The following is a 57,671-nucleotide window of genomic DNA, read 5'->3' as shown; positions in this document are numbered from 1 at the left end:
GTCAATGTTCCTAAGGTTGGGGATTCATGAGAAACATAATTTTGTAGGAACATATCTTCACTATGCGCCATCGCTGCTTCATCTAAGCTTTGTAACCGAAGCAGAGGCTTTAAGCTATGCTGCTGTCTAAATCTATTCGCTAAATCAAATAATTGTTGAGCTGTAGCCTCATGTAACGCCAATTGTGAATAAGAGGACAAGACAGGCTGCTCAATTAGCTCGCCAACATATTGCATTTCATATGGTTGTTGCATAACGAGCGTTTTACCATCCATATAACGAACGCCTACAAGCTTACCTAATTCGCTATCAATATATAATTGTGCATATAGCCCATCAAATTTTGCTAGTAATCGAGTTTTCGTATCCTCCTGATTCATCGTAAACATGTAAAGATTATCATCCATCTCCACCGTCACTTCACCCTCTAAAATCGTCATTCGATATACATCCTCTGCCTTTTGACCAATCTCATATGGGCTAACCTCTACCAGCCTATCATTTGTATAAACTTGCGTAACGATATCGTCTTCTACACCAAACATCATAAATGTGCCCTCATTGTATACCCACCAATTATAGCCATAGCCTGATTGATCTATTCTCAATGGTTCACCATAGTTCTTTATTAATAGCTCACTCGATTTACCTATAAATACTGAAACCCCTTCAGTCGGTCTTGAAAGCGTTTCATTAAAATCATTCTCATAATGTTCAGATGGAATAGCCTGCTGCACTGTATTCGGTCCTTCTAGTGGTTCATGCTCTGGTTGTTCGATAAAGGAATAATAATAAATCATGCCTAATAGTGTTGCTACGATTAAAATGCGAAACAGCGCTTTCATTCGTTCCTCCTAAATACAATTATTTTCTATAATTATATCAATTCAACCTACCTTGACACAATGTTGTCATTGCAACAAATGGGAATTTGCTCTATTATAAAAATGGAGCGTATACTAATGTACGAAATGCTAAAGGAGGATAATAGAATGTATTTTGAAAACACAAACCTTGAAAATGTAACTGCTGATCAAGAATTTCTTGCAAGCATTCTAAAAAAATACGGTTTAGAATGTCACGGTGGTTGGGATTACGATCGCATGACGTTTGACCGTCGCTTCGATGTTCGTGAAGGTCGTTTTTACCTACGTCTTTTCTGCAACGCTATTTCTGGTGATGTTGGCGCACATGACGCTACATTAAAAATTAACAAACCTGTTCTTGGGAAATACTACTATCCACACGGTGTAGAATACACTGATGAAGTATTCCCAGCACATTTAGTAAAAGATTGTGAAGCACTTTTACAAAACGTTGTAAAAGATCTTTCTCAATATGGAATTCAAGCTTAATAGATTTATAGAGGGCAGCCTAATTATAGGTTGCCTTTTTTCTTTTTACAGTAATCTGATTTTTTACTACTGCCTGAGACAATTTCACGATTCATAATTCCATCAACACATACGGACATTACATAGAGCAAAAAAATCGATTATTCGCATCGTTCCGCTCCACTTAAATGTTGGTGATTCTTCTTTGAAAGCGAATTCTGATGTAATTGAGTAACCTAAAAAATAAAAAGCTCCTGTGCATGATACACAGAAGCTTGATTCATTAAAATCCTAAAATTGCCTTAATAACAGATGTCGTTTCTCCGCCTTTGTAAATAACATAAAGCAGTAAATACACTAAAACACCTGTAATTGCGACAAAGAACCAAATAATACTTGTAATTGGTCCAATTTTTCGGTGTCGAATTAGATTACTCTTTAACCCTGTAACTAAACTAACAATACCAAATACTGCTCCAACTGTCGCTAAAACAATATGGAATACTAAGAAAAACGTATAATATCCTTTTAATTCCTCTGGTCCACCAAATGCAGTATTTCCAATAAATACTGTCCGTGAAGCGTAAATAATGAAGAAAATAATAGCAGATACACCTGCAGCCATCATTACTTTTTTATGTGCTTCAATTTTTCGTTTTATAATTAGTCCCCAACCAATCGCTACAAGTACTGCACTAATAACGATAAAGGCTGTACTAATTGTAGGTAATAAAGGTACTCCCATATCCCATTCTCCTATCATTTCTATTTAATTAATTGTCATTATACATGCTTTGTACGGCTCTGGAATTCTTGTAATTCCTTTTGTGTGATAGCTTCTTGATTTGAACGCTCACTCTTCCACCATTTACTAAAGATTCGCGCTAAAATTACACCGAAAATAATTTCTTGTATAATTTTCATCATGACGCCACCAACTTGCTGATCACTTACTGGGCTCATACTTGAAAACAATTCCGGACCCGATAAACCTAAGGTAGATAAAGTATCAACCGGTACACATAACTCCATTGCCTTTAACCACATTTCCGAATCGGTATAAGTACCGTACATTGGATGGGATGCAAAAATAATGAGGGCACAGGCAGGTGTTATTAACACTGCATTCCCTGCAATATAAGCCAACTTATGAATGTTTTTCATCGTATGCTGACCTTCCACCTCATTTAGTAATGGCCAGTACATAAAGAACGCGGAAATGAATAAAACAAATGTATAAAGACCGTGCAATGTTTGATCTAATTTAATTGCATCAAATATGTCTGGGATATGATAAAAACTAAACATCGCGATAAAAACAAATATTGCAACTAATGGCTGCGTAAATATTTTAAAAATTGTTTTTAAAACTGGTGCCTCGACGACAACCTTCCATACCCACCAAGGTACCCCTTTAATTAAAAAGATCGGAACGAGTAATAATAAAAACGCCATTTGTACCATATGCATCGTAAACATAATATGCCCTAATAAATCAATTGGCGTTCCCTTGATTATGTAAAGCGTAATCATTGCTAATACAAAATAAGTGGCTTCACTTTTCTTTAAAGGCTCGCTAACTTTAAAATCTTTTCTCCAAGTAATGGTTGTTAAAAAATATACGACTGTTAAAAATATGATAACCCCGATTAAATAGGGACTCCATAAAGCTTGAAAACCAAATATACTTAATGGCATACAGAATCGCGCTCCTTTAAACTTCAGTACTCTTATTATAGAACGCTTACAAATATTCTTCAATGAACGAACTATGACAATTCGACTTTATTTTCACCAAGAGGCGGAAAAAAGCGCCTCTGGATAGCCAGAGACGCTTTTGAAGGGATTACCACCAAATAATCGTTAAGAATGCAAGGAAGAATGTGAAGGCGATAAATCCGCCACCCCACATGAAGAATTGAATTACTCCCATATGCGGTGCATCCTTTTCTTCCATATGCATGAAAGAATACAGTTGTTGTACTACTTGGATACCTGCTAGTAATAGAACTAGTGGCTTAATGAAGTATGGTGAAAAGTCTGCTACAACTGATGCAAACGCAACAAATGTAAGCATAATCATGATCGCAAATTGCGTTACTTGCTTGCGCATATGCTTGGCGTTTTTAGCGCGATCATATTCGTATTGTGCCTGTGAACGAGTTTCGAAATGAGTATCGTGTGCCATATTATCCTAACACTCCCATCAAGTAAACTACTGTAAAGATGAATACCCATACAACGTCAATGAAGTGCCAATATAAAGAAGCGATAAAGTACTTCGGCGCGTTGTATAAATTAAGGCCACGTTTAGCATTACGGATTAATAATCCAGTAATCCAAATTAGACCAATAATTACGTGTAAGCCGTGCGTACCTACAAGCGTGAAGAACGCTGAAGAGAACGCTGATTGAGTATAACCAAAACCAATGTGTACATAGTGTTGGAACTCATAAATTTCTAACCCTAGGAATCCAAGACCTAGAATAACAGTAATTGCCATCCAAGTTTGAACACCTTTAAAGTTATAGTTTTTCATGTGGTACATTGCGTACACAGAAGTTAATGATGATGTTAACAGTAACATCGTCATAATAAATGCTAATGGAAGCTCATAAAGTTCCTTCGCAGAAAAGTCCATACCAGCTGGACCTTGATCTTTCAGCGCTAAATACGTTGCGAATAATGATGCGAAAAGTACAACCTCACAGGCAAGGAAAATCCAGAAGCCTACGAATTTGTTTTTACCTTCCATTGTTGCTTGCTCAGGGTGCTGAGGCCAAGATTGTGGAGTAAATTTGTGATTAAGATCCATTATCGTTTGCCTCCTTTAGCACGGAACTCAGCAAGTTCACGTTCGATTTGTTCTACTTCCTCTTTATGAACATGGTAGCCTAAATCGTCTTTAAACGAACGAATAATCATCGAAGCTACTGTTAAACCTAAACCACCAATAATTAATGTTAATGATAGTGCAGGTGATACACCCTTTGCTGTACCTTCAATCACTTGGTCACCCCATGGGCTATAAAGCGCACCGAATGCAGCAATGAATGTACCGATTGTCATTACTAGCGGTAAGATAGAGTTGTTTGGCATATGGATATCGCCGATTGGCTCTGCATAAACCATTCCTTCTTTATTACCCTCTTCTTTTTCAATCCAATATGGATCATATCCACGTACAAGTGGCGTTTGTTTAAAGTTGTAGAATGGCAGTGGAGTTTCCAGTGCCCATTCAAGAGAACGACCATCTCCCCAGTAATCGCGACGGTTAACTGGTTCAGATTTAATTGAAAGTAAAACGTTAATTACTAATAGAATAACACCAACACCCATCATTAATGCACCAACAGTTGAAATCATGTTGAATAAATCCCAACCTTGACCATCCATGAACGTGAATACACGACGTGGCATACCCATTAATCCTAAGAAGTGCTGTAGGAAGAACGTTAAGTGGAAACCGATAAAGAATACCCAGAAAGTAAGTACTCCTAATTTCTCATTTAACGTACGGTTAAACATAATCGGCCAGTAGAAATGTGCTGAACCGAATAACGCAGTTACGATACCACCAACGATTACGTAGTGGAAGTGAGCTACGATAAAGTAAGAATCGTGTAATTGGTAGTCAAGTGGTGCAGTTGCCTGCATTACCCCTGTAACACCACCCGCAACGAATGACGGGATAAAACCAAGTGCATATAGCATTGGTACAGTAACTTTAATCGATCCGCCCCAAATAGTTAAGATCCAGTTGAATACTTTCATACCGGTTGGTACGGCGATTGCCATTGTTGCTACCGCGAAGATTGCGTTGGCAGTTGCGCCTAGACCCGTTGTGAACATATGGTGAGCCCATACCATGAATCCTAAGAAACCGATAAGAATTGTTGCGAATACCATTGAAGAGTATCCGAATAAACGTTTACGAGCGAATACTGGAATAATTTCAGAGAATAGTCCAAACGCTGGTAGAACTAAAATGTATACTTCAGGGTGACCGAAAATCCAGAATAAGTGCTCCCAGATAATTGTGTTACCACCCATCGTATGATCGAAGAAGTTTGCCCCGAACATACGGTCCACTAACATTAAGAATAAACCTACAGTAAGTGGAGGGAATGCGAATAAAATTAATGTACTTGAAACCATTGTCGTCCAAGTGAATAATGGCATACGCATAAACGTCATACCAGGTGCACGCATCGTAATAATTGTTACGATAAAGTTAATACCAGAGATTAACGTACCCGCACCAGAAATTTGTAGACCTAATACATAAAAATCAATACCATGACCAGGAGAGTATAGCGATAGAGACGCATATGACGTCCAACCTGCATCAGGTGCTCCACCCATAAAGAATGATAGGTGAAGGAATATCGCACCAAAGAAGAATAACCAGAATCCTAGTGCGTTTAAGAATGGGAATGCTACGTCACGTGCCCCAATTTGAAGCGGAACGATAGCATTCATAAATGCAAATAGTAACGGTGTCGCTGCTAAGAATAGCATCGTCGTACCGTGCATCGTTAATAATTCGTTAAATAGGCCCGCAGAAATGAAATCATTATTTGGAATCATTAATTGAACACGCATTAATAGCGCTTCAAAACCTGCGATTGCGAAGAACAATGTACCAGCAGCTAAATAAAGAATGGCGATTTTCTTATGATCGACAGTCGTTAAAAAGTCCCATACATGTGCCCCAAAGCCCTTTTTCTTTGCAACAGAGCTCACAACTTTAACCTCCTTCAAAGTTTCTATCTCGTTTGAAATTATTTTTCTACAGATAATGTCATTAAGTATTCAGCGATTGCTTCTGCTTCTTCTGGCGAAACCTTATACATACCAGTCATTAAGTTACCTGGCTTGTACTCTTCTGGATCCATAATCCATTCTGTAGTATTTTCTACATCATGTTTCATGAAACCAGCGACACGGTTACGATCACCAAATGTAGCTAAGTTTGGACCTGGAGCACCTGCAGCACCTGAGCCAGAAACTGCGTGACACATTAAGCAACTATTAGCAAATGCCGCTTCCCCAGCATCTGTTGAGTTTGCATCTGCAGTTGCCCCTTCAGTAGCTTGCATTGCCGCTACCCAAGTATCAAATGAAGCACGATCTAACGTTTTAACTTTGAAATCCATTAAAGCATGTGAAGGACCGCAAAGCTCAGCACATTTACCATAGAATACGCCATCTTTTAGACCTTCAGATTCTTTGTCGAATTCAAGGTAGAATTTATTGATGTTTTCTACGTTTGTATCCATTTTACCGCCGACAGAAGGAATCCAGAATGAGTGCTTAACATCAGCAGCAATTAGGTTAAAGTAAACTTTTTCATCAGTAGGAACAACTAATTCTTGAGCCGTAACAATGCCTTGCTCCGGATATTCAAACTCCCACCAGTATAATTTAGCAGTTACATTAACAGTAAGCGCTGTTTTGTTCCCGTCTTCATCCACTTCATCCATTGCAGCAACATCTGCAAATTTGTAAGTAGCTGTAAGCGTTGGAACAGCTAAAATTAATAATAAAATAATTGGGATGACAGTCCAAATTACTTCAAGTGTGTGACTACCTTCTACTTGTTTAGGCATGTGATTCTCGCCTACTTTGGCGCGACGGAACTTAACGAAAGCAAGTAAATAGATAACAGAAACAACGACAACTACTAACGTCATAATCGCAGTTGCAAGCAATAGAATGTTCAGCTGCTCACGACCAACAGGACCTGCTGGCGTTAGTGTCGAAATATACTCTTCACCACAAGCTGAAAGGAAAACTGTCATTACTGCTAATAACGAGAATAAACGCCATTTTTTAAGCCCTTTCATCATAGCTTAATTAAACCCCTCTTTCTTTGTTGTATTTTCATGTGTAACCAGGACTATGGTTTTTCTATATGAATTCTTATCCAAGAAAGAATCCCAGAAGTTTAGCCTAAAACGGAGAAAATAACCATGCTCACAAACAATATTGTTAAATAATTCAAAGAATAGATAAACATTTTGTTTGCCCATTTTATATGATCTCTCACCTTAAAGCCACTGATAGCTAGAGCTAGCCATCCAACATTGAGTAATGTTGCTACAATTAAAAATCCAGTATTTAGCTGCGGTAATAAAAATGGTAGAGGGATTAACACCACTATCCATCCAAGCATTGATACCTTCGTTCTTTTAAAGCCCTTCACAACTGGAAGCATCGGTATATTTGCTGCACGATATTCTTCCGTTCGCTTCATCGCTAACGCATAAAAATGCGGCGGCTGCCAAGCAAACATAATGAGGAATAACGCAAGCGGCGCAAATCCGAGTGTCGGTTCAACGGCTGTCCAACCAATTAATGGTGGAATAGCACCTGAAAAGCTTCCTAAAACTGTGTTACTTACATGTTTTCTTTTCGACCACATTGAATAAAGAACTACATAAGCTAAGATCCCTACTAGTCCCCACATGCCGGCAGCAAAGGATGCCGTAAATAACAAAATTTCACCTACAAATAAGAATGAAAAGGAAATTGTCAAAACAAGACCTGGCTTAAATCTACCTGTAACAGTCGGTCTATTACTTGTACGCCTCATAATAGGGTCAATGTCCTGGTCGATATAGTTGTTCATCGCTCCAGATCCACCGATTATAAATGCAGTACCTAGCATTGTGCATATGACTAAATCCAACTGTTGAAGAAAATGCCCATTCGTAAACTGAAAAGCTAACCAAATTCCTGTAAAGGCTGTTACTAAATTCGAGTTAACGATTCCAATCTTTATAAGTGCGAGAAAATCTTTTACGAAAGATGTCGTTTCCGGTCCAGTTTTCCTAGTCGAAAGCACACGGTCATTTGACATACAACCGCCCCTTTCATTTTTGTAAGCATATTCCGCTAACAATAACTATATCGAAATTTGTCTATGATTTCTAGACGTTTCGTGAAATTTCGATGAAGTATTGGCGAAAACCTAGCGAACCTCAATGTGGTAATAATCAACATATATATAGTAAATCATTTTCCAATTGGATTTGTGAAGGTTAGCGTACGAATTTATGAACAATTTGTGAAATGGCTCTAACATCTTCTCACGTAAATCTGTTAGAAGTTGTGTTTTACTCCTATATTCGCTATCATTTTAAACTAGAGACGCTTTTAAAAAGCGATGTTGATAGTTAAAGTAGGTGGCTCATTACAATGCAACATAGTAAATATTTAAAATGGTTTGCTGTTGCAGCAACAATTGGTATGTTGCTTATCCTTTTAGGTGGAGCACTCGTTACCAAGACAGATAGCGGTTTAGGCTGTGGTCGAAATTGGCCAGACTGTAACGGTTCTCTTATTCCTAAAGAAATCACTACAGAAGTACTAATTGAATTTTCGCATCGAGTTGTGACAGGTTTAGTTTCAATATTTATCCTCGTCCTGACAGTTTGGACGTGGCGTGCACTTGGTCACATTCGTGAAGTAAAGTTTTTAGGCTTTATGGCGATTTTCTTTTTAGTAGCGCAAGCCTTAATTGGTGCTGCACAAGTGTTGTGGGGACAAGGTGACTTTATTTTAGCTCTACATTTTGGTATTTCCCTCATTTCGTTTGCAGCAGTTCTCCTGCTCGCCCTAATTGTCTTCGAAGTTGATAAAAAATTCGATGCAGACAATGTATTTATTGGCAAAAAATTAAAATGGCATACAATCGGCGTCACTTTGTACTCATATATTGTTGTTTATACAGGCGCTTTAGTTCGACATACGGATTCTAGCTTAGTATGTCCAGATTGGCCGCTTTGTCGAAATGATCAGCCATTTACAATGCCATATAATATGTATGAATGGGTGCAGATGGGGCATCGTTTCGCCGTATTACTTATTTTCATTTGGATTGCGTACATAGCTTGGCACGCAGTAAAAGAATATAAGGATCAAAAAGTGATTTACTGGGGATGGATTATTGCTTTTATCATTGTCATTCTTCAAGTATTAGCAGGAATGCTAGTCGTATTAACAAAACTTAATTTAATAGTGTCTTTACTGCACTCATTATTTATTTCATTGTTATTCGGTCTTTTCTGCTATATGATTCTCCTTGTATATCGAAGTACAGCAAACGAGCAAAAATAAAATAGAGTACGAAGGTTATAAGCGCCTTCGTACTCTATTTTTTTTACATTAATTCAATTAATAAATCGCCCGTTGAAATGGCATCCCCAGCAGAAGCATATACTTCCTTTACAATACCATCCTTTGGCGCTTGCACGGTTGTTTCCATTTTCATTGCCTCAGTGATTAATAAATGGTCTCCTCGTTTCACCGGACTACCTTTTGATACAACAACTTTTAACACTGTGCCTGGCATTGTTGCACCAATTTGATTTGGATTGGAAGGATCTGCCTTTAACGATAAGCTTCCATCAACTTCAACCGTTAGATCCTGAATAACAAGCTCTCGTGATTGACCGTTTAATTCGAAATAAAGTACTCTTGTGCCATCATGCTGTGGTTCCCCAATGGAAACGAGCTTAATAATTAGGGTTTTCCCTTTTTCGATTTCAACTTCAATTTCTTCACCTAGCTTTAGGCCATATAAAAACGAAGGTGTATCTAAAACGGAAATATCACCAAATGAGTCCGCCGCCTTTACATAATCCTCAAATACTTTAGGATATAGCGCATAGGCTAATACATCCTGTTTCGAAGCAGGACGTCCCATTTTTTCTGAGAGTTGGGCTGTTAGCGTCTCAAAATTGACAGGCTCTAGTAGCTCACCTGGACGAACCGTAATTGCCTCTCGCTCTTTTAAAACGACTGCTTGAAGGTCTTTCGGGAAGCCTCCATGTGGTTGACCTAAATAACCTTGGAAAAATTCAATAACAGAATCCGGGAAATCGATACTCTTTCCACGCTCTAAAATATTTTCCTCATCAAGATGATTTTGCACCATAAATAACGCCATATCACCGACCACTTTTGATGAAGGTGTAACTTTTACAATGTCTCCAAATAACATATTAACTCGTGAATACATCGACTTTACTTCATCCCAGCGATCGCCTAGCCCTACTGCTTTTGCTTGCTGCTGTAGGTTACTATATTGTCCTCCTGGCATTTCATGCACATAAATTTCTGAATGCGGGCTATTCATGCCGCTTTCAAAATCAACGTAATATTTACGAATATCTTCCCAGTAGTAGGATAGCTTTTCAAGTGACGCAATATCCGCACGTACTTCCCGCTCGCTTCCCTTCATTGCGTAGAACAGTGAATTGGCACTTGGCTGTGATGTTAAGCCTGCCATTGCACCTAGGGCTGTATCGATAATATCCACGCCTGCTTCAATTGCTTTTGCATACAAGTAAATTCCGTTACCACTCGTATCATGTGTGTGTAAATGAATCGGTAGACTTGTTGCATCCTTTAGCTCCGAAATTAAACGGTACGCGGCTTCTGGCTTCAATAATCCAGCCATATCTTTAATCGCTAAAATATGTGCCCCTGTAGCCTCTAGCTCACGTGCCATATCCTTATAATATTGAACAGTGTACTTTGCACGACTATCGTCCAAAATATCCCCTGTATAGCAGATGGCAGCTTCAGCTATTTTCCCTGAGTTACGTGCCTCATCAATCGCAACTTCCATCCCCTTAATCCAGTTCAGACTATCAAAAATACGGAACACATCAATGCCGGATGAGGCCGATTCTTGAATAAACTCACGAATTAAGTTGTCTGGATAATTTGTATAGCCGACCGCATTCGCCCCGCGCAATAGCATTTGGAATAGCACATTCGGTACTTGCTGACGCAGCTTTTGAAGACGTGCCCACGGATCTTCCTTAAGGAATCGGTATGCTACATCAAACGTTGCGCCGCCCCACATTTCCAATGAGAAATAGTTATGCATCAGCTTACTTGTCTCATCTGCAATTTCAAACATATCATGTGAACGTACTCGTGTTGCTAGCAGTGATTGGTGTGCATCACGGAAGGTTGTATCTGTTAACAGAACATCCTTCTGCTCCTTAATCCAATTCACTAAGCCAGTAGCGCCCTGCTCATCTAAAATTTGCTTTGTCCCAGCTTGTGGTGGAAGCAATAAATCTACTTTCGGCTTTTCAGGCTGCACAAAAATTGGCTTTGTTTTTTTCTCGATTCCCGGGAATCCATTTAAGGTTACATTACCGATATAGTTTAATAGCTTTGTTCCACGGTCTTTACGCTCTGGGAACAAGAATAGTTCAGGCGTCGTATCGATAAAGCTTGTATCAAACGCTCCTGTTAAAAATTTCTCGTGCTCTACCACATTTTCTAAGAATGGAATATTCGTTTTTACACCACGAATACGGAACTCACGTAGGTTTCGATTCATTTTTCCAGCAGCTTCTGCAAACGACATGCCCCAAGTCGAAATTTTCACAAGTAAAGAATCATAATATGGTGTTACTACGGCACCCTGGAAGCCGTTCCCTGCATCGAGACGTACGCCAAAGCCACCACTTGATCGATATACCATTAGCTTCCCTGTATCTGGCATAAAATCATTTTTCGGATCTTCTGTCGTTACACGTGACTGAATCGCATAGCCAAATAACGGAATATCATTTTGAGCTGGAATATTAATCTCAGATGAATGCAGCCCGTATCCAGCAGCTACTTTTATTTGTGCATGAACAATATCGATACCTGTAATCATTTCAGTAATTGTGTGCTCTACTTGAATACGAGGGTTAACCTCAATAAAGTAAAATTCATCGCCAGCAACTAGAAACTCTACTGTCCCTGCATTGATGTAATGAACATTTTTCATTAGTTTTACAGCGGCATCACAAATTGAATTACGTAGCTCCTCAGATATGGAGTTTGATGGTGCAATTTCAACTACTTTTTGATGGCGACGCTGAATGGAACAGTCACGCTCATATAAATGAATAACGTTCCCTTCCTTGTCCCCTAGTATTTGCACCTCGATATGCTTCGGCTTGACGATACATTTTTCAACATATACCTCATCAGAGCCAAAAGCCGCCTTCGCCTCCGATTTTGCACGCTCGTATGAGGACGCAAGCTCAGATTTGTCTTGCACCATCCGCATTCCTCGGCCACCCCCGCCAAGTGCTGCTTTGATCATAATTGGATAGCCGTAATGCTCACCGAATTCCTCTACTTCCTCTAGACTACTTACTGGTCCATCTGTTCCTGGAATAACTGGAATGCTAGCAAGAATCGCTTGTTCACGTGCTTTTACTTTATCGCCAAACATATCTAAATGCGTTGAAGTAGGACCGATAAATACGATTCCCTCTTCTTCACATCGTCTAGCAAATTCTACATTTTCAGATAGGAAGCCGTAGCCAGGATGAATGGCATCAACATTTGCATCTTTTGCAATTGCGATAATCCCTTCAATATCTAAATACGCATCAATTGGCTTTTTCCCTACCCCTACAATGTACGCTTCATCTGCCTTATAGCGATGATACGAGCCGCTATCCTCCCGTGAATAGACTGCCACTGTTTTTAGCTTCAGCTCCGTACACGCTCGGAAAATACGGATTGCAATCTCACCCCTGTTTGCAACTAAAACCTTGTTAATCCTTCCCATTTCTCCTCAACCCCTTAAAGATTTTTTCTTTTTTCCTTCTTATAGTACATGGAGACATTCACTAGAATCCCCATCGCTAAAGAAAGCATCATTATAGAAGTACCGCCATAGCTTATAAAAGGTAGCGTTACTCCGGTTAACGGGATAATTCCCGATATACCCCCTAGGTTAATAAATGTTTGGAAACCAATCCAAGTACCAATTCCACCTGCGATCATACGAGCAAGTGGATCCTGCGTCGTCATTGCAATATAGAAGCTACGTGCAACAATTAAACCGAGCCCCACAACAACAATTGCTACGCCGGCAATGCCCAGCTCCTCAGCGATAATGGCCATAATAAAATCATTTTGCGGCTCTGGTAAATACCCTAGCTTTTGAATTGACTGTCCAAGCCCTACCCCTTCAAGGCCGCCAGCACCAATCGCTAAATAACCATTAATAATTTGTAAGCCTGAACCATCAGCATATTCAAAAGGGTTAGACCAGGATTGTAGACGTCCCGCACGATTTGCATTAAAAATGGAGTCCCATTTTAAAAGCGCCACAAACACCATAATGAGTCCACCGAAGCCACTTAACACGGTAAAAAACTTTCGTAAGGATTTCCCTTTAATGCCACTTACGAGAGTAATAGAAATTGCGATAACGAATATTATAGCGAGTGCCCCTAAATCCGTTTCAATCCCGACACTGAATAGAATGACAAGCCAAATAAAAATTGGATAACCAATATCGTTCGGCTTTACATCTTGAATTGAATTTTCTTTTAAACTCTTTTTATAAAAGGAGCCAGATAAATAAAGTATAACAAACAATTTTGCAAATTCGGAAGGCTGAAACGTTGTAATACCAAATACATTGATCCAGCTTTGAGACCCAGTTTGCGCTTTCCCTATTCCGAAAAATGTCACCCATGCAAGTAAGATACCCATAATGACCATCAAGATAAACAATAGCCACTTCTTGCTATAGTGCTTATATGGGAAAAATGCACCTAGTAAAAACACAATGGCTCCAACTTTTAAGTTTGTTAATTGCTTATTATAAAAGTGATCTGGTGGTTCACCCTCTATCATTATCGCTACCATCATACTAGAACTATAAACCATTACTAATCCGAAAAGACATAGAAATAAGTATGTAAAAAATAATAGATAGTCGAAATTCCGGACATAATGTGCTAAATATCTTTTCATATTAAAACCTCATTCTAGAAAAAAAACTCAAACGCTTGCTAGCGGTTTGAGTTTTTCTTTTTATTTGTCTGTATATGCATCATGCAAAAGGGAAAGCTCTTTTTCAAGCGCATCTAGAATCCCCTTGCCCTGCTCACGCTCAATTAAGCCTAACTTCACAGCGAAATCAATCTCACGTGATAAGCCAAACATTTGCGTATCTAAAACTTCTTCATAGAGTGGACATTGTGGCATCGTTAAATGATCCATCTGAACTTTAATTAAGCGTGCAATTTTACCTGCATCCGCCTGCAACAACTCTAATGCTTTCTCCTGGAAGGAAGCTTGTGATTTCGTATCCATGAGGACGCCCCCATTATTTGATATTTCTTCGATTCTATCTTAATAAAGTTTATCTTTTCACTCGTAAAATTGCAAGTATCTATAAATGATTTAGTCAATTTCAATTATATTTATTTCTTATTTTGTAGAAATGGCGTTATACTGTAAAAGGATATAAATACAAGGGAGGATTTTTGATGAACTCAATTATTCCTATAAAAGGTGCGGTTGTTTATTCATTAACATTAGATCCGACAGTTTGGATTTTCGATGATCGCCGCCTCGATTTAACGACTTATTTCGTGACAGAAAGAGCAGCAGATAATTCGGAAGAAAAATATTTAGCCGATGTAGGCGCTCACTGGTCACGTGAAATTATGGAAGGTGCCGTCTTTCCACCAACATTAAAAACCGAGCGTAAATTTGATCGCAAAGGGATGTTAACGGGTACATTTGGAATGGCGCTTAGTCCTTTTCTTAAAAATGCGGAAATTAAACCAGAAGCAACACAGGTTGTATTCCAATGTGCAGATGGTGATGAGTACGCCTTCTCAATCGAAGAAGCCGGAACAATGATTTTCAAGTTTAGCCATGAAGGTAAGCCACTATCTGAGGATGGGCCTGTCCACGTATTATTTAATGATGGCTCAAACGTTGATAACCCTATTAAAAATGTTGTCGCAATCCGCGTACAGTAGGAGGCGAATCGATGCGAGTTAAATGTGTCATTTGTGATTCAATACACCAGCTACCGGATGACCTTCCGTTAGCTAAGAAACTACGTAATCGACCGATTCATACGTATATGTGTGATAGCTGCTACGAGCGAATCGAAAAAAACACTGAACAACGACTAGCAACCGGTAAATTTAAGTTTTTCCGCACCTCTTCTAAAATGGATGAAGAGTTTTAACAATCCTAATGAAGCCTTGAACGAGTAGAAATGTTCAAGGCTTTTCTTTGTACGATAAGAGCCCATGGATTTTTGTTACGGGGCCTTTTTTGCAAGGACATTAACCGAGTAGGGTCTGTCTCGAAGGTCTTAGAGTGGCGTTTGACGGAAGTTTCAAAAATATTGGCGGAACGAAGAACTCCTATAAAGGGATCTACACTAAATTAGGATTGTCGGTTTCAAAATAGGATTTGTCTACAGGAAAAAACCTTGAACTAAATGCTCAAGGCTTTTCTTAACCACTCTTCACAAGTTTTCGTTCAAGTAATTCCACTAATTGATACATGATCGAGGCGAAAATTGCAATGATCATTAACGCTAGTAGCACTAAATTAAAGTTAAATACTTGGAAGCCGTATATGATTAAATAGCCTAGACCTTTCGAGGATACTAGAAACTCTCCAACAATAACACCAACCCAAGCTAAACCGACGTTTACTTTTAATGTAGATATTATTGTAGGAAAGGATGCTGGTAGGATTGCCTTTTGATACATTTGAAATCTTGAGGCATTGAATGTTTGTAGCACCTTTAAATAGTTCGTATCTACGCCCTTAAATGCTGTGTAAATTACAATTGTAGAAATGATGACAGAAATAATTGCCCCCATCGTAATAATCGATGTCATTCCTGGTCCCATTACTACAATGAGGATTGGCCCCAGTGCAACTTTAGGCATAGCATTTAATACGACTAGATAAGGGTCTAAAACCTTTGAGAGAAATGGTGACCACCATAAGATGGAGGCAAGTATCGTTCCAAGTAACGTTCCGATAATAAAGCCGAGCACCGTTTCAAATAACGTCACATACATATGAGGCAATAACGTGCCATCATTTATTTTCGAAATAAATAATGTCCAAATTTTTGTCGGAGAACTGAAAATTAGCTGGTCAATCCATTTAGAACGGGACGCTATCTCCCACACACTTAAAAAGCTTATTAAAATGAGCAGCTGAAAAAAACGTACCCATCGTTTTTCCTTTAATAAAGATCTCTTATAGTCATTGTGAAGTTTGTTCAGATTCAAGGCTTTCAAGCTCCTTCCAAATCTCCTGGAAAAGCGTCGAATAGCTTGGATGGGCACGCGCGTCAAATGGAGTAAGCTGCTTAAGTTCGTCGGGTACAATAAATGTTTTGTGCAATCTACCGGGCCTTGAGGATAGCAAATATATTCGATCACTCATCGCTATCGCCTCACCAATATCATGGGTTACTAGAATCGCCGTTTTTCCGTATTGCTTTAGCATTTCCGAAACAAGATCCTCTAGCTTTAGCTTTGATTTATAGTCAAGTGCTGAAAATGGTTCGTCTAGTAATAGGATTTTCGGGTCAACGGCAAGTGTTCGTGCTAAAGCAACTCTTTGCCTCATACCACCAGATAGCTCACGAGGATATTTTTTCTCTACATTCGGTAAGCCTACATCGCGTAGTAGTTTGGAGGATATACCAGCTTGCTTTCCCTTTTCTTTTTTTAATATATTCAATCCTAGTAAAACATTATCCTCAATCGTTTTCCATGGGAATAGGTAATCCTGCTGAAGCATATAACCGATCGAAACCTCATCGTTCCCAAAAACAGACTGACCTTGGATTAGTACGGAACCACTCGTTGGTTGAATTAGCCCCGCTATAATCGATAATAAGGTTGTTTTTCCACATCCGCTCGCACCTAACAACGAAACGAACTCACCTTCTTCAATCGAAAGATGGATATTTTGAAGTGCTTCGGTCGCTGCATCCTTAGAAAAATACGTATGATGTATGTCGCTAACTTTTACAAACCCCATATTACTTCGATACTTTCTCGGCAAACGACGTATCAACTAGCTCGTTATAATCCATCCGTTTTGGTAATTCGCCCGCTTCTTCCATTACATCCTGTAAGTTATTCCACTCTTCCTCGTCTAGGATTGGATCTTTTGCATACGATTCCTGTGCACGATATCTTTCTACTACCATAGCAATTAATTCCACATCCGTATCCTCAAAATACGGTTGAATTGCTTTCGCTACATCCTCTGCACTATTTTTGTACACCCAATCCTGTGCCTTTTTTATCGCTCTCGTAAATTTCTCAATCGTTTCAGCATCGTTCTCAATAAAGCTATCCTTTGTCATAAAGGATGTATAAGGTAAATAGCCTGATTCTGTTCCGAACGAAGCGACTATATGCCCTTTTCCTTCCATTTCAAATACACTTGCTGTTGGCTCAAATAATTGTACGAAGTCGCCTGTACCTGATGCAAAGGCCGTTGCAATATTTGCAAAATCAATATTTTGAATGAGCTCTAAGTCATTGTGAGGGTCAATGCCATGCTTTTTCAATACAAACTCCCCAGCCATTTGTGGCATGCCACCTTTACGTTGACCAAGGAATGTTGAGTCCTTTAACATATCCCAAGAGAAATTGTCGATTTTTTCTCGTGCTACTAAAAATGTTCCATCCGTTTGCGTTAATTGTGCGAAATTTTTAATCGGGTCGTTTGCACCTTGAGCGGTTACATAAATCGATGTTTCAGAGCCGACTAGTGCAATATCAATGCCATCTGATAGCAGTGCAGTCATTGTTTTATCGCCACCAGGAATCGTTTTTAGTTCAACCTTCAAGCCCTCATCTTCAAAAAAACCTTTTTCAAGTGCTACATATTGCGGTGCATAAAAGATGGTGCGTGCTACTTCCCCTACTTTAACTTCCTTCAGTTCATCCTTTCCGCATGCCCCTAGAAGGAAGAGCACCATACTTGCAGCAATCATCAGGAAACTTGTTTTTACTAAACGCTTCACTCTCGTTCCTCCCTGTCGTATCCAGTTGTCTAGAGTAGGTTATGCACCTAGGAAATAAAGTGTGAATCGGTTGTAAGGTCGGTTATCCGCCCCGCAATAAAACGAAAAACTGCACTTATATCGTTAGCATAAGCTAGCAATATAAATGCAGTTTATAATTTTAACTATTTGCTTGGCGTTCTTCTCGTTTTTCACGCCATAAACGAGTTTTATAGATGATTAAAATAAGTGCAGCTACAATGAGCCCTTCAATCATCGGTAAGAATAGCGCTAAAAACGTTAGTACAATACAGCCTAAGAAAAGGAACGTATAAATAATAATGTTTTTTATTAGCGGTAATTCTTTTGCAAATCCAAGTTTAAATACGATTGCAGATAAGATGAATACTAGAATGAACACGACATAGCCAGCTGCATCATAGTTTGGTTCAAGATAATCATAAATGTACCTTGTGATTCCTGACATGCGCTTGAATGTTTTCTCGTAGCCATCATCCGGTGTAGTAGCTGTTAATAGATTTAAATTTAAAGCAAGTGTTGCTAGTGTTGTCCCCAACATCACTCATCCTTTCAAATTTAACGCGTTATTATTGCTCCATCTCCGCGTATTTTTTCTTTTTTGCAATGCGTTCACGTTCGTTTTTGTCTAAAATTTGCTTACGTAAACGAATTGACTCTGGTGTAACTTCAAGATACTCGTCATCACTTAAATACTCTAACGCTTCTTCAAGTGTCATAATACGAGGCTTTTTGATTACATTTGTTTGGTCTTTATTAGCAGAACGGATATTTGTTTTTTGCTTCATTTTCGTAATGTTTACAGTAATATCGTTTTCACGCGTATTTTCACCAACGATCATACCTTCGTAAACTTCCGTACCTGGCTCAACAAATAGTGTACCACGATCCTCAACACCCATCATACCATAAGTTGTTGATTTACCGTTTTCCATTGATACAAGTACCCCTTGGTGACGGCCTCCAACTTTACCTGCTACAACTGGTTGGTACGAATCAAACGTATGGTTAATGATCCCGAAACCTTTTGTTAACGACATAAATTCTGTTGAGTAACCAATTAAACCACGTGCTGGTACATTGAAGATGATACGCACTTGTCCGTTACCGTTGTTGATCATGTCTAGCATTTCACCTTTACGAGTACCCATTGATTCAATGATAGAACCTACGCAGTCCTCAGGTACATCAACTTGTACACGCTCAACTGGCTCACATTTTACGCCATCTACTTCTTTAATGATTACTTGTGGTTTTGATACTTGTAACTCAAAGCCTTCACGACGCATGTTTTCAATAAGAATCGATAAGTGTAATTCACCACGCCCTGAAACTGTCCAAGCATCTGGTGAATCTGTATCTTCTACACGAAGTGATACGTCTGTTTGCAATTGTGAACGTAGGCGCTCTTCGATTTTAGAAGAAGTAACCCATTTCCCTTCACGACCTGCGAATGGTGAGTTATTTACTAAGAATGTCATTTGTAGCGTTGGCTCATCAATACGTAATGGTGGTAGTGCTTCTTGATGCTCTACAGGACAAACTGTTTCACCTACGTTAATATCCTCCATACCTGAAACGGCGATTAGGTCACCCGCTTTAGCCGTTTGAATTTCTTCACGTTTTAAGCCGAAGAAGCCGAAAATCTTCGTTACGCGGAAGTTTTTCACTTTGCCGTCTAGCTTCATTAAGGCTACTTGCTGTCCTACTGAAATCGTACCACGGAAAACACGACCGATACCGATACGACCAACGAAATCGTTATAGTCAAGTAAGGCTACTTGGAATTGTAAAGGCTCTTCTGAATTGTCTACTGGTGCTGGGATATGCTCGATGATTTGCTCGAATAAGCATTTCATATTTTCTTCTTGGTTTGCTGGGTTCGGATCTAATGAAGCCGTCCCGTTTACACCTGAAGCATATACTACTGGGAAGTCTAGTTGATCGTCATTTGCATCAAGCTCAATAAGTAATTCTAACACTTCATCCACAACTTCCTCTGGACGAGCTGAATCCTTATCCACTTTATTTACAACTACGATTGGTGTTAAATTTTGCTCAAGCGCTTTTTTTAGTACGAAACGTGTTTGAGGCATACAACCCTCATATGCGTCGACTACTAATAGTACGCCATCTACCATTTTTAGGATACGTTCTACTTCTCCACCGAAGTCTGCGTGTCCTGGTGTATCTAAAATATTAATGCGAGTGCCTTCATAGTTTACTGCTGTATTCTTTGCTAGAATTGTAATTCCACGTTCGCGCTCGATATCGTTAGAGTCCATTGCACGCTCTTCTACTTGCTCATTCGAACGGAATGTACCCGATTGTTTTAATAATTGGTCTACTAATGTTGTTTTTCCATGGTCAACGTGCGCGATAATTGCGATGTTACGTAAATCTTGACGTAATTTTGTCATTATTCCACTCCATATTCTTTTTTCAGATGTTTAACTGTGATATTATAGCACAAGAAAGATGAATTGTCTTTTTGAAAATTATTGTATAACTTTGTAACATAATTTAACTGTCCAGGAGGTTAACATAATGAATAAAGCAAAACTTGTCATGTTTATTTATGCATTAGCTGCATTATTTTCAATGATTAGCATCGGCTTCTCTGTTGCACTAATCGGCGTAGTTGGCGAAGAATACGATATGGCAGGCATTATCGGCATTATTATTTCTATTGTTATCATGTGCATTATTTTCATGATGGGCTTTAAAACAAAGAAAAAATTCCGTGAACAGGGATTATTATAATTAGACTTTAGGCAAAACATTTTTTAGTTGCTTAAAAATCGGCAAACCCCGCCACTTCGCTTTTCGTGGGCGAGCGCCGAGCCTCCTCAAATTTGCAAGAGTGCAAATTCTGCGGGGTCTCGGGGCAACACGATGTTGGTCACGAAGGCGTAGTCACACGACGTGACGATCTTAGCCTTCGTTCCATTATCGCTTTCCCACAGAAGTCTACGTGGCGGGGCTTGCCTTATTGTCCAACATATTTAAATAAAATTCCCTAACTGTATACAGAAATGATTTCTTTCAGGGTAAAAACAAAGGTAGAAGCATTCCTAATTATGTAGGAGCGCTTCTACCTTTTTATTTTTCTTCAATATAATTTTCTAATAGTTGCCGATGAATGTATGGGTTAGCAATTAAAAATGTATCCGTTGATAAAAAGTCAAAAGAATTGCCACTTAAGTTCGTAGCGATAGCACCTACCTCTTTTGCAATGACCACGCCGCCTCCGATATCCCAAGGAGCTAGACGCATAGAAATATACGCATCGAGCTTACCACTTACAACAAAGGCGATTTCCATTGCTGCCGAGCCGTATGATCGTGTTCCGCGCACAGTATTTATTAATTTGATGAGCTTCTCATGATTTATTTTAGGATTTGGCGTTACCCAGCTTGCATTAATACCTATGACAGCCTCATCAATCTTTAGAGGCTGCAACTTTCTCATTGGCGAATCATTATACCATGCGCCTTCACCGGCAACGGCATAAAATAAATCTTCACGCATAACATCGAAAATATAACCTAGCTTGCCAATACCATCTACATACAGACCAACTGTAATCATAAAATGACGATGCTGCTTCACAAAATTCATTGTGCCATCGATCGGGTCGATAATCCACACGACACCGTCTAGTGAATCTACATGCTCTCCCATACCTTCTTCCCCAAGGATTTTATGAGTAGGATCAAATGCGTTAATTTTTTCGATAAAAAAAAGTTCTGTTTCTCGGTCAATATTCGTCACTAGGTCATTGGCATTCGTTTTTGTTTCAATTTTAATATCGTATGAAAACGCATTTCGAATACGTCTCCCAGCCTCGAATATCATTTCCTTTGCAAATGTATCTAAACGCTTCAAATCCATTGTATAATCACCTTCCGCTTTCTAAGCTTATGTATCAAACTAAACAATATAGTTTACCCTATCCACCTATATATAGCTATTATAACAAAAATCACCTGCTGTCCGAATATCCAGCAAGTGATTTTTTAATTGGGTATGAACTTTTTGTTACGCATATGCATGAAGACCTTCAAGTTCCTCCTGAATTTCTTTCAAGCGCTTTTTCGATTTGGAGATATCTGTTTCATTACTTTCATTCATCGCTAGGTATAAGGAGGCTAACTCATAATCAAGTTCTAGGCGTAATATTTGTTCATATTGCTTTTCAATATCCACTTTGCGTATAATTTTAATCATCTGTTTCATTATCCTCACGTCCTTTGATTTTTTTCAAAAACTTTTCATATTCTTGAAAGATGTTGTTATCAGATTTCTTCCCAAATTCTTATTAAAATAAACCTAAAAATCGAAAGGAGTTACTATTTTTGACGAATTTACAATGGACAACAAAAGACTTTGACGTTTTTAAAATCGACGGCTTAGATGCCCGAATGAACGCACTAACAACGATCATTCGCCCTAAATTTCATAGCTTGGGTGACATTTTTTCCACTTACTTTAGCACACACACAGGGGATGAATTTTTTACACATGTAGCAAAGCACGCACGCCGTACCGTGAATCCACCTAAAGATTCCTGGGTAGCATTTGCTCCGTATAAAAGAGGCTACAAGGCACTTCCGCATTTCCAGATTGGCTTGTGGAATAGCCATCTTTTTATCATGGTAGCAGTAATCTACGAAGCCCCTAACAAAGCAGAAATGGCGGAGCGCTTACTTTCTAACTTGGAGCTTTTCGATGCATTGCCAGGTGATTTTGTTATTTCAGGTGATCATATGTCACCAGAAGCAACTTCTCTAGGCGAATCAAGAGAGCAACTGTTAGAACAACTAATCCTTCGTTTACGAAATGTAAAAAAAGGTGAATTTTTAGTCGGCCGACATATCTCAGTTGAACAAGCTATTGCTCTTTCTTCAGATGAATTTTTGCAGTTAACACAGGAAACATTTGATAGGCTGCTACCCATTTACAATGTCATGGTTAACAAAAAACGATAGTCTTTCATAATATGCACAAATAACTAATAAACATACATCTTTAGGGGATTGTTTGACAGTTATTTTTTCAAGACTTCTTGAGAATAATGAGAACGATTCGTTTTTTATATGGGGAAGGTGTTTAAGGAAGCATTGACGTTTGCTAAATTCCCTGGCGACAAGTTTTGATACAGTATATGCAGTAGCGAATAGTATTGAGCAATCTGCAAAAAATAACGTAACGTAAAAAAACGGTGTAAATCAAGGTTTACCCTGATTTACACCGTTCAATAATTATTTTACAGACGAATTATTCCTCCATCCGATAACTCTTTCGCTAATTTAACAACCTTATAGCTAACATAACCACTTGCCTTTTCAAAATCACGACAGATTGTTTTTTCCTCCGCCTGTGAAGGAACGATTTCTTTAAAACGACGATACTTTGCCATAAAGTCCTCACGCTTTATGCCTTTCTCGTAAGCAGCCTCTACCGCTTCAAAAAAGTGAACAACATCGACCATTTCTTGAGTTGTCCAATCTGTTGATAATGGATATGAATATTCCATACACTAACCTACCTTTAGTTTATTGCCCCCATTTTATACGTATTGCCTCTGCTTGTACAACCATTCGCTCAATTAATTCGGCTACAGTAGGGACATCGCTAATTAAACCAGTGACTTGACCTGCCCAGCCAAAGCCTTGTGATTCTTCTCCATCGTATATAAACCGTTTATTAGCTTTACCACTTATATAATCCTTTAACGCTTCATACGTTGGCGTTTTTCTTTCAATCGCTAGGATTCCCTCTGTAAAATCGTTTCGTAGCGCTCGAGCAGGTGCCCCGATTGAACGTTTAATTACCGTTGTATCCGCTTCAGTGCTAGAAAGTAGCGCTTGTTTATAGGCTTGTGAAGCATGAACACATTCCTTCGTTGCGATAAATCGCGTTCCCATTTCGATTCCTTCTGCACCTAATGCATGTGCAGCCATCCAGCCACGACCGTCACCAATTCCTCCTGAGGCAATAACCGGTATGGATACGCTATCGACGACTTGCGGAACGAGCACCATTGTTCCTACATCATCTCGCCCTAAATGCCCGCCGCCCTCTTGCCCTACGACCATAACGGCATCTGCGCCTAATTCTTCAGCCTTCTGTGCCTGACGACGTGCTGCAACTAGCACAAGTTTTTTACAAGAGGAGTCCTTTAAAATTTCAAAAATCGGTGCAGGATTACCACCTGTCATTGTGACAACAGGTACCTCCATTTCCTTTGCCACCTCTACCATTCCTTGGTAGCCCTTTCCGTGCATACCAATGGCAAAATTGACGCCAAAAGGCTTATTCGTTAACGCTCGAACTTTTTCTATTTCATGACGTAGCTCGTCTGGTGAGGACAGGCTCATCGCCGTTATTTGCCCCAAGCCCCCAGCATTTGATACCGCTGCCGCAAGCTCTGCATAAGCTAAATACGCAAGACCGCCTTGAATAATCGGATATTGAATATTTAGTAATTTCGTAATACGTGTTTCCCAGTTCATCTTATTACCCCCTAATATTTTTATTATTCCTTATAGTTCATACCCTACAATGTTTTCAGATCAATTAGTTGAATTATAAAGCGAGTTCTCTCTCCCCCATTGTTTTCATCGGCATACACAAATTACTATTCTACATATAATTTCTGTACAATTTTTCGCATATACCTATACTCATATAGAGGCGTAGGATCTTCCACATAAAAACCCGTCATCATTTCATGTAATTTTTTATAGTCACACCGGTCAATAGGTGCTATAATTCATTTGTTTCAAATATTTAATATAAGTGAGGTGGTACCTGCGTTGTCACAGTTAGAGACTCCTTTGTTCGACGTTTTACTCAAGCATCGAAACAGACATCCGATTCAGTTCCATATTCCGGGGCATAAAAAGGGCCAAGGGATGGACCCGGCGTTTCGAGAGTTCGTCGGCGACAACGTTTTATCAATTGATTTAATCAATATTGCTCCACTAGATGATTTACACGCACCAAAGGCAGCCATTAAAGAAGCTCAAAATTTAGCTGCTGAGGCATTCGGTGCTGATTATACATTCTTTTCCGTTCAAGGTACTAGTGGCGCTATTATGACGATGGTTCTGACCGTCGTCGGTCCAGGTGATAAAATACTCGTACCACGGAATGTTCATAAATCGATTATGTCTGCCATCGTATTTGCTGGAGCGATTCCTATATTCATCCATCCTGAAGTGGATAGTGAGCTAGGGATTTCTCACGGGATTTCACCAGAATCAGTGGAAAAAGCACTTACGAAATACCCAGATGCAAAGGCAGTTCTAGTCATTAATCCAACATACTTTGGCTTTGCAGCGGACTTAAAGCGCATCGTCGAAATTGTACACGATCGAAACATCCCTGTAATTGTAGATGAAGCGCATGGTGTGCATATTAAATTCCATGATGAATTACCTTTATCTGCTATGCAGGCCGGTGCTGATATGGCAGCAACAAGCGTACATAAGCTTGGTGGCTCTATGACAGGTAGCTCCATTTTGAATGTACGTGAAGGGCTTGTCTCTGCTAAACGAGCACAATCAATTTTTTCTATGCTAACAACAACATCTACTTCTTACCCACTCTTAGCATCGTTAGATACTGCTCGCCGTCAGCTTGCAGTTCACGGCTATGATTTAATAGATGATGCGATTCGTTTAGCAAAGGATACACGTAAGCGTATAAATGCGATCCCACACTTAACTTGTGTTGGACGCGAGAAGCTACATTCCTCCGCAACGTATGATATGGATCCTTGTAAGCTATTAATTAGTGTGAAAGATTTAGGTATTACAGGTCACGATGCAGAAGAATGGTTACGACATAATGCTAATATTGAGGTTGAGCTTTCAGACCTTTATAACCTTTTATGTTTAGTCACACTAGGTGATACGAAAAAGGAAATGAATCTACTAATAAACGCTTTAACACGTATGTCCCAGGCGTATGATTCTGAGGCTACTGTTACTATTCCGAACGTCAAAGCACCTGAAATTCCGGCACTTGCAATGTCTCCACGTGATGCCTTTTATGCTGAAACGGAAGTCATTCCATTAGCCCAGGCACATGACCGAATTTCAGCTGAATTTATAATGGTTTATCCACCTGGAATACCAATTTTTATTCCAGGCGAAGTGATAACAGAAGACAATATTAAATATATTCAAATGAATATTGAAGCTGGTCTTCCGGTTCAAGGACCAGAAGATGCTACTTTAAAAAACATTCGTGTTATTAAAGAACGTCAAGCAATCTATTAAAAGCTCAGATCCCTAAGAGATTGGGGATCTGATTTTTTACATAAATATCATGACAAATAAAGGGCACATAAATGCACCTAGCACCGCGCTTAATCCCATCGAAAGTGAACCAATCGATAAGTCTTCCTCACTATATTCCTTTAATTTCGTTAATCCTACACCATGTGATGCACTGCCCATCGACACGCCCCGACTAATCGCTGTATCTATTTTTGCTAGCTTGTATAGGAAAGGTCCAAAAATAGCCCCAGTAAACCCTGCTACCATTACAAGAACAGCCGTTAGTGGTGCAATGCCATGAATAGACTCACTCACCTGCATAGCTACTGGTGTTGTTAATGATTTTGGTAGAGCGGTTAGCAGAAAATCTTCACTTGCCCCAACTAATTTCAAAAGTGTAAACACACTAATAAGTCCTGATAGCATACCTACGACTAAGCTTGTGACAATCGAATATTTATATTTAAAAATGAGTGCCCGCTGATTATAAAGTGGGAATGCAAGCGCTACTACTGCGGGACCGAGCATATTTTGAATCCACTGTCCCCCTTCCATATATGTATCATAAGGAATATTAAATAGAAGTAAAATAATAACAGTAATGATTGTGACAGTTAATATCGGTAATAAGAACGGATGGCTATATTTTTCGTATAGCTTTTGCATGGCAATAAACAGGACAACGGTACTAACGATGACTGCTAGCCCTAGAAGCACTTGCTGCATATTCTGTTTCCTCCTGTTCTGACTGTTCTTTCTTCTCGATAAATTGACTAACTTTTCCTGCAATCCAAATGGTGAATAGTGTACTAATGATCACGGCCAATACTAAATAAAAGCCCGCCATCGTCAATAGCTCTGGATATTCTATTACCCCTGCTGTAGAAGGTATAAAAAAGAGCGTTAAAAATGCTAGCATAAACCCTGCGCCATCTTGAATATATCCAACTTTAATTAGTTTAAAATATAGGGATAGCCACAATAATATTAGCCCAATGATACTCGCTGGAATAATGATTCCTGTTAGCTCCACAATAAGGACACCGAGATAATAATAGATAGTTAGTATGCCAATTTGTGCTATGATTCGTAATATTCGCATCCCAATCACCCTCTCTTTCTATGCATTCATTGTACGCCTGTAGGAAATCATTGTCTATTTACTTTTCTAAAATAAATAAAAGAAATCGTTTCTTAAACGAAGGAAATACAGACAAATATGACAAAAGCGTAGCCATCCTGTTTTTTAGGACACTACGCTTTTGGTTATTTATATTCGAAAGTTTAAGGGGATAATATTCGTTTTGTCCTAGTCCAAGTTAAGAACAAAATGCCTCTGTTTGCTTTTCTGTTAGCTCAATTTCAAAGCCTAGATCCTCTAACATACGATAATCGCTGTTTGCTTCTTGCCCTTCTGTCGTTAAATAATCTCCAACAAATATACTGTTAGCTGCATACATCCCAAGTGGCTGAAGGGAACCAAGATTCACTTCCCGACCACCCGAAATACGAATTTCCTTCGTAGGGTTCATATAGCGGAATAACGCCAATACTTTTAAGCAATAGCGAGGGTTTAAATCCTTTGTTCCCTCTAGCTTTGTGCCATCAATTGCATTGAGGAAGTTAACTGGAATCGAATCTGCATCTAATCCGTGTAGCGCACGTGCAATATCGACAACATCCTCTTTCGTTTCCTTCATACCGATAATCGCTCCAGAGCAAGGTGAAATGCCATGTTTTTTAGCGATTTCCACCGTATTTACACGATCCTCGTACGTATGAGATGTCGTAATATATGAATGGTGACGCTCTGATGTATTTAAGTTATGATTGTAACGGTCAACACCTGCTTCTTTTAGCTGCTGTGCTTGCTCTTCCTTTAATAGCCCTAAGCATGCACACACCTTTAAACCATATTTATCCTTTATTTCTGTTACAGCTTCACTTACGACATTTACATCTTTACGCGTTGGGCCACGTCCACTTGCTACGATGCAATATGTACCTATTTTATTTTCAAACGCACGCTTCGCACCTTCTAATATCTCTTCCTTTGTAATAAAAGGATATTTTTCGATTGGTGCTGTTGATTTTGAAGACTGTGAGCAATAGCCGCAATCCTCTGGACAATACCCGCTTTTCGCATTCATAATCATATTCAGCTTTACTTTTTTACCATAATAGTGCTTACGGATTGAAAATGCCCCGTCCATCAGCTTTAATAGCTCGTCATCCTCACTATTTAAAACCGCTAATGCCTCTTCATTGCTCAGTACTTTACCTTCAATAACTTCTTGCGCTAATTGTAACCAATTCACTAAATATGCTCCTTTTCTACTCTAACAATTTTTAATGCTCGTGCAGTACGAAATACCGGATACAGTCGCTCGGCTAATAAAGCGGAAACGATTGCTAAACAAAAATCTGCTACGATACTATTTAAGAACCCTACTACCAAAATATGTGCCAGACTTGTTTTCACATCTAGCCAAAAATTAAGGGAAACGTAAAGATAGGGTACAGCTATTGCATAAATCAGAAATAATCCTACAACGTTTGCGCCGATAAAGTGCTTTCTTGTCGGTGCTTCTACTTTTTCTAACATCCATCCAATAATAAATGCAGCCATTGCAAAACCTATTAAAAAACCAAATGTGGGCTGCATGACATACGTAATACCCCCACCCTGCGTAAATACAGGTAATCCAACCAAACCAATGCCAATATAAACGAGCTGACTCCATAAACCATTTCGACTCCCGAGTAAGCAGCCTGCTAAAAAAACAAAAACAATTTGTAATGTAAATGGTACAACTGGTAATGGTACCTTAATAAATGCACCGATTGCTGTTAAAGCGGCAAACATCGCAATCATCACAAGTGAAAGCGTTGATTGACGTTGCTGCATACGTTTATCCCTCCCGTTCTGCAAAAAATTCCTCTATTGTTTCTTTCGTTATCCTAATCATAAATTGCATTTCAGCATCAGAAATAATATATGGCGGCATAAAATACAAAATATTCCCAAGCGGTCGGATCAGTAAGCCTTTCGCTAGGGCCCGCTTATATATTTGATAGCCTATCCTCTCTTCACTTCGTAACGGCTCTTTCCTCTCCCGATTCGCTACAAGCTCGATTGCCCCAACGAACCCAATTTGTCGATATTCACCCACATATGGCATCGCAGAAAATGCCTCTGTAGCTAGCATTCTCATCCTCTCTCCCTTAGACTGAATAATTTCGATGTACTGTTCCTCTTCAAAAATCTTCAATACTTCAAGCGCTACACGGCAAGCGAGTGTGTTTCCCGTGTAGCTATGCGAATGTAAAAATGCCTTCATCGTTCCATAGTCATCGTAAAAGGCCTCGTATACTTTATCTGTCGTTAATACAGCGGAAAGTGGTAAATACCCGCCTGTTAAGCCTTTCGATAAGCACATAAAATCAGGAGAAATTCCAGCTTGTTCACAGGCAAATAATGTTCCTGTACGGCCAAAACCAACCGCTACCTCATCAGCAATAAGGTGTACATCATACTTTGTACAAGATTCGCGCAGTCGCTTTATGTAAATCGGCGGATACATTTTCATTCCTGCCGCTGCCTGAATAAGTGGCTCAATAATGACAGCTGTAAGTTCCTCATGATGTGCGACTAGCTCTTCTTCTACATAGGAAATACATGGCGCGTGACAGCTTTCAGGGTGCTCATTAAACGGACAACGGAAACAATCAGGTCCCTTCGCCCTTACCGTATCGAGTAATAATGGCTGATACACTTCATTATAAAGATCCACACCACCTACCGACAACGCCCCCAACGTCTCACCGTGATAAGCATCGGTTAAGGCAAGAAATCTCTTTTTAGTCTGTTTTCCGCTTTGCATATGATATTGAAAGCTCATTTTTAAAGCGACTTCAATAGCAGAGGATCCGTTATCTGCAAAAAACACCTTGTTTAAGTCATCTGGTGTTAACTCCACCAATTTTTCTGCTAATTTTACAGCTGGCTCATGCGTAAAATTAGCAAATATAGCATGCTCCAGCGTAAATGCCTGCTCACTTAAAGCTTGGCTAATTCGAGGATTAGCATGTCCAAATAAATTCACCCACCAGGATGACACAGCATCTAAATATCGATTGCCATGCTCATCGTAAAGCCACACGCCTTCCCCTTTTTTTATGACAATAGGTGGGAAGCTCTCATAATCCTTCATTTGCGAGCAAGGATGCCAAACATGCTGTAAATCTTTAACCTGTAAGTCAGATAACCTTTTTGTCATGTTGATACAGCCTTTCAAATAATGATGTTCCCTTGATTGAATAATGTACTACCTCAGTTATGCCGTTAAGCTGTGGAACAACAGCATAGGGTAGCGGACAATGCTGGATAATAGTATCAATATTGTTTTGTTCCATTTTGCTACCGGTATCTCCGTTAAAAACGATACCTAGCACTTCAATGCCTCGTGAAGCTAATGCCTCTAGAGTCAACAACGTGTGATTGATCGTCCCAAGCCCTGTACGAGTAACGACAACAACAGGTAACTGGCTTTTTAAGATCACATCGAGCAAAGTTTCCTGCCCTTCACTATCCAGTGGAACAAATATGCCCCCTGCCCCTTCACAAATTACGGCATCATATTGTTGTTGCAGTTTTTTTATATGCCCCAATATGCGCATCGTATCAATTTGCCTGCCCTCCAGCGCAGCAGCAAAATGTGGTGATGCAGGCTCCTTAAATGAGTATTCATTTAATTCTTCTCGCATAAGTTTTTGCAGAGAATACTTTTCGTACATTGTTGTATCAAAATAATAGGCTTTCTCCTGCTCTATTACCTCACCTGTTTGCACCGGCTTGTACGGTGATACCTGCAGTCCTTGCTCCTGTAACTGACGCATAAACAACGTCGTAATACATGTCTTCCCAACATCGGTATCCGTACCAACGACCCAAAAATGTTGCATTGTTAACCTCCCCTCTATTTGTGTTAACCTAAACAATGAATAAGTTAACACATTTGAACTTATATTGTAAATGCCCTTTTATGAAACAAAATGCTACATTAGACAATCCAAATGATGAATAGATTATGTTATAGTAAAGTCCAATCATATGGAGAAAGGGGATTTTACTATGTTTAATAAGAGATTTCGTGAGATTGTAATAAATGGGGAGGGATGTGCAAAATAATGCATAAAACCTCCCAAAAGTAACTAACAAACTTTTTAGGAGGCAATTCAATTGAGTACGATCAATATGAAAAATTTAGGGCTTACTGAAGCAATGCTCCAGGAAGCTGAACAATACAAACATCTATACATTGGACGAATATCATCCCAATCTAAAAATTTATACAAAGTAATAACAGAACATGGAGAATTGATAGCTGAAATATCCGGAAAATTTCACCATAGTGTAAACGACCTAACAGACTATCCATCTGTTGGCGATTTTGTCATGATTGACCGAACAGATCATAACGATGGCAACGGGATTATTCATCAAGTTCTCACTCGGAAAAGTGTGTTTGGGCGAAAAGTGGCAGGTTCTACAACTAACACACAAATTGTCGCAACGAATATCGATATCGTTTTTATTTGTATGTCACTAAACAATGACTTTAACCTTCGTAGATTAGAGCGCTATCTTTCTATCGCTTGGGATAGCGGGGCGACACCCGTTATTGTGCTGACAAAAGCAGACTTATGCCAAGAAATTGAGCAAAAACTGAGCGAAATATATGCGATTGCAATAGGTGTAGATGTACTCGTAACAACTAGTATGTCTGATACTGGACATCACCCTATTACTAATTATCTTTCACTTGGTCGAACGGTAGCATTTATTGGCTCATCAGGCGTTGGAAAATCAACCTTAATCAACCGTCTTCTCGGTCAACATGTTTTGGGGACAAATGAAATAAGAAATGATGATAAGGGTAGGCATACTACGACAAGACGTGAATTACTTCCGTTACCAGATTTAGGTGTCGTAATCGATACGCCCGGTATGCGAGAACTCGGCATTATTAGCGCTGATTTAGCTAAATCTTTTGCTGACATTGATGAGCTCGCCTCTCAATGCCGCTTTAGTGATTGTATGCATCAAACTGAGCCAAACTGTGCTGTCCAAAAAGCGATTCAGGATGGCACTCTAGCAATAGAAAGGTTGGAAAGCTATCGAAAACTTCAAAAGGAAACAAAGTATGATAGCTTAAATGCCAAAATGATTGAAAAAGAAAAGCTAAATAGCATGTTCGGCACTGTGGGCGGGATGAAAAATGCGAGGAAATTCCTAAAAGAGCAACATAGCCAAAAAGGACGAAAAAAATGACAACCGGCAAATAAGCTACTTCATTAATTTTTCTTTTTGCTCAACTCTTTAGAGTATTCGGTATATGTGCAATTTCCGATAAGAAAGATATTGTAACTTTAAAGGGGCTATCCAACTAATGGATAGCCCCTTCTTTCATCTAAATTAACACATTTAAACGGTTACACGCCTCTTCATATTCGGCTTTAAGCTGCTCAACTATTTGCGCGATTGTTTGACGTTCTGAAATCGCAGCCACTCCCTGTCCTGCTGAGAAAATATCTCGCCATGCCTTATGATCATCAAAGTCCATTTTCCCTCTGCCATTTGATAGATCAGCTACATTAATACCACTTGCTGTTAGTGATGGAATAAGGAAATTCGCATTGACACCACTGATTGCATCTGTGTAAATAATATCCTCACTAGAGCTACTAATAATCATATCTTTATAAGCATCCGTTGCATTTCCTTCTTCCGCTACAATAAAACGTGTGCCCATATAAGCATAATCAGCACCGATTGCTCGAGCAGCGGCAACATCTGCTCCGGAAGATAGTGCCCCAGCTAAAATGATTTCCCCGTTGAAGAATGATTTTACTGCTGCTACAAAGGCGAATGGATTTAACAGCCCACCATGCCCCCCTGCACCTGCACATACTAAAATAAGCCCATCTACACCAGCCATCGCTGCTTTTTTCGCATGCTTTTCAAAAATGACATCCGAATACACTTTTCCACCATAGCTATGAACGATTTCGACAATCGGTGTTGGGTTGCCTAGCGATGTAATAACAAGTGGTGGCTGAAATTTTTTAATTAACTCCACATCTTCATCATAGCGTGGATTTTCCCCTTTATGGCAAATAATATTCACACCCCATGGCTCACTTGGTAACGCCTCTTTAATTTCTGTTAGCCATTCCTCACAAACGCTTGTTGGACGTGCATTTAACAATGGAAATGTACCGATGACACCTCCACGTGAAGACTCAATCACCATCTTTGGATTGGAAACTAAAAACATAGGTGCCACGATTACTGGCAAATTCATAAAAAACACCCCTTTTTCTCGTAATATACTTAAAGTTCTGCGAAAAAATGAATAATCCTTCATTTTTTAAAATTTTATTTAGGAAAAATAATCTCCACCAGATTAAATCTTGAATTCGAGATATTTTCGTTGCTTCGTTTTCACTTGCGTGGTAAAGTGATGCTACAGCCTAAGGAAAGGAGGAAGCAGGATGCGAAAACATACACTCGGATCCCTCACTTGGCTTCGTATGATGCGCTTTACAAACCAAAGTAATCAGTTGTCCAATGAATTTTTAAAGCGATTCAACTTAACAACTGCTCAATTTGACGTGTTAATCCAAATTCAAACTTATGCACCCTTAACACAATCCGAATTAGCGGACAAAGTAACGGTTACTCAGGGTGGCATTTCACGAATGCTGGCAAGACTTGAAAAAGAAGGTCTCATCCAACGAAAGCAACATTGGAAGACAAAAACGATTTCATTAACGAAAAAAGGTGAGGAATTAATGGATCTTGCCACTCCACATCAGCTTAACTTTCAATCCTCTTTATTTGACGATGTATTAACTGAAGAGGAATTAAAAAACTTATATACACTACTATCTAAAATTGAAAAGCATAGTAAAACAAAAAAATTACCTCCCTCGTAATTTTTTTCTACCATCACTTGCTTAATCAATTGAAAATGGAGGCAACACAATGAACAAATTAAGTGGACATCATCATATTTCAATGTTGACGAAAAATGGACAGCGAAATAATGAATTTTATACAAAAATTCTCGGTTTACGCCGTGTTAAGAAAACAGTCAACCAAGATGCACCTTCAATGTATCACCTATTTTACGGTGATTTAACGGGTAGTGCTGGCACAGAGCTATCGTTTTTCGAAATGCCAGTTGCTGGACGTACGATCCGTGGAACAAATGCAATCACAAGAATCGGACTATTAGTTCCGAGCTATGAAAGCCTCGAGTATTGGAAAAATCGATTCACCTTATTAGGTGTGGAGCATAGTGAAATCACAACATATGCCGGCAAAGATGCACTATTTTTTGAGGATCATGAAGGCTTACGTATGGTATTACTAAATCATGAGGGCCAAAACATTCCTGCTCACTGGCAAGCTTGGTCGGATTCATTGGTATTAGAAGAACATCGTATTTTAGGGATGGGAACAGTTGAAATCACTGTCCGCTATTCTAATCGAACGGTAAATTTATTAAAAGAGCTTTTCGGCTATACGGTTGTTTCTGAACATGATAAGGAAGTTCGTTTACAATCGATTGCCGGTGAAGCACTTGGTGAAATTGTCGTCCTAGAACAACAAGGACGGAGTGAGAAGCCGGGTCGTGGAAGTATTCATCATTTAGCTCTACGTGTGAAAACAGTAGAAGAATTACGAGAATGGCATGCGCGAATTAAGGAGCGGGGGCTTGATAGTTCCGGCGTTGTCGATCGCTACTATTTCCAAAGCTTATATTTCAGAGACCGGAACGGAATTCTATTCGAAATGGCAACTGATGGACCAGGCTTTACGGTCGATTCCTCTGTTGAAGAGCTAGGAAAAGAACTTGATTTACCACCCTATTTAGAAGCAAAAAGAGCAGAAATTGAAGCCATTTTAGAGCCATTAGATTAAAGGAGGTTAATCATGATGGAGCAATATAGAATCGATACATCAAAAGGAATGTAATTTGGGCTGTATTCCTTAGGAGACCATATTCCGAACCCATTAACAGGGGAACGTATTTCACAGCAACAACGAATTCAAGAGCTAATTGAGGCAAGTAAGCTAGCAGAGCAAGCAGGTATTGACATATTTGGTATTGGAGAAAGCCACCAAACGTACTTTACAACGCAGGCACATACAGTCGTCCTTGGTGCGATTGCTCAAGCAACTGAAAAAATTAAGCTTGCTAGCTCAGCTACCGTGCTTAGTGTTTCTGATCCGGTACGTGTGTACGAGGACTTTGCCACAATTGATTTAATTTCAAATGGGCGTGCAGAAATCGTGGCCGGGCGTGGCTCTCGTGTAGGTGCCTATCATTTACTAGGGGTAGACGTACAAAACTATGAGGAAATATTCGAGGAAAAATTAGCGCTATTGAAAAAAATTAATGACGAGGAATATGTCACATGGGAAGGCAGGTACCGTGCGCCGCTTCACAATGCTCCAATCCTTCCACAGCCAAAAAACGGCCTATTACCTATTTGGCGTGCAGTTGGAGGGCCTCCTGGAAGTGCTATTAAGGCAGGTTATATGGGAATCCCCATGATGCTCACGACTTTAGGTGGACAGGCTATTAATTTTAAACCTTCTGTTGATGCCTATCGTGAGGCTGCACAGCGAAGCGGCTTTGATCCAGCCTCTCTACCAATAGCAACAGCAAGCTTATTTTATGTGGCGGAAACGACAAAAGAGGCTTTACAGGGAATGTATCCTCATATTAACGGTGGCTTCCAAGCAATTCGTGGCGCTGGCTATCCGGAGCAGCAATTTGCACAAGCGCCCGATACAAGTGATGCTTTAATGGTCGGTAGCAAAGAACAAATTATTGAAAAATTACTTTACCAATATGAATTATATGGCATGCAACGTTTTATGGCACAAATCGATTTTGGTGGCGTACCATTTGAAAAAATTATGAAAAATATTGAGATGATCGGGAATGATATTATTCCAGCGATAAAAAAATATACAGCAAAATAAGGATAAATATAGGAATAGGCTACTTTGCTTAAAGCAGATAGTCTATTTTTTGTGCATAGTTAAGAGCTTTTATTAATACAATTCTATTATATACTTCTATGAATTTCACTAGATTTTCCATCTTTAATCTTTGCAATAGTTTTCTATTATTAACTTTTAAGGAGGGTTCTTATGAATTGGGATTATGAATATGACGTTGTTGTAGTAGGTTCAGGTGCCTCGGGATTCTCTGCCGCCATTACGGCTAAAAATGAAGGCCTACACACATTATTAGTAGAAAAAGAGCAGCACTTCGGTGGTGCCTCTGCTCTATCTGGTGGAGGTGTTTGGATTCCAAATAACAGGTATTTAGTAGAAGCAGGTGTCGGAGATAGTTTCCAAGAAGCGAAAACATATTTAGACGCTACTATCGGCGATGGCGTATCCGATGAAATCAAAACAACGTATTTAAACAAAGGAATTGAAATGCTTGATTATTTCCATAAGAACACAAAGCATATGCGGTTTTCCTATGCAAACAATTATTCTGATTATTACCCGCAGCTACCAGGTGGGAAAGGACAGGGCCGCTCTATTGAACCATTAATTATTAATACAAATCAATTAGGGGATTGGAGAGACAAGTTAAAGCCACCTACCCTATCAACAAAAGGATTTGTTATGACGGGCCAAGATTTCCACAAGGTCAACATGATTACGAGAACGTGGGAGGGGAAAATCCGCTCGTTATCATTAGGCTGGCGTTTAATACAGCACAAGCTATTCCGAGTCAATTACGCTGCACTCGGGCAAGCATTAATTGCTCGTATGGCACTTTCCTATAAGGATTTAAACGGTGAGCTTTGGTTAAACACACCTTTTGTAGATTTTATATTTGAAGATGACCGAGTTGTCGGAATCCAAGTAAAAAAAGACGAGAAAGCCTTATACATTAAAGCGAATAAGGGCGTGATTTTAGGCTCTGGCGGTTTTTCCAAAAACCAAGCGTATCGTGATAAATATTTACCATCCCCTACCGATGTTGGCTGGACAAGTTCACCAGTCGGACAAACTGGTGATATTTTAACACCCGCTGAAAAACTAGGAGCTCAATTTGACCTAATGCATAAAGTGTGGGGTGCCCCATCGATTATCGACCATAAAGGCGTACCATTCTTCTTAGTAGCAGATCGTGGTATACCGAATATGATTATCACGGATCAGGATGGAAAACGCTATATTAATGAACCAACACCGTATCATGAATTTGTCGACCGTATGTATCTTCATAATGAGAAAACGGGTGGAAAGGCGATTCATTCGTGGATTATTTTTGATGGACGAGCTAAAAAACGCTATATCTTTGCAGGGCAATTCCCGGGACAGGATTTCCCGACACCATATTATGAGCATGGCATTGTGATAAAAGCAGACTCTATCAAAGAGCTAGAGGAGAAATTACACATGCCAGGAAATAATTTAGTTGACACGATCCAAACATTCAATGAATATGCGAGGAACGGCAAAGATTTAGATTTTCATCGCGGGGAAACAGCACATGATCGCTATTACGGCGATCCAACACTTAAAAATCCTAATTTAGAGGAGATTAATGTTGGACCTTATTATGCGCTTAAGGTGTTCCCAGGTGATATCGGAACAAAGGGCGGCGTTGTTATTGACAAAGATGCCAGAATCGTAAAAGAGGATGGAACGGTGATTCCTGGCGTCTATGCCTGCGGGAACTGCTCTGCATCCATTATGGGTGAAGCGTATCCTGGCCCGGGAGCTACACTAGGACCTGGTATGACATTTGGCTATTTGGCCGCCATGCATTGTAAGAATGAGGTTCCTACCCATAAGGCTGGAATGCAAAGTGAAGTTCATAGCTAGTTAAATGTAGTAGCTGCTCAAGCTCTTGATTTTTAGAACGAAGGCAAGAATGCGTTTCCGAGAGTGAACCGAAAATAACTAATGTGATGGTAAAGGGGATTTTTAAAATGGAACAAGCTATTTCAACGAATCTTAGTGCAATCTTTAACAAGCAGCAAAAGTATCAATGGGAAGTCCGTCAAACAGATGCAGCGACGAGGAAGGTAAAACTACAGAAGCTACTCCATGTTTTACAATCCTATAGCGAAGAAATTATACAGGCCGTAAGACAGGATGTGGAGAAGCCAGCGTTTGAAATCGTCAACGAAATCACCGCCGTAACTAGCGGAATCCAGTATGCGATTGCAAATATTGAAACGTGGATGCTGCCTGAGGAAGTGGAGACTCAGCCTGGCACGAAAGCTCAAATAGTCTACGAGCCTAAAGGTGTTGTTTGTATTTTTGGTACATGGAACGCCCCGTTAACGGTTACCATACACCCATTAGCAGAAGCAATAGCGGCTGGAAACTGTGTCATACTAAAGCCCTCAGAACATATGCCAACACTCGCAACTTTAACACAAAAGCTCTTAGCAGAAGTGTTCGAAGAGCAGGAAGTGGCTGTTGTATTAGGAGATGCCAGTGTGGCGAACGAGCTATTAGAGCTCCCGTTCAATCATTTCTTTTTCACAGGCGGCTCAAAAATTGGCAAGCTCATTATGACGGCAGCTGCAAAGCACCTTGCGTCTGTCACACTAGAACTTGGCGGGAAATCACCTGTAATTGTAGATCGCAATGTGGATTTAGAGCGAACTACAATGCGGTTAGCTTGGGGAAAATTGCTTAATAGCGGACAAATCTGTATCTCGCCGGATTATGTATTTGTCTATGAGGAAGATTTGAACGCATTCGCAGAGCATTTTGAACAACATGTCCGCAATAGTATTTATGATGCACAAGGAAATCTTTGCAAGGAGGACCACACACAAATTATAAACGCCGCGAACTTTACTCGTTTAAAAAATCTTGTAGAGGATGCCATTTCAAAAGGCGCTACCGTACTATCGGGCGGGCATTTTGATGAGGAATCTCGACGTATCGAGCCTACCTTATTAAGCAATATTACGGAGGATATGGAAATTACGCATGAGGAGATTTTTGGTCCAATTCTATTAGTGTTGCCGTATCAGGATGTTGAGAATGCTCTTGCATACATTCGTTCAAAACCACAGCCGCTTGCCTTATATTTATTTAGTGAAAATGAGGGGCTTGTTCAGCATATATTGCAAACAACCTCTTCTGGCGGTGTAACAATTAATGATATTTATTCGCACAATACCCACCCGAACCTACCTTTTGGAGGTGTAGGTAACTCTGGTGTCGGAAGCTATCACGGGATCCATGGCTTTAAAGGCTTTTCTCACGCCCGCGCTGTGTTTACCGCTATACCTCAGGAATACGAGCCATTTGTTATGCCTCCTTATAAAGGAAAGCTCGAAATGCTACAGCAAAAATATAAATAAAGTAAGAAAAATGTAAGCGTCCCGTTTAGCCACGATAAGCGCCGGCAGCTAGAGCGAGAAAATGCTCAAACCCTAAAAAAATTATACTTTCTTATACAGTAATCAAGGGGCTACCTAGAAAGTTTTGACTTTCTGGGCAGCCCCCTTGTTAAATGATTCAAATGCTTATATTTATTCAGTTCTATCAGTATTTAAACGTCTGTATAGATTCCTGCAAATCAACGGCCATTTTTGCTAAATGGGTTGAGGCTGCTGCTACTTCTTCCATAGCAGCATTTTGCTCCTGCGATGAAGCTGCTACACTTTGTACATTTGTACTTGATTTGATCGATACTTCGCTAATGATATCAATTTCCTTCACGAGCTTTTCAACGTCTAGGTGAATCGCACGGATAGCCTCTGTAACTGACTCGGCCTGGCTTTGTACATCATGGATGGCATCGTTTATTGTTAAGAAATTATCGCGTGCCACAGATACTTTTTCACGACCAACCTCAACAGAATGATTACTATTTTGCATATCATCCTCAATGATACGCGTGCTTTCAGTAATCTGAGTAACAACCTTTTCAATATCTCCAGCAGCTAAACTAGATTCATCTGCTAGCTTACGAACTTCCTCTGCTACAACGGCAAAGCCTTTTCCATGCTCACCGCTTCTTGCTGCTTCTATAGAGGCATTAATAGCAAGAAGGTTCGTTTGAGTCGCAATATTTTTTATAACATTAACAGCTGATACAATTGCCGCTGTATTTTCATCTAAATCCTGTACACGTGTGCTTAGTTCTACAGTGTTATCTGATATTTCATCCATTTGCCTGGTTAAATCTCGGACAGATGAACGCCCTGTGCTCGCCATATTCTTCGTTTCAACAGCTGCTTCATTCACATGCTCTATACTTTGTGAAATTTCATCCATTTTCTTCAGTATATGCGAGGATAAGCCCTTTACATCCCCTGTTAGTGAGTCTTGGTTTTCAATACCAGAGGCTATTTCTTGAATGGACTCTGTAACAACCTCAGTTGCTTGTGTTACCTCCATACTACTAGCAGTCAATTGCTCGGAGGTTGCTGCTACCTGCTGTGAGGACTCCCCTACCTGCTTCATCGTAGAACGCAGCTTTTCTGCCATCGTATTAAACCCTGTCGCCAGCTGGGCAAATTCATCCTTTGTTTTAAAATGAAGGGCTGTTTGTAAATCACCGTCAGCAAATCGGTTCATTTCCGAAACCGTTTTTTGAATGTTTTTAGCAACACGACGACCAAATACAGTTGCTATCACGATACTAATAATTAATGACAAGATTGTAAGCACGAAAATTTCTTTAATATTGAAAGCGCCCTGTTTCTTCGTTTTTTCAATCTTCTTTATCATCTTCTCCTGCTGACTTGTTGCCATCGTTTTACCGAAAACAACAAGCTTTTGTGAGCCCTCTCCTAAAACCGGTAGCGCCACCTTTTGCGCCTGCTCCACATCACCGTTTTGAGAAAGCGGAACAATTTGCTCATCAATTGGTGTCTCCCACTCTTTTAGTTGAATTAAAAATTGATCAAAATCCTTGTCGTCATAGCCAAGAGCTGCCAGACGATCAACGGAGCTATGTAAAGTTTCTCGAATTTCATAATGATTGTTTAGCATTTCTTCCTTACCATATAGCATATATCCACGAATTGCTGCATTCGCTCGAACCGTTTGGAAAGAAATATCATTATACAAATGAATAATCTCTGTATCCTTTTCAATCCTATCAAGCGTACGATTGTTTTCATTTAAATAGTACATACCTATGCCCGCAATACTTAAAAGGAGTACTAAAACAATGCCAAATGCAAATTGTAGCTTCCGTTCTACTGTCAGTTTCATCTTACACCCTCTATTCCTTAATAATAAGTCGTACTGAGTATATCTCATGTACGAGCTTTCTCCTATAGTTGTTATTACTATTATAACAAATCCTATCTAATATTTGACAAAATTAAAAACTCCTTTCAGAGTGGAGTTTTTAATTCCTCTCTATTGTCAAAAGAGAACGTTTGTTCTAAAATAGAGGTAAAGGAAGTAGGGAGGTAATATTTTGAGACCTAATCTAACGAAGGATATTAGTGTAGAAAGCTTTAAAGATTTCTATTGGTTAAAGGAAGAATTGCAATCATTTTGTAGAGAACATGCAATAAGTGCTTCTGGTTCTAAAATGGAGATTGCTGATAGGATTGAAACTTTTCTTCTGACAGGGGCAATCACAAAACCTACGAGACGATCGAATAAGCAAACGGAGCCCGAAGTAGATTTAAGCCTGAATAAGGTCATTACGGAAAACCATCGTTGTAGTCAGCATGTACGAGCATTTTTTGAGAGTGTAATACCGAAATTTCATTTTTCTACTTCTATTCAAAAGTATTTTAAAAGCAATGTCGGAAAAACATATCAGGATGCTGTCAACGCTTGGTACCAGGAAGAAGAACGTAAAAATGACCCGATGTACAAGAAAAAGATCCCTCCCCAATTCGAATATAATCAATTTATTCGAGACTATTTTGCTGACCCGAAAAATCGAGGAAAAAGTCGTGAAGAAGCTATTGAAGCATGGAACGAGATCAAGAAACTTCCTGGTAGCAATAAATACACGCCTATTACATAGTGAAGCGTCTCCTGTGAGCTAACCATCTATCGGGTAGAAGCTAGCCCTTGTTTGACATCGTACAAATGCTAGTTTTACCCGTTCGAGCCTTGGGATTGCAAGGCCAACGATAATTAAATTATTTACTTTACCTCAAGAACTTCACCTGTTTCAAAAGTGTGCAATTTCTCGTTTAAAATCGTCTTAAGAATTTTAAACCCCTTTGGACCCGTACAATGACATGAGTACATATGATTAATTGGCATGTTATTTAGTGTCTGCCCAATTCGAATGACTTCTTCTTTCGATTTACCTAATGTATTGAGTATCGGTAAACCAATTAAATGAAACCCACCAATTATTTTATCGATTTTTTTATTCGGGAACTTTTGTAATACTGTTTCTATCATTGAAACAATTCCATGATGACTGCATCCGCTAAATACGACTAAACCATTTGGACGTTCAATGACCAGCATGATTTCATGATCAAAGTTATCCAATTCTTTATTGGTCCCTTTATAAAGATTATTCGTAAATTCCTTAGTCGGCTGTAGGTAAATAATATGTATGCCCTTCCCTATTTCAATATCCTTCTTTACCAATTTCAAACGACTACTATATTCCATTTCTATAGTAGTGTCCGCGCCTACAGAATGAAAATAAGGACCTATTTTTAACCAATGTGGTTCTAGGGCATTTTGTGATAAAAAGATAGTTGCATGGTTATTCACTCTATTCAAAAAACCTAAGCCGCCAATATGATCCGAATGCCCGTGAGAAATAATGACTGCATGTACAATATCTAAATCAATTCCTAAAGCTTGTGCATTCTTTATATAAGATTGATCTGGCCCCAAATCAAATAGTATTTTCATTTCTTCGGTTTCAATATATAATGACAGACCATGTTTAGCGGTCAAATTTTTATCGAACTTTGAGTTTTCTAGTAAAGCAGTAATTTTCATTGAGATTCCTACTTTCTGACACTTTTTTATTCAACAACTTTTCAAGCTAGGATTAACCCTCACCTACTCCATATCAACAATCTCTAATTCCATGTCTTGATTTAATTTTAGGTTAACCCATTTGCTAGCTCCTGAAATATCAATTTTTTCGGTTGTTTTCTCTTCTGTTCCATCTAGATTTAAGCTATAAGATATTGCAATTGTTGAACTGGCTTCACTTAATGCTGCATCAAACCAAAGGATCTGTCCGTCTTTGAAAGGACTATAATCTGCATTGATAACACCGCCACTAAATTCCTCACTTCCATACACATATTTCACTAAGCTCAGATGTTTAATTTTTTGAGAGGCTGCCATTTCTACCGAGATTCCCTCACCGAAATCTTTCGCCGTTTTTTCTTTTCCTGCACAACCAACAAGAAGCAATGAGGCTAACAAAATCATCATTAATTTCTTCATCTAACCCTCTCCTATTTCCCTTTTAGAAGAAAACGATTCTATTTACAAAATGTTCCTGCGTGAAATTATAATTCCCTTAAAACTTACGGTCTAACGTGGAAAAAATCGTGTCCTATTAATGATTCTCACCTATAATGAAGGAGCAATCTTTCCATGAGATCAAGGAGAATCCTTATGAATAAAAATATAGAGGGCTCAGAGGACATTCTACTTTCTGATTCAGCCCAACGCCAAACCCATCCATTTTATAATAAAAGAATCGTCATTACAGGTGCGCTTTCCACTATGACACGTTCAGAGGCTGCGAAAAAGGTACGGGCTTTTGGTGGAATCATGCAGGGAGCTGTTACACAGGACACGAATTTCGTTATTCTCGGAAATAAACGCCGTAGTATAAGTACAAAGCAGCAAAGGGCAGAGGGACTAATAAGTCTTGGTTATGATATCCAAATGATCTTTGAGGATGATTTTCTTTGGCTCCTTTCTATGCCCAAAAATAATTAAGCTATCTTCTTGAAGATAAGCAGCCACAATAACTCATTTCCGTAAAAAGATTATTGTAATTCAGGTTTCAAAGCTATAAATGGTATTAAAAAACAGCCTATTGTTAAGGAACTGAAAAATTTCAAGGGAATCGTGCTAGTAGAGGTCAGGGCTAAGGACGGTACGGAGGTTAAGGCTGAGCTTTAATATAAAATACACCGACTACCACTAAAATAGCCGGCTTACCCCGTTCTAAGTTTAGGACGGGGTAAAAAAGATAGTTGTTAGACTATCTCTTTTCTAATCACAACCCTTTATTAAAAAACATGTATTTCCTCATTTAAACTCAAATGTCTCCAGCTCCCGCAAATAAATAGGTATCCGTGATTCAATTGCCTGCTTATCTCCCATTCGCAAGTAAGTTTCGGTGTTACTCTCTTTTTGTAAAGCGTCATAATTGCCGTAACATAAAGAAAATAACTCCAGAAATTGTTCGATTTTTAAAGCTTTTTTTTGCTCGACCAATCCATTTGTATATCCTTCTTCAAATCCAGTAGCCAGTGCATATAGAACATCCTTATGCATGTGAAATTGATTTTTAATATAGCGTGGAGCTTGGTCATAAGTAGGAAAAAGTGTTTTATAGTTGTTTACATGATTACCCGCAGCAGCAACACCACTGTATATAACCGGACGCGGATCAATTAGGTGAACTCGACCATCACGAATAATAAGATTTTCAGGAGAAGTATCTTGATTCGTCAATGAAATAGAAGAAACTGAACGTTTTTCAAGACACCATGACAATTTCCCTTCAATAGATGAACGGTCAAAAGAAAGTTTTGCCTCCCTTAATCGTGACCACTCTGAATGAAATTTATCTTTTTCATCTGCCATTAATTTCAGTGGATCCTCTTTATAAAAACCCTCTAATTTACCATCCTTCCAAATCAAACTACCAAAACCTTCCAGATTCAATTTTACATTCTCCATTTTCCGAAAAAATTCCCCTAGTTGCATACCGTAATCTCTTGCCTTAAAGGAATCAGTCACCGACAAATTAATAGACTGTCCCATATAACTTTCAATCGTATAGGTGAGTTCAGAATCAACATAAAAATCATATTCGTCAGGACATATCCCAGACATAATCATATTCGCTTGCCGATAATAAAATCCGTTCCCACCATATTCTGAAAGCAATTCCTGACGATCAAAAGGAATGGTCTTTCCGTAAGCCTGCTTCTTAGGAAAACGAATTACAAGGAAGTGGCTTCTAGATAGTTTCGCCAAGTAAGCTTTATGCCATGCCCCTTCTCCTAGCAGTTCGTAATCTGTCTTTGATTGTAATGTTTAATAACCGCTGTTCTCCAAAGCAAAATTGACTTTTCTAAAAACATCTTCCATTCAATTCCCATCCATTCTCTTCAAGACACACTTATTATGAGCTTTTTACATAAGCATGTTTGAAAGAGGAAGCCTTCCTTCTCATCCTACCTTTATGCCAAAAGCAATCCATCTACCATCAATATCTTCTATTACAAGCTCATTATTATTGTAATCAGTATTATGTAGTGCACGGACTATTTTTACATTTGCATTAATAAACTCTTGTTGAAGCTCCTCTTGATTCTTTGTAATAAAGTAAGCATCATAGCCATACCCATATAAAACTCTATTTGGTATAACTTGTTGACCATTTGTTTTAGTTAAAATGATTTCAGTTGAATCACGATACAAGCAAATATGAGGTTCTGCTGCTTCTAAATAACGAACTGCTTTAAAGCCCATTTTTTGTTCATAAAAATTGGCAGTACTAATGATATCTGATGTAGGAAATACGCAATGGGACATTAATAATTGAGTGTTCATTTTATATCTCTCCTGTTTTACCGTTATTTTATTATCGGCTTTCTAAAAGATTGTTACTATAATAATAAAAAGACAAAGTTAATCTTCAAAATGCATAGATCAACTCTGTCTATGTAATGTCATAAATTACGGCTTCAATTATCGGAACAAGGATGAGGAATCAGTGCCCTAAAAAAATCACCTTTATCAAACATCCATTTTATTTTTCAACCCAAATGGTGTTACGATATCTCCTTGAATGGGTTCTTCGCCATCGCTGAAACGAATTCGGATTGACTGACAATTCGTATAATCTGGAGAATCCATCACTTGAAAATGAATATGAGCCTCAGATGAGTTTCCCGAATTTCCACAGAGTCCAACCCTTTGCCCTTGTTGCACAATTTCGCCCTCTTTGACGACAATAGAATGCTGTTTGAAATGTGCTAGAAAACTATATTCCTTATTTGGGTGCTCCAAAACGATATAATTTCCCGCTGGCTGTGTATCATCCATTTCACCTGGAACATTATCCTCAATATGATTCACCACTTTTATGACTTTACCATGGGCTGGTGCGACAACCTCTCTATTGAATGCATAGTAATTTTCATTTTGCATCGGATTGTCTTGATAAGTTTGATTATCCTTCATAATAACTAAATCATAAGCATATCGTTGTGATTGGTAGGCATAATGATAATTGATAAATTCATTTGTTCCACCCCAAAAAACAAACCATTCATCTTTAATCGGCATGTTATACATGTTTTTCGAATAGCGTTTGTCACTTTCAGGAAATTTCATATAAGGTTTCAACAAAAGGCGATGAATCCTATTCGTTGAATCAAATACGACACCAATCGCTTTTTCTTTTCGGTTATCTATCCAAACATACTGAATTAAAGAACCCATTGAAACCTTTTCAATTAGTTCATAGCTTTCAACCTCTTCATTAAAGGACTGCAGTAACTCTATAAATTGATCAATCGTTACTAATTCTTTAAACTCATCAATACACTGTCTATAAAGTATTTCCGGATTTCCATTTAAAAAAGACCTACCAAAATCATCTGGCCTTATGACCCCTTCTACACCTCATCCCATAATAACCCTCAACTCCTAAATTTAGTTAAATTTGACGAACTACTATCTTATACGGTAATGGATCATTAAAGTTTCGTTTATGAATTTCACAAACATAGTATCGGAAATTTCAATGGCGTGACATAGATTAAGCAACACAATTGATTTTTAGAATTTCAGCAGCTTAATCGTCTTAATCCCACTATGAATCTCAACCTCTCCACCAATTGGGAAAGTAAATATCGGCTGTGTATGACCAAAATCAACATCGTATAATACAGGTATTTCCTTTAATTGTGGATGCTTGTCTAAAATAAATGTTAATTGCTCCTCCGTCACTTTCGAGGCTTTTTGGAAGCGTCCGATAACAAGTCCACTTATTCTGCCAGCTGCTTGTAATAGAGAAGTTAAATCTCTTGCAAACATCTCAGGAAATACGAGCTCATCATCCTCTACAAACAACACTGCCCCTTGAATATCCGGCATATATTCCGTGCCCTGCAATAAATTCAAAGTACATAAATTCCCGCCGTAAAGTGTACCGGCAGCCTTCCCCTCGTTATACACTTTCCATTCGGTCGGTTCAAATACTCGGTTTTCTTGGTCTAAATACCACGCATCATCACTCCACCCGTCAGATGGCTCTAGCAAAAATGGCTCGTCCTCCATTAAACAGCGCTTGAAAAAGGCCGTTTGATATTCCTGCCCCTGGTCCATTCCAAAGCTAGAAAAATGAGGTCCAGAATATGTAATAAATCCACAACGAGCTGTAATCGCGTTTGCCAAAGCCGTAATATCACTAAATCCGCAAAGCATTTTCGGATTTCTCCCAATCAGTTCATAATCAAGATACGGTAATAACTCATTACAATTAAAGCCACCTATTACTGTTAGGATTCCTTTTACATTCGGATCTGCGAACGCTGCATGAAGATCCTCGACACGTTGCTGGATCGATGCGGAATTTTGCATATCATTCTCAAATATATGCGCACCGAACGTAACTTTTAAGCCTAACTCCTCTAATCGCTCTTTTGCTTGCTCGATTCCTTCCTCAGAAAGAATACTTCCACTCCTACTTGGGGCAACTATTCGAATCTCATCACCTACAGAAAGCTTTTGTGGTATAAGCATACTCATTCTCCTTTTCTATTGGCTAATTTTATAATTACTTCGGCTACATCGGATAGATGAATTTGCTCCGAGGCATATTGGGATACAGGATGATTCCCAACACAGACACTATACTCGGCATGTTCAAACAAACAAGCATCATTGGCATCGTTTCCAAAGGCAATAAATTTATGGATTCCAAGCTTTTGAAGCCCACTCATTTTATTAATATTTCTTGGGCTAATATCTAAAATGTCTTCCCCTCCATGCTCAAAACAACTAACGGGTAACGCTCTAACAATCTCCTTCACTTCTTCTGGCGGGGAGAAAAGAATTAATTTACAAATGCCCTCTAATTCATCTAAGGAGGCGTTCCTTGCTCTGTTATCAGGGTCGATATTAGGATACATCGGGTGATCGATATCCCCTCTGTAAGCATAATCCCAATCACTATCTCCATGGTATTTAAGCCTATAACGTGTAATGATATCCTTTAATCTTGCTGTCGTTTCGTGTGAAAAATACGTCACATCAATTTGTCGGTTTCGACATGAAAAAGCGCCATTTCCCCCGACCATATCACAAGTATGATAGTGCTCTGGCAGCACGGGAAGCATATCCCGAATGGGTCTTGCTGAAGCAAAGATCACCCGATGACCATTTTCTAATAATTCATCAAGTGCCGCGCAAATCCCTTCCTCTAAAGGCTTTCCTTGAAAACAAATCGTTCCATCTAAATCAAATACAAAATTCATAGCAATCACCTCCCTTTTATCGTAGCTTAAATTTGGTAAAATAAGTAGGACAGGTGTCTCGGAGGTATAGTATGGATAAGAATGATGCGATAAATATATGGGGTTATCCCTTTTCAAACAGAATAAAAGAAAAGCTTGAGCTTCGAATCATGAAAAGAGGTGAGAGGATTCTTGGAGCGGGTGAGCCAATAGACGGACTTTATCTATTAGTAGAAGGGCGATACTATGTGACTACACAAGAGGTAACTGGAAAGGAACTTCTACTTCGATATTGCCATCCTCCTGCCATTCTAGGGGATATCGAAATTTTTCAATCCTGTCCCGTTCAATCCGATTGTATTGCAGACCGTGAATGTACTTTCTTATGGATTCCATTAGCTGTCTATAGAAATGATCTCCAACAGGATGCAGCTTTTTGTCAGCTTCTCCTAAAAGAACTTTCTTTTAAACTACAAACGTGTACCGTTTCTTCGAGAGTAAATGCACTCTCCTCTGTGGCAACAAGACTTGCTGCATACCTATGCACAATCGCTACTGACGAAAATTATACGCATTATATGTCTACAACAAATTTGACTGACATTGCCTCACTCATCGGCACAACAAAGCGCCATTTGAACCGTGTATTGAAGGACTGGGTAGAATTAAATATTGTAGAGAGAAGCGAGGAAGGCATTTCTATACTGGATTGGCAGCAAATCGAGGGTATTTCCGAAGGGATTCGGTATGAATAAGAGTAGGAGCCATCCTGATATAGAATGGCTCTAAAAGCTTATGCATTTTCTATTAGTAAAGGAGAATGCTTTTTTACCGATTGCCTATAAAAGAAATAATTCGATACTCGTCATTTGAGCCTTTGTCCTTAGAAAATTGCACTTCATAGGTATGCTCTTCAATTCTAAGAATGATAATAGGATCAACCCCTTTTCTTTCATCGTACCCGGCAATTTTAAGATCCTTTAAGTCAAAAGGTGGGAAATACTTCGTTTCAAATACAAAAGGAGTTTCTCCTACTGGAAAAGTTACAGTTTGCTCTTTTTCATTAATTGTCGCGCTAGAAACAATTACGGATTGTAGCGTTTCAAAATCATTAGTCGATAAAGCGGCTGCAGCTTGGAGTGTACTGTTAAGAGTATCCACAAATAAAGTTCCATTAACACTCTCTGGGTCTGGTTCCGATGCTGAATTGACACCAAGAGTGGATTCATCTATCTCTCCCCTATCAGAAAATGGCTCCCCTATCAGGAAAAAAAGTAGGGTTCCAGCGATTGTAACACCTAAAAAACTACTAAATAAAGTGATGAGTGCCTTTTTTGAAGTATTGAAATTCATTATGCTATTTCGTTTTTCTAAAGCTTTTTTTCTAATTTCACTTTTAAGTTGCGGTGTAAACAGTTGCTTCTTATTTATATGCGCATCTATGCCACGCTTCACATCTTCTTTTTCGAAATTATCCAATTTGGTCACCCTCCTCGTTCCTTGACATATTACTTTTTATCCGCTCTTTTGCCCTTCTTAAGCGAGTATTAACCGTGTTTTGTGAAATCCCTAAAATGGAACTCACCTCTGAAATAGAATAATCTTGATAATAATGTAGAATTAACACCTCTCGATATTTTATAGGTAGAGCTAAAACCTTCTCGCCCAATTCGAAATCCTCTTCAAAACGAATCATTGTATTTTCTGTAGATTCATTCGTCTCGGCTTCAGACAATCGATTATCTGTAAAAAATAAACTTCTGAAAGACCAGCTCTTTAAATAATCTTTACATCTATTAATCGTAATTTGATAGAGGTATGTTTTATAAGAAGATTCGAAACGAAATCCATCATCTTTCTCGTAAACCTTTAAAAATACATCTTGAATGATATCTTCAGCCACATGGATGTCTTTTACATATGTATAGGCTAAACGTATCAATAGTTCTCCGTATTCATCCATTGCCCATTCCAGCTTCGATATTTTATGACTCAAAGATTAACATCTCCCTTCTTCCTTACTTATTTATTAGACGATTCTCAAGGCGATTTTTGTTCATTAATTTTTAAAAATTTAAAATATTCTTCGACTTACATTCGATTTACAAGAAAAAAATCGCAAAACCATTTTTACTCTCCCAATCCCGTAGTAACTCCGAAAGTATTGTCCAATCTTATCCAGGAAGCATTATAAATTATTGGAAATATATTGTATAATTAAAAAAATCAACATTAAAGGAGCGAGGAATATGACAGTCATTATTTCTACTTTCACAGATGAATCGGAGGGTATGTTAGCTTAAATTAATTCTGTAACCTATTCTCCGATTCGAGTTCTGCAAAGTTTCTAAAATCGGAGGGCATCAAATTGAATATTAAATCTATCTATTATTTATTAACAGGTTCGCGTTCGTTCTGTATTTATATCGTATTTACACTAAGTGCCATTTATTATGTTTCTCAGGCCGGGTTAAACCCGCTTCAACTAGTATTAGTCGGAACCATTATGGAATGTACGGTTCTGTTATTAGAAATACCAACAGGATTAGTAGCTGACCTGTGGGGACGTAAAAAATCATTAGTTCTTGGCACGTTCATTATCGGAGCAGCACATATTTTGGAAGGGAGCTTTCCATCATTTTGGGCGATTGCCGTAGGTGCAGCCTTATGGGGAGTCGGCTGGACGTTTATTAGTGGCGCTGAACAGGCATGGATTGCAGACGAGCTTGAAAACAAAGAATTGGATCACGTATTTCTTAAAGGGGCGCAATATAGCTCTCTTGGAAGCTTTATCGGAATTCTTGTTAGTGTACTATTAGCAGCCCTTTTATCTGTAAGAATTGCTATTTTAATCGCTGGCGCATTGCTCATTGTAATAGCAATCATTGCTTCATTTGCGGTACCCGAAACGAAATTTGTAAGGGCTACTCGGGTAGACACGACAGTTTATCAAAGTATGGGCCGAGCAATTAAAGGGGGATTCTCTCAAATAAAAGGGAATTCCGTTCTAATAGGTCTTGCAGCAATTACATTATTGATAGGGTTGGCTAGTGAGGGCTTTGATCGATTGTGGGGCGCTCATTTTATCGAAGGTTTCCAACTGAACGAAGAACAGGCTATTTATTGGTTTGGTGCATTCTTTGCAATTGCATTCCTATTAAATATATTCGTTCTAAAAGTTGTCGAAGCCTTTGTAAAAGAACGGTATGCACAGGCTTTGCTCGTTCTTAACTCCCTACTCGTTATCACAATGCTGATTTTCGCATTTAGTGGTAGCTTCCTGCTTGCTGTTGTTTTATATTGGGTAATTGCTTCGCTGCGAGAGGCCAACTATCCATTAACCTCCGTCATGATTAACAAACGATTACAATCCGAGGGCAGAGCAACTGCACTTTCGATGTATGGTCAGCTCGATGCACTTGGACAAGTAGCGGGGGGACCTTTAGTGGGGTTGATTGCACTATATACATCGATTGGAGGCGGTATTGCTGCATCCTCCCTTTTAATCCTTCCTACTCTTTACTTTTTATGGCGAATGAGGAAAATAGCAATCTCGTCTTAAACTAGTGCTTATATGAAATTATTCGAATCCAATAATTTCATATAAGCTATCTTTATTTGGATCAAACTCATCCGAAGTGACGGAAAAATCCATTAGCTCTTCCTCTAGCTCAAATAAATATATAGTTTGTAACACGAGATGGCGGTGAGGCTCAGCAATTTGCTGTAACGGATACTGGTATTCAAGTAGCGCCTTGCATAGTAAATGATAGTGAATCAGCTTAATTTCCTTATTCTTATAAAGCGCTGCACATCTTGCAGCAAGTTCGTCTAATCCTTTATGCAAAAGGAGATTTTTTTGTTCCTTTATAGTGCTTGACAGGGATTGAGGCAAGCCTGAATTATAAGTACTACAGCATTCTATACTATTGATTTTCTCTTGAGCTAATAAGGTTAAACCATGCTTTTCTAGTAAAGAAAGAACTCGCTTTTCATCCAGCTCCATATCCATTAATCTAGCAAATATTTGTCTATCTTGAATTGTAAAAAATGGCTTGGCACATAATCGAATAAAATTATTTTCCCAATCTTCTAATGAAATTTTCATTCTAAACCTGCTTCTCTAACTAGCGCTTTTATTAATTCTTCTGCTGAGAGGTCACGGACTTCTTTAAATCCTTCCCCTGCCCATAAGGACATAGCCTGTATATCTTCATTTGCCATAGCACTTTTACGAATCTCTTGAGTGATATAATGAACCATTGGATATGCATGAGGCGCCATAGCATTGTGTTGACGAATAAAATCATTTTCTAATCCTCTTGCAAGTCTTCCAGTAAACGCTCTCGTTAATGCTGTTTTTGAAAACTTACGCTGAATTAATGCGTTTTTATAAACCCCATTTGCACCACTTTCGTGACAACAAATAAATGCTGTGCCGAGCTGAACCGCTTCAGCACCCTCTTGTAAATATTGCTGGATTTGACTTCCGTGCATAATTCCACCTGCAACAATAATTGGTATGTGAATATAGCTCTTCAATTCGATCAAAAGCTCCATCAAAGATTTCTTATGCTCAGGATCCTTATTTTCAAATGATGCTCTATGTCCCCCTGCTTCTAGACCTTGTAGGCAAATCGCATTTGCTCCTAGGGACTGTGCTATTCTTGCTTCCTTTCCATTTGTCACTGTAATGATTACTGTACTACCGTTTAGCTGTAATTCTTTTATCATTTTTTCAGGAGGACAACCAAATGTAAAACTTAAAAAAGGAACCCTATATTGTTTTATTAACTGTATTTTTTCTTCCAAATAATCATCTAATCTTTCCGGAAGGCTTACCTTCAGCTGCCAATTTTGCCTTAATTTACTTTTATAAGATTCTATTTCTTTTTCATTAGCAACATCTTGTGTAGGCACAAAAATATTGACTCCAAATAAACAATTTTCTCGCTGTAATGCCACTATTTCTTCTTCAAGTACCTCGACAGATTTATAACCAGCCGCTATAAATCCAAGTCCCCCACTTTTTGACACGGCCCTTGCTAGTGAAACATTAGAGATCCCTCCTGCCATCGGAGCTTGTATTATTGGGTATTTCACTCGTTCCATCATCTACGCCTCACTTCTATTCAATGATAAATTTTTAAATACAATTATGCCTGCTAGGAAAATACAACATGTTGCGAAAATAAGCGCAGCCTCGTAATCATAATAATCCATTAGCTTCCCTGCAATTGGTGGACCTATCATTTGCCCACCTGCATACATGGCCGTTAAAACACTTAAGATCCTTGGACCATAGTCACGAGCAATGGCATTAGCAAGTGTTGTAATCCCCATAAATGTGAAACCAAACAACAAAGCACTTAAGGACAGCCCTAACCCATTTACGAGTAAGACGGGTATTATAATCCCAACTCCTTGAATCAATAACGCAACGCCTAGCGTTTTCTCATGTTCCCATCTATGAGCTAGCTTTGACCATAAGACACACGACGGGATCGCTGCCAACCCTACTATTAGCCAAACGACTGTTGCATCCCATTCAATAGTCGGAATTCCATTTGCAATTAATACGATATATGTACCTGTTACAATATAGCCTACTCCTTCAAGTCCGTAAGAGAGCATGAGCCACATAATCGGCTTTTGTTGCTTTTGGACCGGTTTCCCAGTTGAGGTCTTCACAATAGAGGCTTGACGAATAAGCATGCTTCCAATCGCCCCCATTAGGATACTCAGGACCCCCAGAAGGATCCACATTAAGCGCCATGATACTAGCGGTTCAGCCCCCATAATTGTCACACTTGATAGAGCAATCCCTGCTCCTACGCCACCATATAAAACTCCGCTCCACCATACCTTTCCTTGCATAGCAATATAATTCAACACAATGCTTGACGTTAAAATAAATACAACAGCACTAGAAATGCCCGAAAAAAATCGTAGCAAGGATAATACCCAGTACTGGTCCATCACACCCATCCCTATAGTCGTGAGCATGTTGATTAGTAGAGCTATCGTTAGCACTAGCCCTCTACTCTTTTTAAAAGTTATTACACTTAATAGGAGTGCTCCGACAAAATATCCAGCGAAGTTACTCGTTGCAAGATATCCAATTGCAGTACTACTTAAATTTAAGTCTTCTTGCATCATCGGCATTAATGGCGTGTAAGCAAATCGTCCAAATCCCATTACAACCGCTAGTAAAAGTATCCCTCCAATAATCGTTTTCACCTTTATTACCCCTTATGTTTTTGATATTTTTAATAGTATCAACTATTTGGTATAAATAATAATTCAAATATTATATGATAGATATCAGAAAAACTGATATCAGGTAGGTGACCAAATGGATATTGATGCATTAAAGGCTTTTAAATATGTGGCCGAATTAGGAAGTATTTCGCAAGCTGCTGAAAGGTTAAACTATTCTCAATCCAATATCACAGCAAAAATCCATAAGCTTGAAGAACAGCTACAAACCAAGATATTATTCCGACATAATCGTGGATGTATTGTGACACCAAAAGGGGAAGAATTATTGCAATATGCCCTACAAATTTTTAAAACGATTGAAAGGGCACAGTCTGCTATGCAAGACCAAGAAAATCCGGTTGGTACATTAAAGATTGGATCGATGGAAACAACCGCTGCCATACGATTACCTAAAATTTTGGCAGCGTATAACCAACAATACTCAAAAGTGGACCTTTCACTACGGACGAATCCAACCTTAAATTTAATTGACTCGGTCCTACATTTTGAGTTAGATGCAGCATTTGTATCTGGTCCTATTCAGCATTCCTCCCTTGACGTAGAAACGATTTTTCAGGAGAAAATGCTATTAATCTACCCTAAAAAAAATGAATTCATCCCATTAGAATCCTCTACTATTTTAGTGTTCAGATCAGGATGCTCGTACCGATTTCAGTTAGAAAAATACCTACGCCATAAAAGCATTAAATCCTATCGACTAATGGAGCTAGGTTCTCTTGAGGCAATTTTAGGCTGTGTTGCTGCGGGGCTTGGCATTACGTTACTTCCGGAGGCGGTGTATAATACGTATTCAAGGTACTATGAATTGTCATATGATACTCTTCCAAACGAGTTTTCTATCATTGATACGCAGTTAATCTCTCAAAAAGAGAACCCATCCGTTCCTCTTTTTCACTTTAAGCAATTATTAAAAAGGATTTCGGCCGGTGCTATTGAGAGTTTCTAATACTTTTAAGGAGCCATGTCTTTCAAGAAGTGGCTCCTATTCTTAACATTTTTATTTTAGCTTCTATCTATGTGAACTTTCCATTTTATAACTGATTATTCTACTTCCTATAATGATAAGGATAAATTTCAGTTTCAACTTACTTACACCCATTAAAAAAGTACTTAAGGTGTAAATTTACACTATAAGTGCTTTTATGGTAGATTTTAATAGAAATATTCATCTTTCTATACGGAATTGTGTTTATAATTACCCTAATGCTTCAACAACCGCTGCCTTCGCATGAATTCTAGTTGTATCGAATAATGGGACACTCACATCCCCCTCTTTTACAAGTAAGCCGATTTCCGTGCAGCCTAAAATGATTCCTTCTGCTCCAGCTTCGATTAGATGTTGAATTGCTCGAACATAGTATTCTTTAGAGGGTCCATTTATCGCCCCTAAACAAAGCTCTTCATAAATAATTCGATTTATTTCTGTACGTTCCTTAATCTGTGGAACTATCACATGAATGCCATGCTGAATAATATTTTCTTTATAAAAATCTTGCTCCATCGTATATTTGGTCCCGAGTAGTCCGATTGTTTTGATCTTTTTTTCTTTAATTTTTTCCGCCGTTGCATCCGCAATATGTAAAAGGGGTATAGAGATGGCACTTTGAATAATTGGTGCTACCTTATGCATCGTATTGGTACAAATGACGATAAAATCAGCACCTGCCTGTTGTAATTTCTGTGCTTCAATTGCTAATGCTTGTCCTGCCTTTTCCCAGTCCCCTAATGATTGATATTGCTCTACTTCTGCAAAATCTACACTTGAGAGTATGATTTTCGCCGAATGCAAGCCTCCCAGTATGGCGTTCACCTCTTCATTGATCAGACGATAATATACGGCTGTAGACTCCCAACTCATTCCACCTATTAACCCGATTGTTTTCATGCTGACTCCCCCTCTTTTGATTTTTCACCAATATAGCTTTTATATTTCTCCGTTACTTTCAAAAACCCTCTCTAAAAATATCAATATCATTACCCAAAGCAGCAAAATAAAATGTTCGATTATGTGATTTGTCAGAATCGATATACTACTTATTTAAATATATGTGCCAAAAAGGACTTTTTTCTCAAATTGACACTCCCTCTATAAATATTGATATATCAAGGGTTTGACCTGTTTTTATTAGTTCGAA

General features: G+C 38.9%; 59 protein-coding genes (1 of these 59 running past the window's edge). 18 read left to right on the top strand and 41 right to left on the bottom strand.

What is annotated here, in order from left to right; all coding sequences use genetic code 11:
- Positions 1–845: the 5' portion of a CAP domain-containing protein gene (locus V4T18_RS06680; RefSeq protein ID WP_332647911.1), read on the bottom strand. The gene continues 235 nt to the left of window position 1, outside the view; the window shows 845 of its 1,080 coding nt (coding positions 1–845); its start codon is at positions 843–845; the stop codon falls past the left edge of the window.
- Positions 846–992: 147 nt separating this feature from the next.
- On the opposite strand from V4T18_RS06680, the gene V4T18_RS06675 reads away from it, so the two are divergent.
- Positions 993–1,355 (top strand): YugN family protein, encoded by a 363-nt coding sequence (locus V4T18_RS06675; RefSeq protein WP_332647909.1) that lies wholly within the window; start codon positions 993–995, stop codon positions 1,353–1,355.
- Between the two features lie 262 nt (positions 1,356–1,617).
- On the opposite strand, the gene V4T18_RS06670 is transcribed toward V4T18_RS06675, so the two are convergent.
- From V4T18_RS06670 to cyoE, 7 genes are all read right to left on the bottom strand, one after another.
- Complete coding sequence (locus tag V4T18_RS06670; RefSeq protein ID WP_332647906.1) at positions 1,618–2,079, bottom strand: DUF420 domain-containing protein; 462 nt, start codon at positions 2,077–2,079, stop codon at positions 1,618–1,620.
- A gap of 38 nt (positions 2,080–2,117) precedes the next feature.
- Entirely contained in the window at positions 2,118–3,032 is a 915-nt protein-coding gene (gene ctaG / locus V4T18_RS06665) for a cytochrome c oxidase assembly factor CtaG (RefSeq protein WP_332647904.1), read from the bottom strand.
- A gap of 148 nt (positions 3,033–3,180) precedes the next feature.
- Positions 3,181–3,522, bottom strand: a complete 342-nt coding sequence (locus tag V4T18_RS06660) for a cytochrome C oxidase subunit IV family protein (protein ID WP_332647902.1) — start codon at positions 3,520–3,522, stop codon at positions 3,181–3,183.
- Position 3,523: 1 nt separating this feature from the next.
- Positions 3,524–4,150: a cytochrome (ubi)quinol oxidase subunit III gene (locus V4T18_RS06655; RefSeq protein ID WP_332647899.1), complete on the bottom strand. Its 627-nt coding sequence runs from the start codon at positions 4,148–4,150 to the stop codon at positions 3,524–3,526.
- Positions 4,150–6,081 carry a cytochrome c oxidase subunit I gene (locus V4T18_RS06650; RefSeq protein ID WP_332647896.1) on the bottom strand — a complete coding sequence of 644 codons (1,932 nt, stop codon included), beginning with the start codon at positions 6,079–6,081 and terminating at the stop codon, positions 4,150–4,152. Before V4T18_RS06650 ends, V4T18_RS06655 begins: the two co-directional genes overlap by 1 nt.
- Positions 6,082–6,119: 38 nt before the next feature.
- Positions 6,120–7,187: a cytochrome c oxidase subunit II gene (gene coxB / locus V4T18_RS06645; protein WP_332647894.1), complete on the bottom strand. Its 1,068-nt coding sequence runs from the start codon at positions 7,185–7,187 to the stop codon at positions 6,120–6,122.
- Positions 7,188–7,285: 98 nt separating this feature from the next.
- Positions 7,286–8,200 carry a heme o synthase gene (gene cyoE / locus V4T18_RS06640; protein ID WP_332647893.1) on the bottom strand — a complete coding sequence of 305 codons (915 nt, stop codon included), beginning with the start codon at positions 8,198–8,200 and terminating at the stop codon, positions 7,286–7,288.
- A gap of 338 nt (positions 8,201–8,538) precedes the next feature.
- Here cyoE and V4T18_RS06635 point away from each other — a divergent pair, with 338 nt between their 5' ends.
- Complete coding sequence (locus V4T18_RS06635) at positions 8,539–9,459, top strand: COX15/CtaA family protein (protein ID WP_332647891.1); 921 nt, start codon at positions 8,539–8,541, stop codon at positions 9,457–9,459.
- A 43-nt stretch (positions 9,460–9,502) separates the two neighbouring features.
- Here V4T18_RS06635 and pyc read toward each other — a convergent pair whose 3' ends face one another.
- Genes pyc through V4T18_RS06620 form a run of 3 tightly spaced genes read right to left on the bottom strand, consistent with a single transcriptional unit; the run spans position 9,503 to position 14,478 of the window.
- The gene (pyc, locus tag V4T18_RS06630; protein ID WP_332647888.1) at positions 9,503–12,937 is read right to left on the bottom strand and encodes a pyruvate carboxylase; all 3,435 of its coding nucleotides are present in this window, start codon (positions 12,935–12,937) and stop codon (positions 9,503–9,505) included.
- Positions 12,938–12,951: 14 nt separating this feature from the next.
- A complete protein-coding gene (locus V4T18_RS06625; protein WP_332647887.1) occupies positions 12,952–14,136 on the bottom strand; it encodes an FtsW/RodA/SpoVE family cell cycle protein in 1,185 nt (394 codons plus the stop codon).
- A 60-nt stretch (positions 14,137–14,196) separates the two neighbouring features.
- Positions 14,197–14,478, bottom strand: coding sequence for a YlaN family protein (locus V4T18_RS06620; protein ID WP_332647885.1), 282 nt, complete (start codon positions 14,476–14,478; stop codon positions 14,197–14,199).
- Positions 14,479–14,654: 176 nt separating this feature from the next.
- Here V4T18_RS06620 and V4T18_RS06615 point away from each other — a divergent pair, with 176 nt between their 5' ends.
- A complete protein-coding gene (locus V4T18_RS06615) occupies positions 14,655–15,155 on the top strand; it encodes a peptidyl-prolyl cis-trans isomerase (protein WP_332647882.1) in 501 nt (166 codons plus the stop codon).
- A gap of 11 nt (positions 15,156–15,166) precedes the next feature.
- Positions 15,167–15,370: a YlaI family protein gene (locus tag V4T18_RS06610; protein ID WP_332647880.1), complete on the top strand. Its 204-nt coding sequence runs from the start codon at positions 15,167–15,169 to the stop codon at positions 15,368–15,370.
- 274 nt (positions 15,371–15,644) lie between these two features.
- Here V4T18_RS06610 and V4T18_RS06605 read toward each other — a convergent pair whose 3' ends face one another.
- From V4T18_RS06605 to typA, 5 genes are all read right to left on the bottom strand, one after another.
- Positions 15,645–16,439: an ABC transporter permease gene (locus V4T18_RS06605; protein ID WP_332647877.1), complete on the bottom strand. Its 795-nt coding sequence runs from the start codon at positions 16,437–16,439 to the stop codon at positions 15,645–15,647.
- Positions 16,414–17,199 carry an ABC transporter ATP-binding protein gene (locus V4T18_RS06600; protein WP_332647874.1) on the bottom strand — a complete coding sequence of 262 codons (786 nt, stop codon included), beginning with the start codon at positions 17,197–17,199 and terminating at the stop codon, positions 16,414–16,416. Before V4T18_RS06600 ends, V4T18_RS06605 begins: the two co-directional genes overlap by 26 nt.
- A 1-nt stretch (position 17,200) precedes the next feature.
- Positions 17,201–18,166 (bottom strand): ABC transporter substrate-binding protein, encoded by a 966-nt coding sequence (locus V4T18_RS06595; RefSeq protein ID WP_332648132.1) that lies wholly within the window; start codon positions 18,164–18,166, stop codon positions 17,201–17,203.
- A 190-nt stretch (positions 18,167–18,356) separates the two neighbouring features.
- On the bottom strand, positions 18,357–18,662 hold the full coding sequence (locus V4T18_RS06590; protein ID WP_332648129.1) for a YlaH-like family protein: 306 nt from the start codon (positions 18,660–18,662) through the stop codon (positions 18,357–18,359).
- A gap of 121 nt (positions 18,663–18,783) precedes the next feature.
- On the bottom strand, positions 18,784–20,634 hold the full coding sequence (typA, locus tag V4T18_RS06585; protein ID WP_332647872.1) for a translational GTPase TypA: 1,851 nt from the start codon (positions 20,632–20,634) through the stop codon (positions 18,784–18,786).
- 127 nt (positions 20,635–20,761) lie between these two features.
- Between typA and V4T18_RS06580 the strand changes: the two genes are divergently transcribed.
- On the top strand, positions 20,762–20,977 hold the full coding sequence (locus V4T18_RS06580) for a DUF5325 family protein (RefSeq protein ID WP_332647869.1): 216 nt from the start codon (positions 20,762–20,764) through the stop codon (positions 20,975–20,977).
- A gap of 339 nt (positions 20,978–21,316) precedes the next feature.
- Here the strand turns inward: V4T18_RS06580 and V4T18_RS06575 are convergent, their stop codons facing one another.
- Positions 21,317–22,108 (bottom strand): inositol monophosphatase family protein, encoded by a 792-nt coding sequence (locus tag V4T18_RS06575; RefSeq protein WP_332647867.1) that lies wholly within the window; start codon positions 22,106–22,108, stop codon positions 21,317–21,319.
- 147 nt (positions 22,109–22,255) lie between these two features.
- Positions 22,256–22,453: a hypothetical protein gene (locus tag V4T18_RS06570; RefSeq protein WP_332647865.1), complete on the bottom strand. Its 198-nt coding sequence runs from the start codon at positions 22,451–22,453 to the stop codon at positions 22,256–22,258.
- Positions 22,454–22,572: 119 nt separating this feature from the next.
- Between V4T18_RS06570 and V4T18_RS06565 the strand changes: the two genes are divergently transcribed.
- Entirely contained in the window at positions 22,573–23,205 is a 633-nt protein-coding gene (locus tag V4T18_RS06565; RefSeq protein ID WP_332647864.1) for a YktB family protein, read from the top strand.
- A gap of 278 nt (positions 23,206–23,483) precedes the next feature.
- On the opposite strand, the gene V4T18_RS06560 is transcribed toward V4T18_RS06565, so the two are convergent.
- Complete coding sequence (locus tag V4T18_RS06560; RefSeq protein WP_332647862.1) at positions 23,484–23,753, bottom strand: UPF0223 family protein; 270 nt, start codon at positions 23,751–23,753, stop codon at positions 23,484–23,486.
- A 19-nt stretch (positions 23,754–23,772) separates the two neighbouring features.
- Entirely contained in the window at positions 23,773–24,732 is a 960-nt protein-coding gene (locus V4T18_RS06555; RefSeq protein WP_332647860.1) for an NAD(P)H-dependent flavin oxidoreductase, read from the bottom strand.
- A gap of 303 nt (positions 24,733–25,035) precedes the next feature.
- Here V4T18_RS06555 and V4T18_RS06550 point away from each other — a divergent pair, with 303 nt between their 5' ends.
- A complete protein-coding gene (locus V4T18_RS06550; protein ID WP_332647859.1) occupies positions 25,036–26,505 on the top strand; it encodes an aminotransferase class I/II-fold pyridoxal phosphate-dependent enzyme in 1,470 nt (489 codons plus the stop codon).
- A 36-nt stretch (positions 26,506–26,541) separates the two neighbouring features.
- On the opposite strand, the gene V4T18_RS06545 is transcribed toward V4T18_RS06550, so the two are convergent.
- From V4T18_RS06545 to bioD, 6 genes are all read right to left on the bottom strand, one after another.
- Positions 26,542–27,231: an LrgB family protein gene (locus V4T18_RS06545; protein WP_332647857.1), complete on the bottom strand. Its 690-nt coding sequence runs from the start codon at positions 27,229–27,231 to the stop codon at positions 26,542–26,544.
- On the bottom strand, positions 27,194–27,607 hold the full coding sequence (locus tag V4T18_RS06540) for a CidA/LrgA family protein (protein WP_332647854.1): 414 nt from the start codon (positions 27,605–27,607) through the stop codon (positions 27,194–27,196). Before V4T18_RS06540 ends, V4T18_RS06545 begins: the two co-directional genes overlap by 38 nt.
- A gap of 217 nt (positions 27,608–27,824) precedes the next feature.
- Positions 27,825–28,823 (bottom strand): biotin synthase BioB, encoded by a 999-nt coding sequence (bioB, locus tag V4T18_RS06535; RefSeq protein WP_332647851.1) that lies wholly within the window; start codon positions 28,821–28,823, stop codon positions 27,825–27,827.
- Complete coding sequence (locus V4T18_RS06530) at positions 28,823–29,413, bottom strand: biotin transporter BioY (RefSeq protein ID WP_332647849.1); 591 nt, start codon at positions 29,411–29,413, stop codon at positions 28,823–28,825. Before V4T18_RS06530 ends, bioB begins: the two co-directional genes overlap by 1 nt.
- A 4-nt stretch (positions 29,414–29,417) precedes the next feature.
- Positions 29,418–30,785 carry an adenosylmethionine--8-amino-7-oxononanoate transaminase gene (gene bioA / locus V4T18_RS06525; protein WP_332647847.1) on the bottom strand — a complete coding sequence of 456 codons (1,368 nt, stop codon included), beginning with the start codon at positions 30,783–30,785 and terminating at the stop codon, positions 29,418–29,420.
- A complete protein-coding gene (gene bioD, locus V4T18_RS06520; RefSeq protein WP_332647846.1) occupies positions 30,766–31,470 on the bottom strand; it encodes a dethiobiotin synthase in 705 nt (234 codons plus the stop codon). Before bioD ends, bioA begins: the two co-directional genes overlap by 20 nt.
- Before the next feature lie 277 nt (positions 31,471–31,747).
- Here bioD and rsgA point away from each other — a divergent pair, with 277 nt between their 5' ends.
- Positions 31,748–32,839, top strand: a complete 1,092-nt coding sequence (rsgA, locus tag V4T18_RS06515) for a ribosome small subunit-dependent GTPase A (protein ID WP_332647843.1) — start codon at positions 31,748–31,750, stop codon at positions 32,837–32,839.
- A gap of 139 nt (positions 32,840–32,978) precedes the next feature.
- On the opposite strand, the gene V4T18_RS06510 is transcribed toward rsgA, so the two are convergent.
- Complete coding sequence (locus V4T18_RS06510; protein ID WP_332647840.1) at positions 32,979–33,872, bottom strand: NAD(P)H-dependent flavin oxidoreductase; 894 nt, start codon at positions 33,870–33,872, stop codon at positions 32,979–32,981.
- Positions 33,873–34,062: 190 nt separating this feature from the next.
- On the opposite strand from V4T18_RS06510, the gene V4T18_RS06505 reads away from it, so the two are divergent.
- The 5 genes from V4T18_RS06505 to V4T18_RS06485 all read left to right on the top strand — a co-directional run bounded on the left by V4T18_RS06505 (position 34,063) and on the right by V4T18_RS06485 (position 39,942).
- Positions 34,063–34,506 carry a MarR family winged helix-turn-helix transcriptional regulator gene (locus V4T18_RS06505; protein WP_332647837.1) on the top strand — a complete coding sequence of 148 codons (444 nt, stop codon included), beginning with the start codon at positions 34,063–34,065 and terminating at the stop codon, positions 34,504–34,506.
- A 49-nt stretch (positions 34,507–34,555) separates the two neighbouring features.
- Positions 34,556–35,497, top strand: a complete 942-nt coding sequence (locus V4T18_RS06500; protein ID WP_332647835.1) for a ring-cleaving dioxygenase — start codon at positions 34,556–34,558, stop codon at positions 35,495–35,497.
- Between the two features lie 60 nt (positions 35,498–35,557).
- Entirely contained in the window at positions 35,558–36,568 is a 1,011-nt protein-coding gene (locus tag V4T18_RS06495) for an LLM class flavin-dependent oxidoreductase (RefSeq protein WP_332648126.1), read from the top strand.
- Between the two features lie 171 nt (positions 36,569–36,739).
- Positions 36,740–38,440 carry an FAD-dependent oxidoreductase gene (locus V4T18_RS06490; RefSeq protein WP_332647832.1) on the top strand — a complete coding sequence of 567 codons (1,701 nt, stop codon included), beginning with the start codon at positions 36,740–36,742 and terminating at the stop codon, positions 38,438–38,440.
- A gap of 86 nt (positions 38,441–38,526) precedes the next feature.
- A complete protein-coding gene (locus V4T18_RS06485) occupies positions 38,527–39,942 on the top strand; it encodes an aldehyde dehydrogenase family protein (RefSeq protein WP_332647829.1) in 1,416 nt (471 codons plus the stop codon).
- Between the two features lie 184 nt (positions 39,943–40,126).
- Here the strand turns inward: V4T18_RS06485 and V4T18_RS06480 are convergent, their stop codons facing one another.
- The gene (locus V4T18_RS06480) at positions 40,127–41,806 is read right to left on the bottom strand and encodes a methyl-accepting chemotaxis protein (protein WP_332647827.1); all 1,680 of its coding nucleotides are present in this window, start codon (positions 41,804–41,806) and stop codon (positions 40,127–40,129) included.
- A gap of 211 nt (positions 41,807–42,017) precedes the next feature.
- Between V4T18_RS06480 and V4T18_RS06475 the strand changes: the two genes are divergently transcribed.
- Entirely contained in the window at positions 42,018–42,581 is a 564-nt protein-coding gene (locus tag V4T18_RS06475) for a DUF6434 domain-containing protein (protein WP_332647826.1), read from the top strand.
- Between the two features lie 122 nt (positions 42,582–42,703).
- Here the strand turns inward: V4T18_RS06475 and V4T18_RS06470 are convergent, their stop codons facing one another.
- Both V4T18_RS06470 and V4T18_RS06465 read right to left on the bottom strand, forming a co-directional pair.
- Positions 42,704–43,528 (bottom strand): MBL fold metallo-hydrolase, encoded by an 825-nt coding sequence (locus tag V4T18_RS06470; protein WP_332647823.1) that lies wholly within the window; start codon positions 43,526–43,528, stop codon positions 42,704–42,706.
- Positions 43,529–43,591: 63 nt separating this feature from the next.
- Positions 43,592–43,987, bottom strand: a complete 396-nt coding sequence (locus V4T18_RS06465; RefSeq protein ID WP_332647821.1) for a hypothetical protein — start codon at positions 43,985–43,987, stop codon at positions 43,592–43,594.
- A 174-nt stretch (positions 43,988–44,161) separates the two neighbouring features.
- On the opposite strand from V4T18_RS06465, the gene V4T18_RS06460 reads away from it, so the two are divergent.
- Positions 44,162–44,491: a BRCT domain-containing protein gene (locus V4T18_RS06460; RefSeq protein ID WP_332647819.1), complete on the top strand. Its 330-nt coding sequence runs from the start codon at positions 44,162–44,164 to the stop codon at positions 44,489–44,491.
- Positions 44,492–44,806: 315 nt separating this feature from the next.
- On the opposite strand, the gene V4T18_RS06455 is transcribed toward V4T18_RS06460, so the two are convergent.
- The 5 genes from V4T18_RS06455 to V4T18_RS06435 form a co-directional block, all read right to left on the bottom strand.
- Positions 44,807–45,763, bottom strand: coding sequence for a hypothetical protein (locus tag V4T18_RS06455; RefSeq protein ID WP_332647818.1), 957 nt, complete (start codon positions 45,761–45,763; stop codon positions 44,807–44,809).
- A gap of 195 nt (positions 45,764–45,958) precedes the next feature.
- Positions 45,959–46,342: a VOC family protein gene (locus V4T18_RS06450; RefSeq protein ID WP_332647816.1), complete on the bottom strand. Its 384-nt coding sequence runs from the start codon at positions 46,340–46,342 to the stop codon at positions 45,959–45,961.
- Positions 46,343–46,528: 186 nt separating this feature from the next.
- On the bottom strand, positions 46,529–47,236 hold the full coding sequence (locus V4T18_RS06445; RefSeq protein WP_332647813.1) for a M23 family metallopeptidase: 708 nt from the start codon (positions 47,234–47,236) through the stop codon (positions 46,529–46,531).
- A 339-nt stretch (positions 47,237–47,575) separates the two neighbouring features.
- Entirely contained in the window at positions 47,576–48,541 is a 966-nt protein-coding gene (locus V4T18_RS06440; protein ID WP_332647811.1) for a S66 family peptidase, read from the bottom strand.
- Positions 48,542–48,543: 2 nt separating this feature from the next.
- Positions 48,544–49,275, bottom strand: a complete 732-nt coding sequence (locus V4T18_RS06435) for an HAD-IIB family hydrolase (RefSeq protein ID WP_332647810.1) — start codon at positions 49,273–49,275, stop codon at positions 48,544–48,546.
- A 71-nt stretch (positions 49,276–49,346) separates the two neighbouring features.
- Here V4T18_RS06435 and V4T18_RS06430 point away from each other — a divergent pair, with 71 nt between their 5' ends.
- A complete protein-coding gene (locus tag V4T18_RS06430; RefSeq protein ID WP_332647808.1) occupies positions 49,347–50,009 on the top strand; it encodes a Crp/Fnr family transcriptional regulator in 663 nt (220 codons plus the stop codon).
- A gap of 73 nt (positions 50,010–50,082) precedes the next feature.
- Here the strand turns inward: V4T18_RS06430 and V4T18_RS06425 are convergent, their stop codons facing one another.
- Together V4T18_RS06425 and V4T18_RS06420 are read right to left on the bottom strand one after the other, a co-directional pair.
- On the bottom strand, positions 50,083–50,733 hold the full coding sequence (locus V4T18_RS06425; protein WP_332647806.1) for a hypothetical protein: 651 nt from the start codon (positions 50,731–50,733) through the stop codon (positions 50,083–50,085).
- Positions 50,726–51,250 carry a sigma-70 family RNA polymerase sigma factor gene (locus V4T18_RS06420; protein ID WP_332647805.1) on the bottom strand — a complete coding sequence of 175 codons (525 nt, stop codon included), beginning with the start codon at positions 51,248–51,250 and terminating at the stop codon, positions 50,726–50,728. The genes V4T18_RS06425 and V4T18_RS06420 overlap by 8 nt, the downstream gene beginning before the upstream one ends.
- Positions 51,251–51,622: 372 nt before the next feature.
- Here V4T18_RS06420 and V4T18_RS06415 point away from each other — a divergent pair, with 372 nt between their 5' ends.
- Complete coding sequence (locus V4T18_RS06415; RefSeq protein WP_332647802.1) at positions 51,623–52,816, top strand: MFS transporter; 1,194 nt, start codon at positions 51,623–51,625, stop codon at positions 52,814–52,816.
- An 18-nt stretch (positions 52,817–52,834) separates the two neighbouring features.
- Here V4T18_RS06415 and V4T18_RS06410 read toward each other — a convergent pair whose 3' ends face one another.
- The 3 genes from V4T18_RS06410 to V4T18_RS06400 are packed head-to-tail and all read right to left on the bottom strand — an operon-like array spanning position 52,835 to position 55,494.
- The gene (locus tag V4T18_RS06410) at positions 52,835–53,362 is read right to left on the bottom strand and encodes a hypothetical protein (RefSeq protein WP_332647800.1); all 528 of its coding nucleotides are present in this window, start codon (positions 53,360–53,362) and stop codon (positions 52,835–52,837) included.
- Positions 53,359–54,366: an NAD(P)H-dependent flavin oxidoreductase gene (locus V4T18_RS06405; RefSeq protein ID WP_332647797.1), complete on the bottom strand. Its 1,008-nt coding sequence runs from the start codon at positions 54,364–54,366 to the stop codon at positions 53,359–53,361. Before V4T18_RS06405 ends, V4T18_RS06410 begins: the two co-directional genes overlap by 4 nt.
- Positions 54,367–54,369: 3 nt before the next feature.
- A complete protein-coding gene (locus V4T18_RS06400; RefSeq protein WP_332647795.1) occupies positions 54,370–55,494 on the bottom strand; it encodes a YbfB/YjiJ family MFS transporter in 1,125 nt (374 codons plus the stop codon).
- A gap of 115 nt (positions 55,495–55,609) precedes the next feature.
- Between V4T18_RS06400 and V4T18_RS06395 the strand changes: the two genes are divergently transcribed.
- Positions 55,610–56,482, top strand: coding sequence for a LysR family transcriptional regulator (locus V4T18_RS06395; RefSeq protein ID WP_332647792.1), 873 nt, complete (start codon positions 55,610–55,612; stop codon positions 56,480–56,482).
- A 249-nt stretch (positions 56,483–56,731) separates the two neighbouring features.
- On the opposite strand, the gene V4T18_RS06390 is transcribed toward V4T18_RS06395, so the two are convergent.
- Positions 56,732–57,421: an aspartate/glutamate racemase family protein gene (locus tag V4T18_RS06390; RefSeq protein ID WP_332647790.1), complete on the bottom strand. Its 690-nt coding sequence runs from the start codon at positions 57,419–57,421 to the stop codon at positions 56,732–56,734.
- Positions 57,422–57,671: the final 250 nt, after the last annotated feature.

It is taken from the genome of Lysinibacillus sp. 54212, from assembly GCF_036662795.1.
Classification (GTDB): Bacteria; Bacillota; Bacilli; order Bacillales_A; family Planococcaceae; genus Lysinibacillus_B.
This window is presented reverse-complemented; position numbering and strand designations above follow the sequence as displayed.

Coding starts and splice junctions, on each gene's coding strand:
- V4T18_RS06675 (WP_332647909.1), top strand. CDS start 993: ATGTATTTTGAAAACACAAACCTTGAAAATGTAACTGCTGATCAAGAA.
- V4T18_RS06670 (WP_332647906.1), bottom strand. CDS start 2,079: ATGGGAGTACCTTTATTACCTACAATTAGTACAGCCTTTATCGTTATT.
- ctaG (WP_332647904.1), bottom strand. CDS start 3,032: ATGCCATTAAGTATATTTGGTTTTCAAGCTTTATGGAGTCCCTATTTA.
- V4T18_RS06660 (WP_332647902.1), bottom strand. CDS start 3,522: ATGGCACACGATACTCATTTCGAAACTCGTTCACAGGCACAATACGAA.
- V4T18_RS06655 (WP_332647899.1), bottom strand. CDS start 4,150: ATGGATCTTAATCACAAATTTACTCCACAATCTTGGCCTCAGCACCCT.
- coxB (WP_332647894.1), bottom strand. CDS start 7,187: ATGATGAAAGGGCTTAAAAAATGGCGTTTATTCTCGTTATTAGCAGTA.
- cyoE (WP_332647893.1), bottom strand. CDS start 8,200: ATGTCAAATGACCGTGTGCTTTCGACTAGGAAAACTGGACCGGAAACG.
- V4T18_RS06635 (WP_332647891.1), top strand. CDS start 8,539: ATGCAACATAGTAAATATTTAAAATGGTTTGCTGTTGCAGCAACAATT.
- pyc (WP_332647888.1), bottom strand. CDS start 12,937: ATGGGAAGGATTAACAAGGTTTTAGTTGCAAACAGGGGTGAGATTGCA.
- V4T18_RS06625 (WP_332647887.1), bottom strand. CDS start 14,136: ATGAAAAGATATTTAGCACATTATGTCCGGAATTTCGACTATCTATTA.
- V4T18_RS06620 (WP_332647885.1), bottom strand. CDS start 14,478: ATGGATACGAAATCACAAGCTTCCTTCCAGGAGAAAGCATTAGAGTTG.
- V4T18_RS06615 (WP_332647882.1), top strand. CDS start 14,655: ATGAACTCAATTATTCCTATAAAAGGTGCGGTTGTTTATTCATTAACA.
- V4T18_RS06610 (WP_332647880.1), top strand. CDS start 15,167: ATGCGAGTTAAATGTGTCATTTGTGATTCAATACACCAGCTACCGGAT.
- V4T18_RS06600 (WP_332647874.1), bottom strand. CDS start 17,199: ATGGGGTTTGTAAAAGTTAGCGACATACATCATACGTATTTTTCTAAG.
- V4T18_RS06595 (WP_332648132.1), bottom strand. CDS start 18,166: ATGATTGCTGCAAGTATGGTGCTCTTCCTTCTAGGGGCATGCGGAAAG.
- V4T18_RS06590 (WP_332648129.1), bottom strand. CDS start 18,662: ATGTCAGGAATCACAAGGTACATTTATGATTATCTTGAACCAAACTAT.
- typA (WP_332647872.1), bottom strand. CDS start 20,634: ATGACAAAATTACGTCAAGATTTACGTAACATCGCAATTATCGCGCAC.
- V4T18_RS06580 (WP_332647869.1), top strand. CDS start 20,762: ATGAATAAAGCAAAACTTGTCATGTTTATTTATGCATTAGCTGCATTA.
- V4T18_RS06575 (WP_332647867.1), bottom strand. CDS start 22,108: ATGGATTTGAAGCGTTTAGATACATTTGCAAAGGAAATGATATTCGAG.
- V4T18_RS06570 (WP_332647865.1), bottom strand. CDS start 22,453: ATGAAACAGATGATTAAAATTATACGCAAAGTGGATATTGAAAAGCAA.
- V4T18_RS06560 (WP_332647862.1), bottom strand. CDS start 23,753: ATGGAATATTCATATCCATTATCAACAGATTGGACAACTCAAGAAATG.
- V4T18_RS06555 (WP_332647860.1), bottom strand. CDS start 24,732: ATGAACTGGGAAACACGTATTACGAAATTACTAAATATTCAATATCCG.
- V4T18_RS06545 (WP_332647857.1), bottom strand. CDS start 27,231: ATGCAGCAAGTGCTTCTAGGGCTAGCAGTCATCGTTAGTACCGTTGTC.
- V4T18_RS06540 (WP_332647854.1), bottom strand. CDS start 27,607: ATGCGAATATTACGAATCATAGCACAAATTGGCATACTAACTATCTAT.
- V4T18_RS06530 (WP_332647849.1), bottom strand. CDS start 29,413: ATGCAGCAACGTCAATCAACGCTTTCACTTGTGATGATTGCGATGTTT.
- bioA (WP_332647847.1), bottom strand. CDS start 30,785: ATGACAAAAAGGTTATCTGACTTACAGGTTAAAGATTTACAGCATGTT.
- bioD (WP_332647846.1), bottom strand. CDS start 31,470: ATGCAACATTTTTGGGTCGTTGGTACGGATACCGATGTTGGGAAGACA.
- V4T18_RS06510 (WP_332647840.1), bottom strand. CDS start 33,872: ATGAATTTGCCAGTAATCGTGGCACCTATGTTTTTAGTTTCCAATCCA.
- V4T18_RS06505 (WP_332647837.1), top strand. CDS start 34,063: ATGCGAAAACATACACTCGGATCCCTCACTTGGCTTCGTATGATGCGC.
- V4T18_RS06500 (WP_332647835.1), top strand. CDS start 34,556: ATGAACAAATTAAGTGGACATCATCATATTTCAATGTTGACGAAAAAT.
- V4T18_RS06490 (WP_332647832.1), top strand. CDS start 36,740: ATGAATTGGGATTATGAATATGACGTTGTTGTAGTAGGTTCAGGTGCC.
- V4T18_RS06485 (WP_332647829.1), top strand. CDS start 38,527: ATGGTAAAGGGGATTTTTAAAATGGAACAAGCTATTTCAACGAATCTT.
- V4T18_RS06480 (WP_332647827.1), bottom strand. CDS start 41,806: ATGAAACTGACAGTAGAACGGAAGCTACAATTTGCATTTGGCATTGTT.
- V4T18_RS06470 (WP_332647823.1), bottom strand. CDS start 43,528: ATGAAAATTACTGCTTTACTAGAAAACTCAAAGTTCGATAAAAATTTG.
- V4T18_RS06465 (WP_332647821.1), bottom strand. CDS start 43,987: ATGAAGAAATTAATGATGATTTTGTTAGCCTCATTGCTTCTTGTTGGT.
- V4T18_RS06460 (WP_332647819.1), top strand. CDS start 44,162: ATGAATAAAAATATAGAGGGCTCAGAGGACATTCTACTTTCTGATTCA.
- V4T18_RS06450 (WP_332647816.1), bottom strand. CDS start 46,342: ATGAACACTCAATTATTAATGTCCCATTGCGTATTTCCTACATCAGAT.
- V4T18_RS06445 (WP_332647813.1), bottom strand. CDS start 47,236: ATGGGTTCTTTAATTCAGTATGTTTGGATAGATAACCGAAAAGAAAAA.
- V4T18_RS06440 (WP_332647811.1), bottom strand. CDS start 48,541: ATGCTTATACCACAAAAGCTTTCTGTAGGTGATGAGATTCGAATAGTT.
- V4T18_RS06435 (WP_332647810.1), bottom strand. CDS start 49,275: ATGAATTTTGTATTTGATTTAGATGGAACGATTTGTTTTCAAGGAAAG.
- V4T18_RS06430 (WP_332647808.1), top strand. CDS start 49,347: ATGGATAAGAATGATGCGATAAATATATGGGGTTATCCCTTTTCAAAC.
- V4T18_RS06410 (WP_332647800.1), bottom strand. CDS start 53,362: ATGAAAATTTCATTAGAAGATTGGGAAAATAATTTTATTCGATTATGT.
- V4T18_RS06405 (WP_332647797.1), bottom strand. CDS start 54,366: ATGGAACGAGTGAAATACCCAATAATACAAGCTCCGATGGCAGGAGGG.
- V4T18_RS06395 (WP_332647792.1), top strand. CDS start 55,610: ATGGATATTGATGCATTAAAGGCTTTTAAATATGTGGCCGAATTAGGA.
- V4T18_RS06390 (WP_332647790.1), bottom strand. CDS start 57,421: ATGAAAACAATCGGGTTAATAGGTGGAATGAGTTGGGAGTCTACAGCC.